General features: G+C 71.6%; 55 protein-coding genes, 1 tRNA gene and 1 pseudogene (2 of these 57 only partly in view). 31 read left to right on the top strand and 26 right to left on the bottom strand.

Features of this window, described 5'->3' with window-relative positions:
• Positions 1-922, bottom strand: the 5' end (the start) of a protein-coding gene (mbhE, locus tag IQ251_RS11980; RefSeq protein WP_193928589.1) for a hydrogen gas-evolving membrane-bound hydrogenase subunit E. It extends 1,460 nt beyond the left edge of the window; the window shows 922 of its 2,382 coding nt (coding positions 1-922); its start codon is at positions 920-922; its stop codon lies beyond the left edge, outside the window.
• Positions 923-1,357: 435 nt separating this feature from the next.
• Between mbhE and IQ251_RS11975 the strand changes: the two genes are divergently transcribed.
• From IQ251_RS11975 to IQ251_RS11955, 5 genes are all read left to right on the top strand, one after another.
• Positions 1,358-3,049, top strand: a complete 1,692-nt coding sequence (locus tag IQ251_RS11975; protein WP_370591347.1) for a serine/threonine-protein kinase — start codon at positions 1,358-1,360, stop codon at positions 3,047-3,049.
• Between the two features lie 42 nt (positions 3,050-3,091).
• On the top strand, positions 3,092-3,883 hold the full coding sequence (locus IQ251_RS11970; RefSeq protein ID WP_193928587.1) for a purine-nucleoside phosphorylase: 792 nt from the start codon (positions 3,092-3,094) through the stop codon (positions 3,881-3,883).
• 13 nt (positions 3,884-3,896) lie between these two features.
• Positions 3,897-5,567 carry a phospho-sugar mutase gene (locus tag IQ251_RS11965; RefSeq protein ID WP_193928586.1) on the top strand — a complete coding sequence of 557 codons (1,671 nt, stop codon included), beginning with the start codon at positions 3,897-3,899 and terminating at the stop codon, positions 5,565-5,567.
• Positions 5,552-6,004 carry a flavodoxin family protein gene (locus IQ251_RS11960; RefSeq protein WP_193928585.1) on the top strand — a complete coding sequence of 151 codons (453 nt, stop codon included), beginning with the start codon at positions 5,552-5,554 and terminating at the stop codon, positions 6,002-6,004. Before IQ251_RS11965 ends, IQ251_RS11960 begins: the two co-directional genes overlap by 16 nt.
• 283 nt (positions 6,005-6,287) lie before the next feature.
• Entirely contained in the window at positions 6,288-6,626 is a 339-nt protein-coding gene (locus IQ251_RS11955; protein WP_193928584.1) for a hypothetical protein, read from the top strand.
• Positions 6,627-6,704: 78 nt separating this feature from the next.
• Here the strand turns inward: IQ251_RS11955 and IQ251_RS11950 are convergent, their stop codons facing one another.
• The 3 genes from IQ251_RS11950 to IQ251_RS11940 all read right to left on the bottom strand — a co-directional run bounded on the left by IQ251_RS11950 (position 6,705) and on the right by IQ251_RS11940 (position 9,843).
• Entirely contained in the window at positions 6,705-7,868 is a 1,164-nt protein-coding gene (locus tag IQ251_RS11950; protein WP_370591346.1) for a glycosyltransferase family 2 protein, read from the bottom strand.
• Between the two features lie 94 nt (positions 7,869-7,962).
• On the bottom strand, positions 7,963-8,586 hold the full coding sequence (gene upp / locus IQ251_RS11945; RefSeq protein WP_193928631.1) for a uracil phosphoribosyltransferase: 624 nt from the start codon (positions 8,584-8,586) through the stop codon (positions 7,963-7,965).
• 123 nt (positions 8,587-8,709) lie between these two features.
• Positions 8,710-9,843 carry a glutathione-independent formaldehyde dehydrogenase gene (locus tag IQ251_RS11940; protein WP_193928583.1) on the bottom strand — a complete coding sequence of 378 codons (1,134 nt, stop codon included), beginning with the start codon at positions 9,841-9,843 and terminating at the stop codon, positions 8,710-8,712.
• A 134-nt stretch (positions 9,844-9,977) separates the two neighbouring features.
• Here IQ251_RS11940 and deoC point away from each other — a divergent pair, with 134 nt between their 5' ends.
• From deoC to IQ251_RS11925, 3 genes are read left to right on the top strand one after another with little or no spacing between them, the layout of a single operon-like run.
• Positions 9,978-10,934 (top strand): deoxyribose-phosphate aldolase, encoded by a 957-nt coding sequence (deoC, locus tag IQ251_RS11935; RefSeq protein ID WP_193928582.1) that lies wholly within the window; start codon positions 9,978-9,980, stop codon positions 10,932-10,934.
• Between the two features lie 32 nt (positions 10,935-10,966).
• Positions 10,967-12,349, top strand: a complete 1,383-nt coding sequence (locus IQ251_RS11930; RefSeq protein ID WP_193928581.1) for an aldehyde dehydrogenase family protein — start codon at positions 10,967-10,969, stop codon at positions 12,347-12,349.
• Positions 12,342-13,211, top strand: coding sequence for an aldehyde dehydrogenase family protein (locus IQ251_RS11925; protein ID WP_193928580.1), 870 nt, complete (start codon positions 12,342-12,344; stop codon positions 13,209-13,211). The genes IQ251_RS11930 and IQ251_RS11925 overlap by 8 nt, the downstream gene beginning before the upstream one ends.
• A gap of 16 nt (positions 13,212-13,227) precedes the next feature.
• Here the strand turns inward: IQ251_RS11925 and IQ251_RS11920 are convergent, their stop codons facing one another.
• Both IQ251_RS11920 and IQ251_RS11915 read right to left on the bottom strand, forming a co-directional pair.
• Positions 13,228-13,752, bottom strand: a complete 525-nt coding sequence (locus tag IQ251_RS11920; RefSeq protein WP_193928579.1) for a hypothetical protein — start codon at positions 13,750-13,752, stop codon at positions 13,228-13,230.
• A gap of 74 nt (positions 13,753-13,826) precedes the next feature.
• Complete coding sequence (locus IQ251_RS11915) at positions 13,827-14,408, bottom strand: SMI1/KNR4 family protein (protein WP_193928578.1); 582 nt, start codon at positions 14,406-14,408, stop codon at positions 13,827-13,829.
• Between the two features lie 254 nt (positions 14,409-14,662).
• Here IQ251_RS11915 and IQ251_RS11910 point away from each other — a divergent pair, with 254 nt between their 5' ends.
• Positions 14,663-15,892, top strand: a complete 1,230-nt coding sequence (locus tag IQ251_RS11910; RefSeq protein ID WP_193928577.1) for a SatS C-terminal domain-containing protein — start codon at positions 14,663-14,665, stop codon at positions 15,890-15,892.
• Positions 15,893-15,916: 24 nt separating this feature from the next.
• Here the strand turns inward: IQ251_RS11910 and IQ251_RS11905 are convergent, their stop codons facing one another.
• From IQ251_RS11905 to IQ251_RS11895, 3 genes are all read right to left on the bottom strand, one after another.
• Positions 15,917-16,510 carry an RNA polymerase sigma factor gene (locus IQ251_RS11905; protein WP_193928576.1) on the bottom strand — a complete coding sequence of 198 codons (594 nt, stop codon included), beginning with the start codon at positions 16,508-16,510 and terminating at the stop codon, positions 15,917-15,919.
• Between the two features lie 159 nt (positions 16,511-16,669).
• A complete protein-coding gene (locus tag IQ251_RS11900) occupies positions 16,670-17,431 on the bottom strand; it encodes an IclR family transcriptional regulator (protein WP_193928575.1) in 762 nt (253 codons plus the stop codon).
• An 82-nt stretch (positions 17,432-17,513) separates the two neighbouring features.
• Positions 17,514-18,602 carry an adenosine deaminase gene (locus IQ251_RS11895; RefSeq protein WP_193928574.1) on the bottom strand — a complete coding sequence of 363 codons (1,089 nt, stop codon included), beginning with the start codon at positions 18,600-18,602 and terminating at the stop codon, positions 17,514-17,516.
• Positions 18,603-18,923: 321 nt separating this feature from the next.
• Between IQ251_RS11895 and IQ251_RS11890 the strand changes: the two genes are divergently transcribed.
• Positions 18,924-20,120 carry a hypothetical protein gene (locus IQ251_RS11890; RefSeq protein WP_193928573.1) on the top strand — a complete coding sequence of 399 codons (1,197 nt, stop codon included), beginning with the start codon at positions 18,924-18,926 and terminating at the stop codon, positions 20,118-20,120.
• A gap of 108 nt (positions 20,121-20,228) precedes the next feature.
• On the opposite strand, the gene IQ251_RS11885 is transcribed toward IQ251_RS11890, so the two are convergent.
• Both IQ251_RS11885 and IQ251_RS11880 read right to left on the bottom strand, forming a co-directional pair.
• A complete protein-coding gene (locus IQ251_RS11885) occupies positions 20,229-21,530 on the bottom strand; it encodes a thymidine phosphorylase (RefSeq protein WP_193928572.1) in 1,302 nt (433 codons plus the stop codon).
• Positions 21,531-21,670: 140 nt separating this feature from the next.
• The gene (locus tag IQ251_RS11880; RefSeq protein ID WP_193928571.1) at positions 21,671-22,057 is read right to left on the bottom strand and encodes a cytidine deaminase; all 387 of its coding nucleotides are present in this window, start codon (positions 22,055-22,057) and stop codon (positions 21,671-21,673) included.
• A 779-nt stretch (positions 22,058-22,836) separates the two neighbouring features.
• On the opposite strand from IQ251_RS11880, the gene sdhC reads away from it, so the two are divergent.
• From sdhC to IQ251_RS11860, 4 genes are all read left to right on the top strand, one after another.
• Positions 22,837-23,274: a succinate dehydrogenase, cytochrome b556 subunit gene (gene sdhC / locus IQ251_RS11875; protein ID WP_193928570.1), complete on the top strand. Its 438-nt coding sequence runs from the start codon at positions 22,837-22,839 to the stop codon at positions 23,272-23,274.
• A gap of 4 nt (positions 23,275-23,278) precedes the next feature.
• Entirely contained in the window at positions 23,279-23,698 is a 420-nt protein-coding gene (locus IQ251_RS11870; RefSeq protein WP_193928569.1) for a succinate dehydrogenase hydrophobic membrane anchor subunit, read from the top strand.
• A 68-nt stretch (positions 23,699-23,766) separates the two neighbouring features.
• Positions 23,767-25,557 carry a succinate dehydrogenase flavoprotein subunit gene (gene sdhA, locus IQ251_RS11865; RefSeq protein ID WP_193928568.1) on the top strand — a complete coding sequence of 597 codons (1,791 nt, stop codon included), beginning with the start codon at positions 23,767-23,769 and terminating at the stop codon, positions 25,555-25,557.
• On the top strand, positions 25,557-26,345 hold the full coding sequence (locus IQ251_RS11860; protein ID WP_193928567.1) for a succinate dehydrogenase iron-sulfur subunit: 789 nt from the start codon (positions 25,557-25,559) through the stop codon (positions 26,343-26,345). Before sdhA ends, IQ251_RS11860 begins: the two co-directional genes overlap by 1 nt.
• A gap of 66 nt (positions 26,346-26,411) precedes the next feature.
• On the opposite strand, the gene IQ251_RS11855 is transcribed toward IQ251_RS11860, so the two are convergent.
• Complete coding sequence (locus IQ251_RS11855) at positions 26,412-26,651, bottom strand: SCO4848 family membrane protein (protein WP_193928566.1); 240 nt, start codon at positions 26,649-26,651, stop codon at positions 26,412-26,414.
• Between the two features lie 249 nt (positions 26,652-26,900).
• Between IQ251_RS11855 and IQ251_RS11850 the strand changes: the two genes are divergently transcribed.
• A complete protein-coding gene (locus IQ251_RS11850; protein WP_370591345.1) occupies positions 26,901-28,106 on the top strand; it encodes a D-alanyl-D-alanine carboxypeptidase family protein in 1,206 nt (401 codons plus the stop codon).
• A 10-nt stretch (positions 28,107-28,116) separates the two neighbouring features.
• On the opposite strand, the gene IQ251_RS11845 is transcribed toward IQ251_RS11850, so the two are convergent.
• The 4 genes and pseudogenes from IQ251_RS11845 to cofG form a co-directional block, all read right to left on the bottom strand.
• Positions 28,117-29,121, bottom strand: coding sequence for a YhjD/YihY/BrkB family envelope integrity protein (locus IQ251_RS11845; RefSeq protein WP_193928564.1), 1,005 nt, complete (start codon positions 29,119-29,121; stop codon positions 28,117-28,119).
• 58 nt (positions 29,122-29,179) lie between these two features.
• On the bottom strand, positions 29,180-30,223 hold the full coding sequence (trpS, locus tag IQ251_RS11840; RefSeq protein WP_370591344.1) for a tryptophan--tRNA ligase: 1,044 nt from the start codon (positions 30,221-30,223) through the stop codon (positions 29,180-29,182).
• 60 nt (positions 30,224-30,283) lie between these two features.
• Positions 30,284-30,490, bottom strand: coding sequence for a hypothetical protein (locus tag IQ251_RS11835; RefSeq protein WP_370591343.1), 207 nt, complete (start codon positions 30,488-30,490; stop codon positions 30,284-30,286).
• Positions 30,491-30,810: 320 nt separating this feature from the next.
• Positions 30,811-32,007 (bottom strand): annotated as a pseudogene (gene cofG, locus IQ251_RS11830) (7,8-didemethyl-8-hydroxy-5-deazariboflavin synthase CofG); the annotation flags it as partial.
• A gap of 219 nt (positions 32,008-32,226) precedes the next feature.
• On the opposite strand from cofG, the gene IQ251_RS11825 reads away from it, so the two are divergent.
• On the top strand, positions 32,227-33,462 hold the full coding sequence (locus tag IQ251_RS11825) for an NAD(P)/FAD-dependent oxidoreductase (RefSeq protein WP_193928562.1): 1,236 nt from the start codon (positions 32,227-32,229) through the stop codon (positions 33,460-33,462).
• A 1-nt stretch (position 33,463) separates the two neighbouring features.
• On the opposite strand, the gene IQ251_RS11820 is transcribed toward IQ251_RS11825, so the two are convergent.
• Positions 33,464-34,093: a hypothetical protein gene (locus tag IQ251_RS11820; RefSeq protein ID WP_193928561.1), complete on the bottom strand. Its 630-nt coding sequence runs from the start codon at positions 34,091-34,093 to the stop codon at positions 33,464-33,466.
• 233 nt (positions 34,094-34,326) lie between these two features.
• Between IQ251_RS11820 and IQ251_RS11815 the strand changes: the two genes are divergently transcribed.
• Entirely contained in the window at positions 34,327-34,959 is a 633-nt protein-coding gene (locus IQ251_RS11815; RefSeq protein ID WP_193928560.1) for a DUF1707 SHOCT-like domain-containing protein, read from the top strand.
• A gap of 135 nt (positions 34,960-35,094) precedes the next feature.
• Here IQ251_RS11815 and IQ251_RS11810 read toward each other — a convergent pair whose 3' ends face one another.
• From IQ251_RS11810 to IQ251_RS11800, 3 genes are read right to left on the bottom strand one after another with little or no spacing between them, the layout of a single operon-like run.
• On the bottom strand, positions 35,095-35,892 hold the full coding sequence (locus IQ251_RS11810; protein ID WP_193928559.1) for an exodeoxyribonuclease III: 798 nt from the start codon (positions 35,890-35,892) through the stop codon (positions 35,095-35,097).
• 52 nt (positions 35,893-35,944) lie between these two features.
• Positions 35,945-37,276, bottom strand: coding sequence for a HAMP domain-containing protein (locus IQ251_RS11805; protein WP_193928558.1), 1,332 nt, complete (start codon positions 37,274-37,276; stop codon positions 35,945-35,947).
• Positions 37,273-37,950 (bottom strand): response regulator transcription factor, encoded by a 678-nt coding sequence (locus tag IQ251_RS11800; RefSeq protein WP_193928557.1) that lies wholly within the window; start codon positions 37,948-37,950, stop codon positions 37,273-37,275. Before IQ251_RS11800 ends, IQ251_RS11805 begins: the two co-directional genes overlap by 4 nt.
• A gap of 144 nt (positions 37,951-38,094) precedes the next feature.
• Between IQ251_RS11800 and IQ251_RS11795 the strand changes: the two genes are divergently transcribed.
• The 8 genes from IQ251_RS11795 (at position 38,095) to IQ251_RS11760 (ending at position 44,350) form a co-directional block, all read left to right on the top strand.
• A complete protein-coding gene (locus tag IQ251_RS11795; protein WP_193928556.1) occupies positions 38,095-38,520 on the top strand; it encodes a hypothetical protein in 426 nt (141 codons plus the stop codon).
• 130 nt (positions 38,521-38,650) lie between these two features.
• On the top strand, positions 38,651-39,511 hold the full coding sequence (locus IQ251_RS11790; RefSeq protein WP_193928555.1) for a Sco1979 family transcriptional regulator: 861 nt from the start codon (positions 38,651-38,653) through the stop codon (positions 39,509-39,511).
• 301 nt (positions 39,512-39,812) lie between these two features.
• Positions 39,813-40,049 carry a DUF397 domain-containing protein gene (locus IQ251_RS11785; protein ID WP_193928554.1) on the top strand — a complete coding sequence of 79 codons (237 nt, stop codon included), beginning with the start codon at positions 39,813-39,815 and terminating at the stop codon, positions 40,047-40,049.
• Between the two features lie 52 nt (positions 40,050-40,101).
• Positions 40,102-40,458 carry a hypothetical protein gene (locus IQ251_RS11780; RefSeq protein ID WP_193928553.1) on the top strand — a complete coding sequence of 119 codons (357 nt, stop codon included), beginning with the start codon at positions 40,102-40,104 and terminating at the stop codon, positions 40,456-40,458.
• A gap of 260 nt (positions 40,459-40,718) precedes the next feature.
• Positions 40,719-41,360 carry a TetR/AcrR family transcriptional regulator gene (locus IQ251_RS11775; protein ID WP_193928552.1) on the top strand — a complete coding sequence of 214 codons (642 nt, stop codon included), beginning with the start codon at positions 40,719-40,721 and terminating at the stop codon, positions 41,358-41,360.
• Complete coding sequence (locus IQ251_RS11770) at positions 41,353-42,315, top strand: ATP-binding cassette domain-containing protein (RefSeq protein ID WP_193928551.1); 963 nt, start codon at positions 41,353-41,355, stop codon at positions 42,313-42,315. Before IQ251_RS11775 ends, IQ251_RS11770 begins: the two co-directional genes overlap by 8 nt.
• Positions 42,312-43,151, top strand: a complete 840-nt coding sequence (locus tag IQ251_RS11765; RefSeq protein ID WP_193928550.1) for an ABC transporter permease — start codon at positions 42,312-42,314, stop codon at positions 43,149-43,151. The genes IQ251_RS11770 and IQ251_RS11765 overlap by 4 nt, the downstream gene beginning before the upstream one ends.
• Before the next feature lie 29 nt (positions 43,152-43,180).
• A complete protein-coding gene (locus IQ251_RS11760; RefSeq protein WP_193928549.1) occupies positions 43,181-44,350 on the top strand; it encodes a macrolide family glycosyltransferase in 1,170 nt (389 codons plus the stop codon).
• 252 nt (positions 44,351-44,602) lie between these two features.
• On the opposite strand, the gene IQ251_RS11755 is transcribed toward IQ251_RS11760, so the two are convergent.
• On the bottom strand, positions 44,603-45,703 hold the full coding sequence (locus IQ251_RS11755; protein ID WP_193928548.1) for a class I SAM-dependent methyltransferase: 1,101 nt from the start codon (positions 45,701-45,703) through the stop codon (positions 44,603-44,605).
• Entirely contained in the window at positions 45,703-48,333 is a 2,631-nt protein-coding gene (locus tag IQ251_RS11750; RefSeq protein WP_370591342.1) for an HAD family hydrolase, read from the bottom strand. Before IQ251_RS11750 ends, IQ251_RS11755 begins: the two co-directional genes overlap by 1 nt.
• Positions 48,334-48,645: 312 nt before the next feature.
• Here IQ251_RS11750 and IQ251_RS11745 point away from each other — a divergent pair, with 312 nt between their 5' ends.
• Positions 48,646-49,041 carry a VOC family protein gene (locus tag IQ251_RS11745; RefSeq protein WP_193928547.1) on the top strand — a complete coding sequence of 132 codons (396 nt, stop codon included), beginning with the start codon at positions 48,646-48,648 and terminating at the stop codon, positions 49,039-49,041.
• A gap of 13 nt (positions 49,042-49,054) precedes the next feature.
• Here IQ251_RS11745 and IQ251_RS11740 read toward each other — a convergent pair whose 3' ends face one another.
• Positions 49,055-50,050 (bottom strand): DUF368 domain-containing protein, encoded by a 996-nt coding sequence (locus tag IQ251_RS11740; RefSeq protein ID WP_370591341.1) that lies wholly within the window; start codon positions 50,048-50,050, stop codon positions 49,055-49,057.
• A 350-nt stretch (positions 50,051-50,400) separates the two neighbouring features.
• On the opposite strand from IQ251_RS11740, the gene IQ251_RS11735 reads away from it, so the two are divergent.
• Positions 50,401-50,475 (top strand) — tRNA-Val (locus IQ251_RS11735).
• Between the two features lie 444 nt (positions 50,476-50,919).
• Here IQ251_RS11735 and IQ251_RS11730 read toward each other — a convergent pair.
• Complete coding sequence (locus IQ251_RS11730; RefSeq protein ID WP_193928545.1) at positions 50,920-52,140, bottom strand: NADP-dependent isocitrate dehydrogenase; 1,221 nt, start codon at positions 52,138-52,140, stop codon at positions 50,920-50,922.
• 187 nt (positions 52,141-52,327) lie between these two features.
• Here IQ251_RS11730 and IQ251_RS11725 point away from each other — a divergent pair, with 187 nt between their 5' ends.
• From IQ251_RS11725 to IQ251_RS11710, 4 genes are all read left to right on the top strand, one after another.
• Positions 52,328-53,155: a metal-dependent hydrolase gene (locus IQ251_RS11725; RefSeq protein WP_193928544.1), complete on the top strand. Its 828-nt coding sequence runs from the start codon at positions 52,328-52,330 to the stop codon at positions 53,153-53,155.
• Between the two features lie 112 nt (positions 53,156-53,267).
• A complete protein-coding gene (locus tag IQ251_RS11720; RefSeq protein ID WP_193928543.1) occupies positions 53,268-53,678 on the top strand; it encodes a DUF8711 family protein in 411 nt (136 codons plus the stop codon).
• Positions 53,679-53,775: 97 nt separating this feature from the next.
• Positions 53,776-53,976 carry a DUF1918 domain-containing protein gene (locus IQ251_RS11715; protein ID WP_193928542.1) on the top strand — a complete coding sequence of 67 codons (201 nt, stop codon included), beginning with the start codon at positions 53,776-53,778 and terminating at the stop codon, positions 53,974-53,976.
• Positions 53,977-54,119: 143 nt separating this feature from the next.
• Positions 54,120-54,953 carry a DUF4253 domain-containing protein gene (locus IQ251_RS11710; RefSeq protein WP_228046583.1) on the top strand — a complete coding sequence of 278 codons (834 nt, stop codon included), beginning with the start codon at positions 54,120-54,122 and terminating at the stop codon, positions 54,951-54,953.
• Between the two features lie 106 nt (positions 54,954-55,059).
• On the opposite strand, the gene phnE is transcribed toward IQ251_RS11710, so the two are convergent.
• Together phnE and phnC are read right to left on the bottom strand one after the other, a co-directional pair.
• Positions 55,060-56,691 carry a phosphonate ABC transporter, permease protein PhnE gene (gene phnE / locus IQ251_RS11705; RefSeq protein WP_193928541.1) on the bottom strand — a complete coding sequence of 544 codons (1,632 nt, stop codon included), beginning with the start codon at positions 56,689-56,691 and terminating at the stop codon, positions 55,060-55,062.
• On the bottom strand, positions 56,691-56,737 hold the end of the coding sequence (gene phnC / locus IQ251_RS11700; RefSeq protein ID WP_370591340.1) for a phosphonate ABC transporter ATP-binding protein. Its footprint extends 724 nt past the window's final position; 47 of the gene's 771 nt are visible here — the last part of the coding sequence; the start codon falls outside the window, past its right edge; it ends in the stop codon at positions 56,691-56,693. The genes phnE and phnC overlap by 1 nt, the downstream gene beginning before the upstream one ends.

Genomic DNA, 56,737 nt, shown 5'->3' with positions numbered 1-56,737 from the left:
CCATGAGGAAGCCCAGCTGGCTGACCGTGCCGAAGGCCAGCAGCTTCTTCAGGTCGAACTCGTGCAGCGCGCGCCAACCGCCGACCAGCATGGTCACCAGCCCGAACACCACGCACGGGATCCACCACAGCGGTTCCCCGGCGAAGATCGGCCCGAGCCGGCCGACGAGGAAGACACCGGCCTTCACCATCGAGGCCGCGTGCAGGTAGGTGCTGATCGGCGTCGGGGCGACCATCGCCGCGGGCAGCCAGTTGTGGAACGGGACCTGCGCCGACTTGGTGAACGCGCCGACCAGGATCAGCAGCCCGGCCACCGTGACCGCGGTACCGGTCGGCGGGTTGTCGATGAGCTCGGAGACCCGGTACGTCCCCGCGCTCTCGCCCAGAACCACGAAGCCCAGCAGCATGACCAGTCCGCCCAGGACGGTGATCATCAGCGCTTGCAGCGAGGAGCGCCGCGACTCGCGGCTGATGCCCGCCTGGCCGACCAGCAGGAAGGAACAGATCGTGGTCAGTTCCCAGAAGACGTAGATGGTCAGCAGGTCATCGGAGTAGATCAGGCCGAGCATGGCGCCGGCGAAGGCCAGCAGCAGCGGACCGGACCGGCGCGCGTCCCCGCTGCCCGCGCCGAAGTAGTAGTCGGCGTAGACGAGCACCAGGGCGCCGATCCCGGCGACCAGCAGCGTCATCAGCAGGCCGAGCACGTCGAGCCGGAAGCTGAACTCCAGCCCGAGCAGGGGAGCCCACTGCACCGTCTGGACGATCTCCCCGCCGTTCAGCACCGAGCCCGCATGGCTGAGCACCCAGACCAGCGCTGCGGCCGGCGGGACCGCAGCGATCAGGAACGCGGCACGCGTGCTGCGCCGGGTCACGATCGGGAGCGCCAGCGCAACCAGCAGGTGCACGATGACGAACGCGAGCAAGGCACCTCCTCGACGCCAACTGGCCGTGGTCGGAGAACCCGCCGACACCCGACCACCGAAATTGTTCGTCACCGCCACCACGGGCGCACCGCGGAAGAACACCGGAATCCGCCGCGCGCGGCGACCGGTGGGAGGCTCGGGCCAGGTGCTCAGCGAGGTCCGATGGGCGTCAACTTATCCGAATCGCGCGGCGTGCACCTAATCGTTGGGTGAACGGTGTCGTGGCCGCTTGTCAGCCAGTTTTCGTTGCGACGAAAAGACCTTGCGGTTGCGCGCGGGGCAGCGGACCGGCAACGCAGGTGGGAAAGTTCACTTCCCGTAACACGCCTCGGACACCGAGCGTGATCCACCCCGACCGTTCGTGATTGGTGCAGAGCAGCGGCGAACCTGCCGGGTTCAGCACTGCGGGCCCGCTGCGCAGTGGACAATGCCAGCGTGCCCACGGACAGCGACGACACCGACACCGGACCCGGGCGGCTGATCGGTGACCGGTACCGGTTGGCGAGCAGGCTCGGGGGCGGTGCGATGGGCACCGTCTGGTCCGGTGTGGACGAACTGCTGCGCCGCCCGGTCGCCGTGAAGGAGGTGGCACTACCTCCGGGGATGCCCGAGGAGCAGGCCGCCGAGCTGCGCGAACGCGCCCTCCGGGAAGCGCGGGCGATCGCCTCGCTGTCCCACCCGAACGTGGTCACCCTCTACGACGTGGCCCGCGAGGACGGCGAACCGTTCGTCGTCATGGAACTGGTCCCGTCGCAGAGCCTGGCCGCACTGCTCGACCAGCACGGCCGGTTGGACGACCAGCAGCTCGCGGTGGTCGCCGACGGTGTGGCGGCCGGGCTCGAAGCAGCGCACCGGGCCGGGATCGTGCACCGGGACGTCAAACCCGGCAACGTCCTCGTCGGCAGCGACGGCCTGATCAAGCTCAGCGACTTCGGGATCTCACGCAACATCGCCGAACGGACGCTCACCAGCACCGGGATCCTGCTGGGCACACCCTCGTTCATCGCGCCCGAGATCGTCACCGGGGACGCCGTGACCGCGACGGCCGACATGTGGGGCCTGGGCACGACCCTGTTCGCCGCCGCCGAGGGACGCACCCCCTACGACGTGGGCGATGATCCGCTGGCCACGGTCACCGAAGTCGCGCGCGGTCCGGTCCCGGCGGCGTCGCGCCCCGGCCCGCTCGGCGAGATCATCGGTGGACTCATGGTCAAGGACCCGGCGAATCGGATGCCGCTGACCGAGGTCCGCCGCCGGGTGCAGCACCTGCTGCCGGAACCGGGCGCTCGGCCGTTCGGTCTGCTGCTCGATCCGGACGCACCCACCGTGCGCGTCCGCACGCCGGAGAGCTCGACGCCGCAGAGCTCGCAGCGATCGGCCGAGCCGCCGGCACCGGGAACCGGGCAGGCCGCGGAACCCGCGCCGCTGGCCGAACATCCGGGCACCCCGCCGTTCGCGCTGCGCGAGCCGGTGCGGACCCGGCGCCCGTCCGGATGGTCGGTGCTCGGGCTCGTCCTGGCCGCGCTGCTGGTGTTCGCCGCCGCGGCGGGCGCGGGCTTCAGCGCCACCCGGGTGCTCGCCGGTGAGCGGGTGCTGCCGGAGGAGTCCTCCGTGGAGCCGCTGCCGGACCTAGGGCTGCAACTGCGACACGAAGCCGCCGAGCACACCGGTGATCCCGGTAGCGGCGCCTTCGCGTTGGCCGTACCCGGGGACTGGGAGAAGTTCCACAACGAGCGCAACGACCTGGCAGGCAGCAAGGAGGTCTCCTGGGTCGCCCCGGACGGTTCCGCGGAGATCTCCGCCGAGCGCTTCGGCGGGTTCTTCACCGCCGGGAACGAGGTGGACGACTACCTGAGCTGGCTGCCGTCGACGGCCGCCGGTTCGCGCGGCGGGTTCACCAAGACCACCGATGCCCCGACCGGACCCGATCGGCGACTGTCCTACCAGGTCACTGAGATATCGCTGGTCGGCGCGCCGGAACCGGCGGTGGTGCGCGACACCAGCGAAGTGCTGATGCCGCGCGGCCCGGACCTGTGGGTCTTGCGCGCCTCGGCCGTGGCCGACCTGCCGACCGGCACCAGCGATCATCTGCTGGACGCGGTGCTGCCCGGTTTCGCGGCGGGCTGACCACGCCTCACCGTGATCCGGTCTCGACTAGGCTGGCCCGGTGTGACGGCAACTACTGATCCGGCCGCTGCGGCGGAGGAGATCGCGCGGTCGACCGGTACCGATCGGCACGACGTCGCGGTCGTGCTGGGCTCGGGCTGGCGACCCGCCGCCGACGAGATCGGCACCGCGGACACCGAACTGACCATGGCCGACGTGCCCGGGTTCGCCGCACCGAGCGCCGTGGGCCACGCCGGAACGATCCGCTCGCTGCGCGTCGGCGACAAGCGCGTGCTGGTGCTGCTCGGACGCACCCACCTCTACGAAGGGCGCGGTATCGAACCGGTCGCGCACGGGGTCCGCACCGCGGCGGCCGCCGGCTGCCGCGGCATCGTGCTGACCAACGCGGCGGGCGGGATCCGCGAGGGGATGCGGGTGGGCCAGCCGGTGCTGATCAGCGACCACGTCAACCTCACCGCCCGATCCCCGCTGATCGGTGCGGACTTCACGGACCTGACCGATCTGTACTCGCCGCGGATGCGCGATCTCGCCCGGGACATCGACCCGGAGCTGGAGGAAGGCGTGTACGCGGGCCTTCCCGGACCGCACTTCGAGACCCCGGCCGAGATCCGGATGCTGCGCGGCTTCGGGGTCGATCTGGTCGGCATGTCGACCGTGCTGGAAGCGATCGCGGCCCGGGCCGCCGGCGCCGAAGTGTTCGGGCTTTCCCTGGTGACGAACCTGGCGGCCGGGCTGAGCGGGCAGCCGCTCGACCACCGGGAGGTGCTGGAGGCCGGACAGGCCGCGGCGGGCCGGATGGGCAGACTGCTGCGGTCGCTGGTCGAAGCGGCGTGACCGGGGAGGTCCGGTGAGGCTGGACGACGAGCCCCGTTCCGCGGCGCGGCGCTGGATCGCCGGGGACCCCGATCCGCGGACCCGGGCCGAGCTGCAGGACCTGGTGGACGCCGCGCCGGGTTCGGCGCAGGCGCGTGCAGAGCTGGACGAGCGGATGGCCGGTGTGCCCCGGTTCGGCACGGCCGGGCTGCGTGCCCCGGTGCGCGCGGGCTCCAACGGGATGAACCGCGCCGTCGTGCTGCGCACCACCGCCGGGGTCGCCGCGTGGCTGGCGGACCACGGCCGCTCCGGCGGGATCGTCGTGGTGGGTTCGGACGCGCGGACCGGCTCGGCCGAGTTCGCCGCGGACGCCGCCGCGGTGCTGGCGGCGGCGGGCTTCGACGTGCGGGTGCTGCCCGAACCGCTGCCGACACCGGTGCTGGCCGGTACCGCCCGCGCGCTGGGGGCGGTGGCCGGTGTGCAGATCACCGCGTCGCACAACCCGCCGCAGGACAACGGCTACAAGCTCTACCTGGACGGCGGCGTGCAGCCGGTGAGCCCGGTCGACGGGGAGATCGAGCAGCGGATCTCGACCGTGCCGCCAGCCGTGTCCGTCCCGCGCAGCGAGGACTGGACCACGCAGCACGCGGCGCTGGACGACTACCTGGCCCGGGTCGCCGAACTACCCTCCGGCCACGCGCGGGACCTGCGGATCGCGGTGACCGCGCTGCACGGGGTGGGCGGCGAACCGCTGCTGCGCGCGCTGCGGGACGCCGGTTTCACCGACGTCACCCCGGTGGAGGCGCAGCAGTGGCCGGATCCGGCCTTCCCGACCACCGGGTTCCCGAATCCGGAGGAGCCGGGCGCCACGGATCTGCTGCTGGAACTGGCCGCGAACATCGACGCGGACCTGGCGATCGCGCTCGACCCGGACGCCGACCGGTGCGCGCTCGGTGTCCGCGCGGGCGGGGCGTGGCGGATGCTGACCGGCGACGAGACGGGTGTGCTGCTGGCCGAGCACGTCCTGTCCGGGTTGGACCGGTCGGCGCACCCGGATCCGCTGGTGGCGACCACCATCGTCTCGGCCACGATGCTGCGGTCGGTGGCCGCGGAGGCAGGGGTGCGTTTCGCCGAGACGTTCACCGGGTTCAAGTGGCTGGTGCGCGCCGGGGACGGTGCGGGCACCGGACTGGTCTACGCCTACGAGGAGGCGCTCGGGCACTGCGTGGACCCGCAGCGGGTCCGGGACAAGGACGGGATCTCGGCGGCGGTGCTGGGCTGCGACCTGGCGGCGGGCGCGAAAGCCGCGGGCCGCGGTCTCCCGGATCTGCTGGACGACCTGCACGCGCGGCACGGGGTGCACCGCACCGGCCAGGTCTCCGCGCGGTTCACCGAGACCGCGGAGATCGCCGAGACTATGCGCCGGCTGCGGGAGTCGCCGCCGACCGAGCTGGCGGGCGTCGAGGTGCGGGTGGCCGACCTGCTCCCGGACACCGACGCGCTGGTCGTGACCGGGCGGGGCGGGTTGCGCACCGTGATCCGCCCCTCCGGGACGGAACCGAAGTTGAAGTGCTACCTGCAGGTGGTGGAGCCCGCTGCGGAGCAGCCGCTGCGCAAGGCCGAGGACCGCGCCGACCGCCGGTTGGCCGACTTGCGGCGGGCCGTGTCCGAACTGGTTGGAGGTCCCCGATGCCCAGACTGCTGATCGTGCACCACACACCCTCACCGGGAATGCGCGCCATGTTCGAGCAGGTGCTGGCGGGCGCGACGACGGACGAGATCGAGGACGTCGAGGTGGTGCACCGTCCGGCGTTGAGCGCCACCGCGCACGACGTCCTGCAGGCGGACGGCTACCTGCTGGGGACCCCGGCGAACCTCGGGTACATCAGCGGTGCGCTGAAGCACTTCTTCGACACGGTCTACTACCCGTGCCTGGACGCGACGGCCGGGCGCCCGTACGCGTGCTACGTGCACGGCAATGAGGGCGTGGAGGGCGCGCTGCGCGCGATCGGCTCGATCACCGCGGGGCTGTCCTGGCGGCAGGTGGCCGAACCGGTGACGGTGCTGGACCAGCCGGACAAGCAGGCACGGGAATCGTGCTGGGAGCTGGGTGCCACGGTGGCGGCCGGCCTGTTGCCGTAGCCCGCTGACCTGCACCGGACGAGACGCCAGGCCCCAGTTGATCTTGGTCCGGGCCGTCCGAGTAACCTGATCGTGTCGCCGGGGCGCGCCCCTTGGCGACGGTGCGGCGCCCTGGGCAAAGCCCGCCTTCCCTCATCAACGTGCGATGTCCAGGGCGCCCCGCACCTCATTCCGAGCCGGCCGGCGGCCCCCGCTCGCGGCCGGCGTCCCGGCCGTTCCGGCAAGCAGAACCGATCCGGCCCTGAGGCAGCGTTCTCCAGGCCGTACGGGTTACCCTGCGACAGTGAGTGAGGAAACGATCCGACTCGAACTCGATGACACCGGCGTCTCCGTGGATCTCCCACAGCCCTCCGGCACCAACGATCAGGTCCAGGGCGTTCCCTACCGACCTGTCGAGTTCCGAGACGACGACCTAGCGACCGCACTGGAGCGCTCCGCCCAGTGGCTGCGCGAAGCCCAGCGGTGGCTGGGTGAGCCGATCGACGTCATCGCGGTTCACCTGGATTACGACGACCGCGAAGGCTCCCCGTACTACGACCTGAAGCTGCTGTGCAACGAGGAAGACCTCGCCGGTGCACCGCTGGCGCTGCGCAGGATGCGGCGCCAGGAAGCGGCCAACTGAGGACATCCCCCGAACAGCCAGTCAGCACGAGGTCCCCCCGGCCGTCGGCCGGGGGGACCCGCGTTTCTCCGGCCCCGCTCAGATCGAGGTCCGGCGGCCCTTCCAGCTGGTCACCCCGCGCCGCGCGCGCAGCGCCCCGTCCAGCAGCAGACCACCGAACAGCGCCCCGCTGACCGGGGCCAGCGCGGCGACCCCGCGTCCCGCGCGCATGAATCGGCCGGTGCGCGCGTGCGCCGCGCCCTGCGCCAGCCACCCGGCCGCACCCAGCAGCGCCAATCCGCGGCGGCCACCGCGGATCCCGGCGATCGCGGCCGCGGGCGCGGCCAGCGAGGCGACCACCTGACCCACGCCCAGCGCCGCCAGCACGGGGGCCGAACCGCCGGTACCTGCGACGAAGCTCTTCCGGAACGACGACCAGCCCTGCTGGAACGGGTCCATCCCGCTGGTGGTGAGGTGGTCCAGACCGTCCACCGTGCGGGTCGTCCCACCGCTGTCCCGGACCAGCGTGGCGATCGCGATGTCCTCGTTGCGGCGGTCGGCCAGCGCCTGCCAGCCGCCGACCTTCTCGTAGTGCGAACGGCGGACGAGAATGCAGTGCCCGATCGCGAAAGCCTTGCGGCCGCGGCCGTTCGGGTCGGCGTTCTCGCCGATCAGCTGCAGGCCGGACGGCATCAGCAGCGGCCAGGTCGCGGAATGCCCGGCGGGCGGCCCGCCCGGCGTGGAGACCAGGTCGGCGTCCGCGGATTCGGCCGTGGCCACCAGCCTGCTGACGAGTTCCGGCGCCGGGACGGTGTCGGCGTCCAGGAACATCAGCCACTCGCCGGGCTCGGGCGGCGCGGCGCTCTCCGTGCCCACGTGCATCGCGTGCACCTTGCCGCCCCACCCCGCGGGCGGGGCGTCCACGCGTTCGACGGTCAGCCGCGGGTCGGCGGCGGCGTGCGCTCGGGCGATCTCCCCGGTTCCGTCGGTGGAGCCGTCATCGACGACTACCGCGCGCAGCAGGGACGACCCGGCGGCGCCGTGCGTCTGGTCCAGCACACCGCGCAGGCAGCCGTCCAGGACCGCGGCCTCGTTGCGCGCGGGGACCACGACGGTCACCCGCGGCGGTTCGACGGGGGATTCCGGCGGCTCGGATAACGGGACGATCCTGCCGGTCTGCGCGACGGTGCGGACGCTCCGGTAGACGACCCCGGTCGCAGCGCTCGCGAGAAGTCCGGTCAGCAGCGGGTTCGGTGCAGCCACACCTGCAGGGTCTCACGAACCGGACTTAACTCCCCCGGAGGTGGACGCGAACACTGCGCGAACACCGGCGCCCCCGCGCACACTGACCCGCAGGTCAGACCGACCCGTACTCGCGGTCCCCGGCATCGCCCAGCCCCGGGACGATGAAACCGGACTCGTTGAGCCGCTCGTCCACGCTGGCGGTGACCACCCGTACCGGCAGACCCGAGTCCTCCATCTTCTGCAGCCCCTCGGGGGCGGCGAGCATGCAGATGGCGGTCACGTCGCGCGCGCCGCGGCCGGTGAGCAGGCTGATCGTGTAGACCATGGACCCGCCGGTGGCCAGCATCGGGTCCAGCACGAACACCGAGCGGCCGGACAGGTCCTCGGGCAGCGACTCCAGGTACGGGGTCGGCAGCAGGGTCTCCTCGTCGCGGGCGAGCCCCACGAAGCCCATCTGCGCTTCCGGGATCAGCCGGTGCGCCTGATCGGCCATGCCCAGCCCCGCCCGCAGCACCGGCACCAGCAGCGGCGGATTGGCCAGGCGGTAGCCGTCGGTGCGCGCGACCGGGGTGTGGATCGGCTCGGTGACCACCTCGGCGTCCCGGGTCGCCTCGTAGATGAGCATCAGCGTCAGTTCCTGCAGGGCGGAACGGAACTCCGCACTCCCCGTGCGGGCATCGCGCATTGTGGACAGTCTGGCCGCTGCGAGCGGGTGGTCCACGACCCGGGTATCCATGGACATCCACATTAACCGCAGGCAGGAGGGGCGCCGCCGCACGCGGCCGGGCAACGTGGCGCGGGTCGCACGTGCACCGGCCTGCGGTCACGGCCGGTGCACGCTCGTGCGCGGTGGAGCCGGTCAGGGATGCAGCACGACCTTGGTGTAGCCCTCGATCCGCTGATCGAACTTCCGGTAGGCGTCCGGCGCCTCGGACAACGACAGCTCGTGCGAGACCACGAAGCCCGGTTCGGCGCGGCCGGCGATGATCATGTCCCGCAGCTGCCGGTTGTAGCGCTTGACGTTGCACTGCCCGGTCCCGATGACCTGCCCCTTCTCGAACATGCGCCCGATCTGCACCAGCAGCATGCCCTGCTTCGCGTTCGCGTCCGGCCCGCCCGGATCGCTGGGCACGTACAGGCCGGGCACGCCGAGCCTGCCCGTGGGGCGCACCGAGTCGATCAGCGAGTTCAGCACCACGGCGGGTTCCTCGCCGCTGCCGTCGCCGACCTGGGCCTGGTACCCGACCGCGTCGATGCCCTTGTCCGTGCCCTCGCCGTCGGTCTGCTCCTTGATCTGCTCGACCGGATCGGCCTTGCCGAAGTCCACCGGGACGGCCCCGATCGATTCCGCCTTGGCCAGCCGCTCCGGCACCCGGTCCACCACGAACACCCAGGACGCACCGCGCAGCAGCGCTGAATAGGCGGCCATCAGCCCCACCGGGCCCGCTCCGTAGACCACCACGCTCTCCCCCGGGGATACCTGGGCCAGCTCGCAGCCGTGGTACCCGGTCGGGAAGATGTCGGCCAGCAGCACGAAGTCCGTCTCGTGGCTGCCGTCCGGGGGCAGCTTCAAGCAGTTGAAGTCGGCGTAGGGCACCCGCAGGTACTCCGCCTGACCACCGGAATAGGGCCCCATCGCCACGTAGCCGTAGGCCCCGCCGGCGAAGCCCGGATTGACCGTCAGGCAGAACGCCGTGTCCCCGGCCGTGCAGTTCTTGCAGAAGCCGCACGCCACGTTGAACGGCATCACCACCCGGTCGCCGCGCTGCAGCGCGGTCACCCCGGAACCGACCTCCTCGATGATGCCCATGTTCTCGTGGCCGAACACGATGCCCGGTTCGGCGGCCGTCCGTCCCTCGTACATGTGCAGGTCGGATCCGCAGATCGCCGTCGACGTCACCCGCACGACCACATCGTTGGGGTGCTGGACGGCGGGATGCTGCACCTCCGCGATCCCGACGCTGAACGGTTCCTCGTACACGACTGCCCGCACGGTGGACCACCTCCCGGTCGGCTGGTGTGCTGCCCTCCGTCCCCGGGTACCCCGTCGCCGACCCGCGCACCCGTCCCGCGAACGGCGGGTTCGCGGGGGAGACGCGGCCGGTCCCGATCCCTAGACTCACCGCCATGGCGCAGTCCTCCGCACTCCCGGATGAGCTCGCTGCGGCCGCGCGCGGCGGAGCGGCGCTGAGCGGGTTCCTGCGCGGGCTGCCCAGAGTCGACCGGGCCGGTCTGGAACGCCACGCGACCGCGCTGGCCGGTCGCAGCGTCAAGCGCACCGCGAAGCAGCAGGCGCTGGACGTGGCGATCGGCGCGGTGGACCTGACCACCCTCGAAGGGGCGGACACCGCGGACCGGATCCGCTCGCTGTGCACCCGCGCCCGGAACCCGGATCCGCACCAGCCGGATGCACCGCAGGTGGCCGCGATCTGCGCATACCCGGACCTGGTTCGCCCGGCGGTCGACGCGCTGGCCGGCAGCGGGGTCCGCGTCGCCTCGGTGGCCACCGCCTTCCCGTCCGGACGCTCCAGCACCGAGGTCAAGCTGGCCGAGGTGCGGCTGGCGGTGCAGGCCGGCGCCGACGAGATCGACATGGTCATCGACCGGGCGGCGTTCCTGGCCGGTGAGCACGACCGGGTGCTCGCGGAGATCGCGGCGGTCCGCGCGGAGTGCGGCAGCCGCCACCTGAAGGTGATCCTGGAGACCGGTGAGCTGGCGACCTACGACAACGTACGGCGGGCGAGCTGGCTGGCACTGCTCGGCGGCGCCGATTTCCTGAAGACCTCCACCGGCAAGATCAGCCCCGCCGCGACGCTGCCGGTAACCCACGTGCTGCTGCAGGCGGTGCGGGACTGGCGCGCGGCCACCGGGCAGCTGCGCGGGGTGAAGACCGCGGGCGGCATCCGCAGCACGAAGGACGCGCTCCGGTACCTGGTGGCGGTGCGCGACGTGGCCGGAGCAGCGTGGTTGACCCCGGAGCTGTTCCGCTTCGGTGCGTCCTCGCTGCTGGACGACCTCCTGCTGCAGCGCCGCGCGCAGTCCGAGGGCCACTACGGCACCGCACGCGAGATCCCGGTGGACTGACCGGGCCGGGCCCGGCAGCAGAGAGGACACGGATGACCGAAACCGCGCCGTGGGATGACGTTCCGGCTCCCGAATCGCGCGCGACGGCCGCGCTGCGGGCGGAGTACGGGATGTTCGTCGACGGGGAGTTCCGCGCCGGCGGCGGCGAACCGCGCACCGGCACCGACCCCGCCACCGAACAGCCGCTCGCCACCGTCGCCACCGCCGACGAGTCCGATGTGGACACCGCGATCCGCGCTGCCCGGCGGGCGCAGCGGGAGACCTGGGGCCGATTGCCGGGTACCGAGCGTGCCAAGCACCTGTTCCGGATCGCGCGACTGGTCCAGGAGCACTCCCGCGAACTCGCGGTGCTGCAGACCCTGGACACCGGCAGGACGATCCGCAGCAGCAAGGAGGCCGAGCTGCCCGCCGCGGCCGCGCAGCTGTTCCACCACGCCGGCTGGGCGGACAAGCTGCCGCACGCGGGGTTCGGCCCGGATCCGCGTCCGGTGGGCGTGGCCGCGCAGATCGCGCCGGCCGATGCGTCGCTGCTCGCGCTGGTGCGGATGCTCGCCCCGGCGCTGGCCTGCGGGAACACCGCCGTGCTGAAACCCGCCGCGGCGAGTCCGCTCGGCGCGCTGGTGCTCGCCGAGATCTGCCGCACCGCGGGGCTTCCCGCCGGGGTGGTCAACGTGCTGCCCGGCCCGGCCGAGGTGGGCGGCGCGCTGGCCGGGCATCCGGACGTGGCTGCGGTGGCCCTCACCGGTTCGGCCGCGGCCGGGGAGAGCGTTCGCACCCGGCTCGCGGGCAACGGCACCCGACTCGCCCTCGAACCGCGCACCGCGGACGCCGACATCGTCTTCGACGACGCCCCGCTGGACCAGGCCGTGGACGGGGTGCTGGACGGGATCACCGGTCTGCGCGGACGCGGTGCGCGGATCCTGCTGCAGGAATCGGTGGCCGAACGGTTCCTGGATCTGCTGCGCGAGCGCGTCCGGGGGCTGCGGCTCGGTGACCCGCTGGACGCGAACACCGACGTCGGCCCGCTGACCTCGGCGGGCCGGCTGGCGCGCAACGTCGAACTCACCGCGCACGCGCAGGAACTGGGCGCCGAGCGCTGGACCGCGGAGCTCCCGTTGCCCGAACGCGGGCACTTCGCCGAGCCCGCGGTGCTGACCGGGGCGACCCAGGCGATGCCGATCGCCCGCGCGGACATCCCCGGCCCGGTGCTGCCGGTGCTGACCTTCCGCACACCGGAGGAGGCGCTGGCCAAGGCGAACAACACGGCCCGGCCGCCCGCAGTGTCGGTGTGGTCGCACAACGGCTCGACCGCGCTGTGGGCCGCGCAGCACCTGCGCGCCTCGGCGGTGCGGGTGAACGGCGCCGAGCGGCCGGACGTCGACCCCGCAGGACTGGAGACCTACCTCGATGTCTGACGCACCGGAGCGGCTCACCGTGGCCAAGACGTACACGCTGCACATCGCCGGCGCCTTCCCGCGCTCGGAATCCGGGAGGGTGCGCCCGGTGCACACCGCGGACGGGCGGTTCCTCGCCAACACCGCGCACGCCTCGCGCAAGGATGTGCGGGACGCGGTCACCGCCGCGCGCGGCGCGTTCGGCGGGTGGTCGCGCGCCGAGGCGCAGCACCGCGGCCAGGTGCTGCACCGGATCGCCGAGATGCTGGAGGGCCGGTCGGGGCAGTTCGCCGCGGAATCCGCCGCCACCGGTCACCGGTCTCCGGACGAAGCCGCCGGTGATGCCGCGGCCGCGGTCGATCGGCTGGTCTGGTACGCGGGTTGGGCGGACAAGGTCACCGCCGTGCTGGGCGGCATCCGTGCGGTGCCCGGGCCGCAGCTGTGCGTGTCGGCTCCGAAACCGGCCGGGATCGCGGGAATCCTCGCCCCGGGCGGCACGGGACTGCTCGGCGTGGTCAGCGTGCTGGCACCGGCGCTGGCGGTGGGCAACACCTGCGTGCTCGTCGCCGACGAGGAACCGCTGCCGGTGCTGACCTTCGCCGAGGTGTTGGCCACCTCGGGCATACCGCCGGGTGCGGTCAACGTGCTGACCGGACCGCTGGCCGAGCTGGGCCCGACGCTGGCCGAGCACGCCGACGTGGATCTGCTCGACCCGTCCGGGGCCGACCCCGAACTGCGCGCGCAGCTGGCGCGCGGCGCCGCGGCATCGGCCAAGCGGGTGCTCGACCCGCCGCCGGAGGATTTCAGCGCCGATCCGGGACTGCGCCGGTTGCGCGCGTGCACCGAGCGCACGAGCGTCCGGCACCCGGCCGCGGCCCCGTGATCCGGCACCGCGGGGATCACCCGCCGCCGGGCTCCCGACCGCGCAGGAACGCGCGCACCAGCAGCACCGCGGCGACCACCAGCAGCGCGAACCCGCTCGTCGTGGCCAGTCCGGCGGGCACTGCCAGCCGCGCCGCGGGCGCGTCGACCAGCGACACCACCACCGGTTGGGACACCAGCGCCAGCGCGAACGCCACCCCGGCACCGATCCCGCAGAGCTTGTTGGCGCGCGCGGCGTTGTACGCGGCCAGTTGCAGCAGGACACCGGTGAGCATGAGCAGCAGCAGCACCAGCAACGCCGCGGCATCGCCCGGCGTGTAGCCGATCACGTCCCGCCCGGCGAGCATCCCGTCCAGCAGCAGGCTGGTGCCCACCGCGGCCGAAGCGGCGACACCGGCGGCGCGTGCGACGGTCCTCAGCAGCACCCGGCGCTGCGCGCGCTCGGATCCGAATTCCGGTGTTGTCGACGTCGTGCGCCGGGAGTCCGATTCCCGCGCGGGGACCGATGCGCGTTCGACGCGCAGCCCGGTCCGGTCAACCACGGCGGCACGCTAACACCGGTCCGGCACGTCGGCCACCAGCACCGTTGAAATGTCCGATGTGGAGGATTCGCCGGTCAGCTGATCTGCCAGTCCAACCGGCCGTCCTCGGTGACCGTGGGATAGCTGTAGCCCGCGGGCACCCCTTCGGTCAGCGCCCGGTGCACGGCGGCGAGCATCTCGGCGACGCTGCGCCACTCCGGGCGCCGCACCCGCGCCGCCTCCTGCTCCCATTCCAGGACGCACCCGCGCAGCGCTCCGGGACGCAGGTCCACGAGCAGCTCGTCGGCGAACCCGTCGCCGGCGATCGGGATCCACGCCGGGTGGTAGCCGGCGCCCGGCGATCCCGCGTAGTAGTCGCAGGGCGGCCGCTCCCACTGCGCCGGGCGGTTCTTGCCGTGCTCGCGCCACGCGTCGAGCGCTTCGGCACGCCCGTAGGGCGTGTAGAACGGCGGCAGCACATCGGCGAGCACGTCCGGTCCGGTCCCGCCGCAGCAGCTCCACCACGCGCGCAGCTCGTCCGGCAACCGGACTTCGAACTCGGCTTCCACCTCCAGCAGATCGGGAGCGCCCCCGGGTTCGCGCAGTGACGCCGCGGTGACCGGTGCGTGCTCGGTCAACCAGTGCACGATCTCGGCCCACAGCTCCGTGACATCCATCCCGATCATGATCGTGATCGGGCAGCGCCACCGGTACCGCCGACCGTGATCAGCCGATACCCCGCCTCACCTGCGCCGATCGGCCCATCCGATACGACCGGATTCCGGCGCGGAAGCGGGGATCGTTACCAACTGTTCCGTCATCCGTTGCACGAGGTCCGCTCGATACGGTGGCAGTCGGACCGGGGAACACTGCGTGCATGGTGAACCCGTAGGCTGCCGCGAGGTCTGGTTCGGTGACCGGAGGTAGAGAGATGGCGCAGGACATCGTCCCCATCGAGCTTGGGCTGCCGCAGGGCGACCTCGTCACCCTGTGGGCACCGCGCTGGCGCGAGGACGGCGAGGAGTGGGAAGCGTTCCTCGGCTACGACGAGGATCTGTACGCATTCGCCGATGCCGCGCGCCTGTCGGCGTTCGTGCGCACCGCGGCCGAGCACGACCTCGACGACCACCCCGCCTGGCACGTCGTGCCCCGGTTGTCCGCGGTCGACCTCAGCCCGGACGAGGACCACCAGTACGACCTGGTCGGCGTTCCGGAGCTGGTCGCCGAGCCCCCGGACACCTGGACCATCAACGAGCTGGCCGACATCGTGGAGGTCGCCCGGTCCCTGGCCGACGTGTGCGAGCTGGACAAGGTGCACGAGGTGCTCGACGCGGCCGACGGTTTCGCGGTGCTGGACCAGGGCACGCTCGCCTTCAGCGGCAAGGACGGCCAGAAGCGCTGGTCGGAGATCTGCAAGGTGGTCGCCGACCGCTGGGACGAACTGCTGGACGCGGTCGATTCCGTGGTGACCACGCCCGAGGTGCCCGCCGAAGCCGTGGCCACCGCGGAAGCCGAACTGGCCGAAGCGCTGGAGTCCGACGGCGGCGACGAGACGCCCTCCACCTCCGAGGCGTCCGATGTGGACGACATCGAGGAGGTGGAGCCGGGCTTCTGGGGCGAGGTCGGCATCGACCCGATCCGGATCATCACCAGCACCGGCGAGTTCTACTCGCTGCGCTGCTACCTCGACGAGGAACCGGTCTTCCTGGGCAGCGAGCGGCGGATCGACGTGTTCCGCACCCCGCGCGCGCTGGCCCGGTTCCTGACCGAGGACGCCGAGACCGCGGACAACGACCTGGCCCGGGTCAGCACCTGGCCGGAGGTCATCACCAAGGCCAACGGCGGCGAGCTGGAGATCGACCCCGACCCCACGAACACCTACGTGCTGACCGGCCTGGACGCCGATCTCGCCGAAGGTCCGTCCGAAGTGGACCCCAATCAGCTGGACCTCGCGGAGGAACTGCTGATGGACGCGGCGACCTGGGCGGGCGATGACAGCGTCGAGAAGGCGTTGCAGCCCTCCCAGCGGCTCGGCTGGCTGGTGTCGTTCGTGCTGCGGCCGAGCCCGAACCGGTTGCCACCGAGCGCACCGTTCGACGACGAGGTCGCCGCGTGGCGTCAGCTCGTCGAGGCCCTGGAGGAACGCTTCCGGGTGCACTGAGCGGCCCCGCGAGCGCAGGCGGCGTCACGCGGCCCGGGGTGTGCTGTGCCCGTGCCGGGCCGGGGGCTCCTGCTCCGCCTGCCAGTACGCCTCGCGCAGGCCCTTGCGCGCGCGGTAAGACAGCGCGGCCGCGCTGTTGCGGCTGATGCCGAACCGCTGCGCCACGTCCGGCAGCGGCATGCCCTCCACCTCGACGCACCACAGCACGCGGCGCCAGCGGCGCGGCAGCGCGCGGAACGCGGCCGCCGCGGCGGAGCGTTCGAACTCGGCCAGCGCAACGTCCTCGAACGGTTCCCAGAGCTGCGGGCTGCTCTCATCGTCGACGTCGGCGGTCAGCACCAGCCTGCGGCGCCGGTTTCCGGCCGCTGCGGCCAGGTTCCGGACGGTAACCAGCAGGTAGGGGCGCAGCGCCGCGTCCGGGCCGCCTCCGCGGCGGATCAGGGACAGGATCCGGGCGAACGCCTCGGCGACCAGGTCCTCGGCGTCGGCGGGGCTGGGCGCGAGCGGGCGCGCAGTGCCCCGGGCGGCGGCGACGTGCCGCCGGTACAGCTCGGCGTACGCGCTGCCGGATCCGGCGCGCACCGCCGCGAGCAAGTCCGCTTCCGCGCCAGCCGCCATGGTCCTCTCACATGTCGAGCATCGGTGAGAGGCTGCTCGGCCAGCCCAGTCTCGGAGCAGCCCCTCACCGAGCGCCCCGGTTCGATCTTCCAGCTGCACCGGAAGCCGGACAAGACAAGAGATTTCAGATGGTTATCGCGGCTGGTCGCGCCGGGAAAATCAGAACGACGCGGCGTTCCCGTCGAGCACGAGCGCGCGGGAGAGTTCGTCCGCCGCGGCGCGCAGCGGATCCAGGTACTCGGTGGTGGTGGCGCTGCGGTTCGCGGGGAACGAGATCGCCAGCGTCACGGGTTCGGCGCCGGCGACCGGAGCGGCCAGGCAAGCGGTGCCGAGCGAGTACTCCTCCCAGTCCAGCACCAGTTCGGCACGGCGCGCCTCGACGAGGTCGTGCACCCGGGTCACCGTGCGCGGGGTCAGGTCGGCGGGCGGGTGCCGGTGGAAGTGGTCGGCCCGGGCATCGCGGCTGAGCCCGGCCAGCAGACATTTCCCGATCGCGGTGGCGTGCGCGGCTTCGCGGAAGTCGACCCAGGTGTCCACCCGCGGGCACCTGCGGTTGTCGACGATCTCGGCGACCTCGACCTCACCGTTGTGGTAGCGCCCCAGGTAGATCGCGGCGCCGAGGCTGTCGCACAGCGCGCTCATGACCGCCCGCACCCGACCGCGCGTGACGTGCCCGCGTCCAGCGGTGTTGAGTTCGGAAACCCGCTCGCCCAGCACGAAGGTGCCGTCGTCCACCTTGTGCAGGTATCCCTCGTACACCAGCGTGCGCAGCAGGTGGTACGCCGTCGGCAGCTTGAGCCCGGTGCTGCGCGCCAGGTATTTCGCGGTCGCACCGTCCGGAAGCTCGGCCACGGCGTCCAGCAGTCGCAGGGCGCGCTGCACCGAGGTGATCAGCGTGGGTTCGTGCTCGGCCCGTGCCACCTTCCCCTCCACTCTCGTGCGCCCGGCCGGGCGCGGACGCGACGTGCGGTCGTGCTCCCGCCCCGCCGGATCATCGCCGAAATCAGGGCACCAGCTGCGCGTACCCGGGCTTGAGGACGTTGTTGATCACATCCAGCCGCTCGTCGAATCCGATGAACGCGGACTTCATGGCGTTGACCGTCAGCCAGCGCAGGTCGGCCCAGCCGTACCCGAACGCTTCGTGCAGCTCGGCGAACTCGCTGGACATGGTGCAGTCGCTCATCAATCGGTTGTCGGTGTTCAGCGTTACGCGGAATCGCAGGTCCGCCAAGCGGCCGATCGGATGCGCGGCGATCGACTCCGCGGCGCCGGTCTGCACGTTGGACGAAGGGCACATCTCCAGCGGGATCCGCCGGTCGCGGATGTAGGAGGCGAGCCTGCCGAGCTCCGGCCCCCCGTCACCGGGTGCGGCGATGTCGTCCACGATGCGCACGCCGTGCCCGAGCCGTTCCGCGCCGCAGTGCTGGATCGCCTCCCAAATCGACGGCAGACCGAAAGCCTCACCTGCGTGAATGGTGAAATGCGCATTTTGCTGGCGCAGGTATTCGAAGGCGTCCAGGTTCCGGGTGGGCGGATATCCCGCCTCCGGTCCCGCGATGTCGAATCCGACGACTTCGGTGTCCCGGTAGCGCACCGCCAGCCGGGCGATCTCGGTGGCGCGGGCGTTCTGCCGCATCGCGCAGAGCAGGGTGCCGACCCGGATCCGGTTGCCGGCCTCGGCCGCCCGGCGCTCGCCGTCGCGGAACCCGTCCTGCACCGCTTGCACGACCTCGTCCAGGGACAACCCGCCTTCCTGGAACAATTCCGGCGCGTAGCGGACTTCGGCGTAGACGACGCCGTCGTCGGCCAGGTCCTCCGCGCATTCGGCCGCGACGCGGACCAGGGCCTCGCGGGTCTGCATCACGGCCACGGTGTGCACGAAGGTCTCCAGGTAGCGCTCCAGCGCCCCGGAATCGGCGGAGGCCACGAACCACTTCCCCAGCTCGGTGGGGGTGGTGTAGGGCAAGTCGTGGTAGCCGATGCGCTGGGCGAGCTCGATGACCGTCTGCGGACGCAGCCCGCCGTCGAGGTGATCGTGCAGGAGCACCTTCGGTGCCCTGCGAATCGTGTCCAAGTTCACCGGAGTCGACATGGGACCACGCTACTAGCCGTGACCAACGGGCCGGACAGGAGCCGCGGGACCGAATGCGCCGGTCATCCCGCCTTCCGCAGCGCACGACGAGAAGCACTCGGTTCGCGCACCGAAGATTTTCACGCGATCCGACAAGGTTGTCATGTTCCCGTCATCGACCATGCACAGCCCTAGGCCATTCAGCCGAATGGCGCGAATCCGAACGGATTCAACGACGGGATCACAATCACTCAAAGTATCGGGGGGTGGCTGGGATGACGCGGAATGAGTAGCTAGGCTTTTCCCGTCCTCACCTCCTCCTGACGAAGGACGCCCCTAGCCGTGACCGAGAACATGTCGTTCGACCGCATGCGGAACATGCTCACGCGTGCGGCTGAGATCCGCGAAAGCGAACAGCAGCAGATCTTCGACGCCCTGGACGAAATCCACGCCCGGCTCTCGCCGCTGGAATCGCTGGGCTCCGTGCGCAAGCGCCTGTCCGAGCTGCCGGACCGCACCGAGGTCGGCGTGCTCGCCGAACGACTGGACGAGGCGCTGGCGAAGCTGGAGGCCCAGGACGGGGTACTCCAGGAGCTCAAGGGCACCGTCGAGAGCACGGTCGACAAGCTCGCCCAACCGTTCGCGCAGCTGGACGGGAGGTTGGACGGCGTCGCGGGCGGCGTGGACGGCGTCGCCGGACGGATGGACGGGCTGGAGGACAAGCTCACGCACATCCACCGCCGCATGGACGAGTTCGGCCAGCACCTGGACCGGCAGGACGAGCGGATCGACTCGGTGTCCGGGTCGGTCCAAGGACCGATGCGGGACCGGATCGACTCGCTGGAGACGAGCCTGCGCGGCCGCTTCGCCGAGATCGACGAGGGCCTGCACGAGCACCTGGACGGCACTCGCGAGTCCTTGCAGCGCACCGTGTCCGACTCGACGGGCGACGTCACGGAGAAGCTGTCCGATGCGGTGTCGGCCGGCAACGGCCACCTGGGCGGCAAGCTGGACGAACTCGCCGCCCGCCCGGCCGTGGACCCGACCGACCGGTTGGACACGCTCGCGGAGCGGCTGGAGCAGCTCACCAACCGGCTGGACCAGGTTTCCGGCCGCCTCGACCAGGTCGAGGACGGGGTCAGCACGCGGATCGACAACGTCGAGCAGGGCTTCACCTCGCGCATGCAGACCGTCGAGGAGGGCGTCAAGAACGGGCTCACCGAGCTGGGCGGAACGCTGTCGAACAGCATCACGCAGCTCAGCGGATCGCTCGACTCGCGACCGGACTCGGAGTCGATGGACGCGATGGTCCGCCAGGCCAACGAGGAGAGCGAGCGCAAGCACGCCGGCCAGCTCGACGAGGCCATGGCGACCTTCGCCGAGCTCATCCTCGGCGGCAGTGGACCTTCCTCCCCGCCTCCGCCGACGACGCTGCCCCGCCAGCAGCAGCGGCGGAACCGGTCGAAGAGCGCCAAGCGGGACTCGGACAAGGCGCTGCCCGCCGAGGACGGCGAGGACGTCACCGCCGAAAGCGCCTGACGAGCGGGGGCCGGGCCCGGTGCGACCGCGGTCCGGCCCCCGCCACAGGGGCCGCCACCACGCGTCGACGACCCGTCCCCTCGGTCCGGACCGCTGGCCTGCGCGGTCTCAGCGGGGTCTTCGCCGCGGGTCGGCGGGGCGAACCCGATCCAGGACGATCGGGCGCTCCGGCGGTGCCGCGGCCTCGACGGAGCAAGCGTCCGCGAGCGTTTCCCGCGCAGGCACGAGGGTTTCGCCGCGATCGGTGTGTAGTTCCAACAGGGGCTGACCGCGCGCGACCCGCTCGCCGGGCCCGGCCAGCAGCACGACCCCGGCCCCGGGTGCGACCGGGTCCTCCTTGCGCGCGCGCCCGGCGCCCAGCCGCCATGCGGCCTCGCCCACCGCGCGGGCATCCACCCCGTGGAACACGCCGTCCCCGGCAGCGAGCACCTGCTCGACGTAGCGGGCCGCGGGCAGCGCGGCGTCCGGATCACCGCCCTGCGCGCGGATCATCCGGCACCAGACCTCGTACGCCGCTCCGTCGGCAAGCACCCGCGCCGGGTCCACATCGGACAGTCCGGCCGCGTCGAGCATCTCCTCGGCCAGCGCCAGGGTCAGCTCGACCACATCCGGCGGCCCGCCCCCGCGCAGCACCTGGACGGCCTCGGCGACTTCCAGGGCGTTGCCCGCGGTCCGGCCCAGCGGGACGGACATATCGCTGATCAGGGCCGTGGTGCGCACGCCCCGGTCCGTGCCGGTATCGACGAGGACGCGAGCCAGCTCCCGCGCCTGCTCCAGGGTTCGCATGAACGCGCCGGAGCCGCACTTGACGTCCAGCACGAGCGCATCGGCCCCTTCGGCGAGCTTCTTGCTCATGATGGAACCCGCGATCAGCGGGACCGATTCGACGGTGCCGGTCACATCGCGCAGCGCGTAGAGCTTGCGGTCGGCCGGCGCGATGTCCGCGGTGGCCGCGCACACGACCGCACCCACGTCGCGGAGCTGGGCGTGCAGCCGTTCGGCGGAGAGCTCCGCGCACCAGCCGGGGATCGATTCGAGCTTGTCCAGCGTGCCGCCGGTGTGCCCGAGCCCGCGCCCGGACAGCTGGGGAACCGCGGCACCGCACGCGGCCACCAGCGGCGTCAGCACGAGCGTGATCTTGTCGCCGACGCCCCCGGTGGAGTGCTTGTCCACCGTCGGGCGGCCGAGTCCCCCGAACTCCAGCACCCGGCCGGAGGCGGTCATCGCGGCCGTCCAGCGCGCCGTCTCGGCGCTGCTCATCCCGCGCAGCAGCACGGCCATCGCCAGTGCCGCCATCTGCTCCTCGGCGACCTCGCCGCGGGTGTAGGCGTCGATCACCCAGTCGATCTGCTCGTCGGTCAGCTGCCGGCCATCCCGCTTGGCACGGATCACGTCAACGGCGGAGTGCACGTGTTCTCCTCCCGGTTCTCCGGGTCGGGTGTCGGGCCGACCGGTCCATCGCAGTGCAGCGGGTCGAGCCGCACATCAATAAGAGGGCACCGACCCCGGTTCTGATGCACCCCGAACGGGTGATCCCGGATCGGTCTCGGTCAGGGCCGGTCGAAGGTGAAGGCATCCGGGAGCAATTCCCCCAACGGCATCGGAGCGCGCGCGGCGTCCACAAGGCAGTCCGGCCCGCCCATCTCCAGCAGCAGCTGCCGGCACCGGCCGCACGGGGTGAGCAGCCGCCCCTCCCCCGAGCGGCAGGCCACCGCGCGCAGCGCCCCGCCCCCGGTCAACCGGAGCTGCCCGACCAGCGCGCATTCCGCGCACAGGGTCAGCCCGTACGAGCCGTTCTCCACGTTGCAGCCCGTGATGAGCCGCCCGTCGTCGCAGCGCGCCGCAGCACCCACGGCCAACCCGGAGTACGGGCAGTACGCCACCGCCGCGGCCCGCACGGCCGCCGCCCGGAGCTCGGCCCACTGCTGCTCGTCCATGCGCGTCCCCTTCCACCGGCACCGCGTCCGGCAGGTCTCGTGCGGAGCACCTCGACGGACTTCCCGTGCGGAGCACCTGCAAGGACTTCCCGTGCCGAGACCCTGCCAAGACACAACAGTGGACCGGTGATCCGCGGCGGCGGCACCCCTGGCGGCAACACGCCAGCCGGAACGCTGCAGCACTGCCTTTGCGCGATGCTGCGCGAATGGCGATCGCCCGGTCCGCGGGCGAAATTGCGCGAACGGTGGACCGGGGTGGTCGGACTCACTCCGGAAAGGTCGCGATCCACTCGGCGGCGATTCCCGGACCCCCGCCGGATCTCGGGTCGCACCGACCACCGTCCGGGCGTATTCGCTGATCAGAGACCCGCGAACCGGTCCGTCCTGCTCGGCCGATCCTTTCGCCGCGGGCGATGCTCACTCGAACGTGTTTCCAGTGCGGAATTGTTCGGCCCGGACGACGACCAGCCAATTCGGTGACGTGGGTCTCGGGCAATGAGTCTTGACTTCCCACCGCTGCGGATTGCCGGACGTCACGAAATGATTTCTACATCGATCCACCGAAACCGGAGGGTTTGTCTGGTCGATCACAGACGGCGCAGGCGAGTAGGCCGAGCACTGGGCTCGGGTCTAGCATCCGATGCGTCAAGGCCCCGGTTCAGTGGCCGGTGACGGGCGTGCAGCCAATGCCATATTGGGCCAACTGCGACTCGGGGCCGGCCGCCCCGAGTTCCCGAACGGGGTCGTCAGTCCACCAGCGAGGTTGGAGGCCTTCCACCATGGCCAGCACCACCGCCTCCGCGGCCGAGGCCCCCCTGCGCGGCGCCCCACCGCGTGCGAAGGGGCGTTTCTACCGCGGCGACCTGGGCATGTGGTCGTGGGTGGCCCACCGGATCACCGGGGTGCTCACCTTCTTCTTCTTGTTCGTGCACGTCCTGGACACCGCCCTGGTCCGGGTGTCACCGAACGCCTACGACACGGTCATCGAGACCTACAAGCACCCGCTGATGATCCTGTTCGAGGTGGGTCTGCTCGCGGCCGTGCTGTTCCACGCGTTCAACGGCATCCGCGTGATGCTCGTCGACTTCTGGGCCAACGGCGCCAAGTACCAGAAGCCGATGCTGTGGACGGTCATCGCGCTCTGGCTGGTCCTGATCATCCCGGCCTCGATCAGCCTGCTCGGCCGGGCCGCCACGGAAATCTTCGGGGGGCTGTGAACCGATGACCGCCACTGACGCACCGCTGTCCATCGAGAAGCCGCGCACCCCGTCCCGGCCCGCGCCGCGCCGCAACAACTTCGAGCTCTACAGCTGGGTGTTCATGCGGCTGTCCGGCGTGGTGCTGCTGTTCCTGGTGCTCGGACACCTGCTGATCATGCTGTTCCTCGACGGTGGCGTGCAGCGCATCAACTTCGCCTTCGTGGCGGGGCGCTGGTCCTCGCCGTTCTGGCAGATGTGGGACCTGATCATGCTCTGGCTGGCCGGCCTGCACGGCGGGAACGGCCTGCGGACCGTGATCAACGACTACTCGCGCAAGGACCTCACGCGCGCCTGGCTGAAGATCCTGCTGTACGCCTCGGTCGTGCTGACCGTGGGTCTGGGCACCTTCGTTCTGTTCACCTTCGACCCGAACATCGGCTGACCGCGACACGACCCAGCGTGGCGGTCGGCGCACCACCGACCGGCCCGCCACGGCCCGAGGAGGCGACCATGCAATTCCACAAGCACGACGTGGTCATCGTCGGCGCTGGCGGCGCCGGGATGCGCGCCGCCATCGAGGCAGGCCAGCGCTCCCGCACCGCGGTGCTGACCAAGCTCTACCCCACTCGTTCGCACACCGGCGCCGCGCAAGGCGGGATGTGCGCGGCATTGGCCAACGTCGAAGAGGACAACTGGGAGTGGCACACCTTCGACACCATCAAGGGCGGTGACTACCTGGTCGACCAGGACGCCGCCGAGGTGATGGCCAAGGAGGCGATCGACTCCGTCCTCGACCTGGAGCGGATGGGGCTGCCGTTCAACCGCACCCCCGAAGGCAAGATCGACCAGCGCCGGTTCGGCGGGCACACCCGCGACCACGGCAAGTCCCCGGTGCGCCGGGCCTGCTACGCCGCGGACCGCACCGGGCACATGATCCTGCAGACGCTCTACCAGAACTGCGTCAAGCACGACGTCGAGTTCTACAACGAGTTCTACGTGCTCGACGTCCTGCTCAGCGACGGGCCGGACGGCGGCAAGGTGGCCAGCGGCGCGGTGGCCTACGAGCTGGCCACCGGTGAGATCCACGTCTTCCAGGCCAAGTCCGTGGTGTTCGCCAGCGGCGGCTTCGGCAAGGTCTTCAAGACGACCTCCAACGCGCACACCCTCACCGGTGACGGGATGGGCATCATCTACCGGAAGGGCCTGCCGCTGGAGGACATGGAGTTCTACCAGTTCCACCCGACCGGCCTGGCCGGCCTGGGCATCCTCATCACCGAGGGCGTCCGGGGCGAGGGCGGCATCCTGCGCAACGTGGACGGCGAGCGCTTCATGGAGCGCTACGCACCCACGATCAAGGACCTGGCGCCGCGGGACATCGTGGCCCGGTCCATGGCGCTGGAGGTGCTGGAAGGCCGCGGTGCGGGGCCGAACAAGGACTACGTCTATCTGGACGTGACGCACCTCGGCGAGGAGCTGCTGGAGGCCAAGCTCCCGGACATCATGGAGTTCTCCCGCACCTACCTGGGCGTGGAGCCGACCGAGGAGATGGTGCCGGTCTACCCGACCGCGCACTACGCGATGGGCGGCATCCCGACCAACATCCAGGGCGAGGTGCTGCAGGACAACGAGCACCCCATCCCGGGCCTGTACGCCGCGGGTGAATGCGCCTGCGTGTCGGTGCACGGATCCAACCGACTGGGCACCAACTCGCTGCTGGACATCAACGTGTTCGGGCGCCGCGCCGGCATCGCCGCCGCCGAGTACGCGCACGACCACGAGCACTCGGAACTTCCGGAGGAGCCGGCCAAGCTCGTCGAGGGCATGGTCGAGCACCTGCGCACCGCGCACGGCGGGGAGCGGGTCGCCACGATCCGCACCGAGCTGCAGCAGACCATGGACGCCAACGCGTCCGTGTACCGCACCGAGGAGACCCTCAAGACCGCGCTGGCCGACGTACAGGCGCTCAAGGAGCGCTACGGGCGCATCGCGGTGCACGACAAGGGGATGCGGTACAACTCGGACCTCCTGGAGGCAGTGGAGCTCGGTTTCCTGCTGGACCTGGCCGAGGCACTGGTCAACGCGGCCGTCGCTCGCAAGGAGTCCCGGGGCGGGCACGCCCGCGAGGACTACACGGCCCGCGACGACACCAACTTCATGCGGCACAGCATGCAGTACAAGGTCCTGCCCGAGTCCGAAGATCCGAACGCGCCGCTCGGGTTGACCGGCTTCCAGTCCGACATCCGGCTGGACTACAAGCCCGTCGTGATCACCCGGTACCAGCCGATGGAGCGTAAGTACTGATGACCGCCCCCACGAAGAACATCGAGAGCACCGCCGACCTCCCGGACGACGCGCCGCCGGTCCCCGACGACGCGGTGATGGTCACCGTCAAGCTGCTCCGGTACAACCCGGAGACCGACGAGGACCTGCACTGGGTCTCCTACCGGATCCCGGCGCTGCCGTCGGACCGCGTGCTGAACCTGCTGCACTACATCAAGTGGTACGTCGACGGCACGCTGACCTTCCGCCGCTCGTGCGCGCACGGCATCTGCGGGTCGGACGCGATGCGCATCAACGGCGTCAACCGGCTCGCCTGCAAGGTCCTGATGAAGGACCTGCTGAAGAAGGACGGCGAGACCTCGCTGACGATCGAGCCCATCAAGGGCCTGCCGGTCGAGAAGGACCTGCTGGTCGACATGGAGCCGTTCTTCGAGGCCTACCGGGCGGTGCAGCCGTACCTGAAGACCACCGGCAACGAGCCGACCCGGGAGCGCATCCAGTCGGTCGCCGAGCGGGAGCGGTTCGACGACACCACCAAGTGCATCCTGTGCGCGGCGTGCACCACGTCGTGCCCGGTGTTCTGGTCCGAAGGCTCGTACTTCGGACCGGCGGCGATCGTCAACGCGCACCGTTTCATCTTCGACAGCCGCGACGAGGGTGCCGAGGAGCGCCTGGACATCCTCAACGACATGGAAGGCGTGTGGCGCTGCCGCACGACGTTCAACTGCACGGACGCCTGCCCGCGCGGCATCCAGGTGACGAAGGCGATCCAGGAGGTCAAGCGGGCCCTGATGTTCCGCCGCAAGTGACCTCGGCCTGACCGCACGACGGCGCCCGCCCCCTCGGGGACGGGCGCCGTTTCGCGTCCGGCGGGATCAGCTGGTCCGGGTGGCCCGCGCGGTGCGCAGGGCGCGCCAGCCCAGGACGCCGATGGCGGTGCCGAGCACCAGGGAGACCACGGCGATGATCACGTGCACGATCAGGTAGGACGTCGGGGAACCCGCTGCCCAGGAGCGGTCGCTGCCCCAGATGTTGCGGATGAAGTTCGGCCACAGCAGCCAGGACCAGATACCGAAGGCCAGCAGGAACCAGGAGACTCGGCGGGAAGCAATCACGTCCCCGAGTATCCGGTGCGGCGCGGATCACCGCGCAGGCAGGGGCATTCGTCGTTGTGGGGGATCCACTTTCGGCTCTGCGGCGGCTGTTTTGGATCAAGAACCGCGGATTTCCCTCGGAGAAGGCCAATTTGGATCACGCGGGCTGTGGCGGGATTGGCTAGCCTGCTGGATGTGCCTTGTGTGCCTTGCAGTGCCGAGAGTCCACTCACCCACCATGACTCCGCCGCCCGCCGCCGATTGCGCCGGGTGGCGGTCACCGCGCTGACCGCCGGACTGCTCGCCACCTCGGCGCCGGCCGGCATCGCGCAGGACGACGACTGCCCGAACGCGAGCGCCCCACCGCCGCCGGTGGACACCTCGGAGGTGCCCCCGCCTGGCGAGCCGTCCCCGGAACCGCTGGAGGTGCCCACCGACCCGGTCGGCGGGCAGACGCTCGGCGAGTGCGGGCTCGTCTCGCCGGAGGGCGCCCCGGAACCACCGGGCCAGGTCTCCGCGGAGAGCTGGACCCTCGCCGACCTGGACACCGGCGAGGTCGTCGCCGCGCAGGACCCGCATGCCCGGCACCGTCCGGCGTCGACGATCAAGGTGCTCACCGCCCTGGTGGCGCTGCGCGACCTCAAGCTGGACGACCGGATCGAGGTCTCCCAGGAGGACGCCGACCAGGAGGGCACCCGCGTCGGCCTGGAGCCCGGGGTGACCTACACGGTCGAGCAGGTCGTGCGGGGTCTGCTGATGCAGTCCGGCAACGATGCGGCGCACGCGCTGGCCTCCCGGGTCGGCGGGGTGGACGCGATGGTCGACCGGATGAACGCGACCGCCCGCGAACTGGGCGCCAAGGACACCCGCACCGCCAGCCCGTCGGGACTGGACGGCCCCGGGATGAGCACCTCGTCCTACGACCTGGCGCTGATCTTCCGCGAGGCCATGCGCGAGCCCACGTTCGCCGATGCCGTGCGGTCCGAGCACCTGGTGCTGCCCGCCGGTCCGGACGAGCCGCCGCTGGAAGTCTGGAACGACAACAAGTTGCTCTACAACTACGAGGGCGCGCTCGGCGGCAAGACCGGGTTCACCGATGACGCGCAGCACACCTACATCGGCGCGGCCGAGAAGGACGGGCGGCGGCTGGTGGCGGTGCTGATGCGCGGGCAGCACCAGCCGGTGCACCAATCCCAGCAGGCCACCGAACTGCTGGAGTACGGGTTCGGCATCCAGGGCGGCGTCGGCGAGCTGGTCACCGAGGACCCGGACAAGCCGAAGACCACCGAACCGCCACCGGTCACCAACGCCTCCGACGCGACTCCGCCGGTGGAGGAGACCGGTTGGGGCGCGGGCACCGTCGGCCTCCCGCTGGGCGTGCTGCTGCTGGCCGCGGTGGCCGTGGCGGGCACGCTCACCTACCGCAAGCGCGCGGCGTCCGCTCCGCCCCGCGGACCGGACGACGACCACCCCTGACCGGTACCGGTCAGCGCCTGCGACCCAGCAGCCAGCCCAGCGCGGCACCGACGCCGAGCGCACCCGCCGCGAATCCGGCCCCGGGGCCGCGGCGGGTGCGCACGGCGGGCCGGATCACCACCGGTCCGGGGGGCGGCGGCGGGATCTCCTCCCGGTTGTCCCGGGCCGCTGCGGTCCACGCGGTGACGAACAGGGCGAACCGCGAGGTGAGGTTGGCGAACACGAGCAGACCGAGGATCGGCCCGAACGCGACTCCGGCCGGCGATCCGGTGACGCTGTTCAGGTAGATGACCCCGACCTGCTTGAGCACCTCGAAGCCGATCGCGCCGAACACCGCACCCCACACCGCGCTGCGCAGCGTGACGGGCTTGCGCGGCAGGCGGGCGAGCACCCAGAGGAACACCAGCCAGTTGGCGGCCAGCGACAGCAGGCGCAGCACGACCGCGGCCAGCAGCGTGTGCTCGAACCCGGCGAGCTCGAACAGCCATCGGCCGCCGAGGTAGCCGAAACCGCTGATGGCGAAGGACAGCACCAGGGCGATGCCGAGTCCGGCCAGCGAGAACAGGTCCGATCCCAGCCGCTTGACCAGCGGCGGCCTGCTCGGCGCCTGGATCCACTGGGCGGTGAGCGCCTCGCGCAGGTTGGTCATCCAGCCCAGCCCGGAGTACAGCGCGGCCAGCAGCCCGATGATGCCGACGGTCCCGGCGTTGTCCACCGCCTGGTCCACGACGCGGTTGAGCATCTCCTGCATGGCCGGGTTGGGCACCGCGTCGGTGATGGACACGCGCAGCGACCCGAGCAGGTCCGGGCTGCCCTGCAGCACGAATCCGGCGACGGCGAAGGCGATCATCAGCAGCGGGACCAGGGCCAGCACGCTGAAGTAGGTGATCGCCGCGGCGTAGTAATCGCCGTACTGGTTCTGGTAGCCCTCCGCTGCGCGCAGCAGCCGGTCCAGCCACGGATACCGCGCGCGGAGCTCGGCCGCCCTGCTCGGCTTCGCCTCCGGTTCGCCCACTGCTAGCGCCTCCCACCGGCCGGTTTCCCCGGTGGGAGGCTACCCGCGGGTGATCAGCTCAGCCGAGCGGTCGGAGGAACCCGATGCCGTCGTAGACCTCGCGCAGGGTGTCCGCGGCCACCGAGCGGGCGTGCTCGGCACCGCGGGCCAGCACCCGGTCCAGCTCGGCGGGATCGTCCAGGTAACCGCGGACCTCCTCCTGGAACGGGGTGACGAAGTCGACCAGCACCTCGGCGAGGTCCTTCTTCAGGTCGCCGTACCCCTTGCCCTCGTAAGCGGCCTGCAGCTCGGGGATCGTGCGCCCGCTCAGCGAGGAGTAGATCGCCAGCAGGTTGCTGATCCCGGGCTTGCCCTCCGGATCGTGCACGATCTCGCGCCCGGTGTCGGTGACCGCGGAGCGGATCTTCTTGGCCGAGCGCTTGGGCTCGTCGAGCAGCTCGACGACCCCGCCGGGCACCGACTTGCTCATCTTGGCCGAGGGGTCCTGCAGATCCTGGATCTTGGCGGTTTCCTTGGGGATGTGCGCGGCGGGCACGGTCAGCGTCCCGCCGAAGCGCGAGTTGAACCGCTGCGCGAGGTTGCGGGTCAGTTCGAGGTGCTGGCGTTGGTCCTCGCCGACCGGCACCGCATCGGCGCGGTAGAGCAGGATGTCCGCGGCCATCAGCGCCGGGTAGGTGAACAGGCCGACGCTGACGTGGTCCTCTTCCTGGCGCGCGGACTTGTCCTTGAACTGGGTCATCCGGCTGGCCTCGCCGAACCCGGTCAGGCATTCCAGGACCCAGGTCAGCTGGGCGTGCTCCGGGACGTGGCTCTGCACGAACAGCGTGCTGCGGTCCGGGTCGATCCCGATGGCCAGCAGCTGCGCCACGGACAGCCGGGTGCGCTCGCGCAGCTCGGCCGGATCGTGAGCGATGGTGATCGCGTGCTGGTCGACCACGCAGTAGAACGCGTCGTAGTCGTCCTGCATCACCACCCATTCCCGTAGCGCGCCCAGGTAGTTGCCGAGGTGGAAGGAGTCGGCGGTCGGCTGGATGCCGGAGAACACGCGCGGGCTGCGCGTGGTCCGGCCACTGCTCTGGGGTGCGGGAATGTCGGTGCTCACGACTGCGATTCTCACAGGCGCCGGATCGGCGCTGGACCCGACCTGCCCGCCGGGCCCGGATCAGCCCTTGCGCTGATTCTCGGGTTGGATCTTCTTCTTGCGGAACGCCCCGGCGACCATGCCGAGGATGCCGAGGCCGACGGCGGTCAGCCCCACCGGCGTACGCATCGAGTCGAGCGGGCCGGACGCCACGACCCGGACAGCCGGGGAGGCCCCGGCGGTGGTTCCGGTGACCACGAGCACAGCGATCGTTGCGGTACTCAGCACGGTCACCCGCCTGCATGCGCGGGATATTCGGCTACGCACGAGCGCGCCTCCTCGGAAAGTTGACCCGTTCGGGTCCCCTCTTCATCTGAGTCCGTGGCAGACCGTACCCACCACGGGTTAATGGCACGGTCGCGTTGCGTAAACCGGCCACAACAGAACGATCGTATTTTCCTGTCGTGCGGCCGTTTTCGGGCCCCCCGGCAATCGGTCATGTCCGCAGGGCAGCCGCCGACCCCGGCCACTCGACCGGTATCGGCTACGCCCATTCAGGTGAGACAGGCCACCCATGGTGCACGCGGAGTGCGGGCTGCTCAGGTTCCCCAGGGCCGCCCGCGCAGCTGAACCTCCTCCGCAGCCAGCCCGTCCGGCGCGGCCAGCGCCGCGACGTGCCCGGCCACCCGGTGATCCAGCCAGCCTCCGCCGCGCGCATACCGCGGATAGGCGGTCAGCCGCTCGCGCAGCTCGAACCCGCCCTGCCCGGTCTGCGCGGTGAGCTCATCCAGGTGCGGCCACGGGCGCTCCGGGTTGACGTGGTCCGGTGTGACCGGGGATACCCCGCCCCAGTCGTCGATCCCGGCGCGCAACATGAGCTGCTGCTCGTCGCCGATCAGGTTCGGCGGCGCCTGGACGCTGACCCCGATCGGCATGAGCAGCCGGGCCACCGCCACCGTCGCGGCCAGCTCGTGCAGATCGGCGTCCGGCATGCTGCGCATCGCGGTGTCCGGTTTCGCCCGGAAGTTCTGCACGATCACCTCCTGCAGGTGCCCGTGCCGCAGCGCCGTCGCGCGCAGCGCGAGCAGCGAATCGGCCCGCTCCGCGTGATCCTCGCCGATGCCGATCAAGATGCCGCTGGTGAACGGCACCTCCGCCCGGCCGGAGTCCTCCAGCACCTGCAACCGCAGCGCCGGGTCCTTGTCGGGGCTGCCGAAGTGCGCCTGCCCCTTCTCCCGGAACAGCCGGTCCGAGGTGGTCTCCAGCATCATGCCCATGCTCGGCGACACCGGGCGCAGCCTGGACAGCTCCGCTTCGCTGAGCACGCCCGGGTTGAGGTGCGGCAGCAGCCCCGTCTCCTCCAGGACCGCGATCGCGCAGTCCCGCAGGTACTCCACCGTGCTGGCGTAGCCGCGCTCGGTCAGCCACTCGCGCGCGGCCGACCAGCGGTCCTCCGGCCGGTCGCCGAGCGTGAACAGCGCCTCCTTGCACCCGGCCGCCGCGCCCTCCCGTGCGATCTCCAGGACCTGTTCGATCTCCAGGTAAGCCGACTCGACCCGCCCGGGCACGGTCACGAACGTGCAGTAGTGGCAGCGGTCCCGGCACAGGTTGGTCAGCGGTACGAACACCTTGCGGCTATAGGTGACGATCCCGCTGCGGCCCTCGGCACGCAGGTGCTCGTCCCGCACAGCGGCGGCGGTGGCGACCAGCTCGTCGAGCTCGTCCCCGCGGGCGTGCAGCAGCACCTCGACCGCCGCGGCGTCCAGCGGCTCACCCGCAGCAGCGCGGTCCAGCGCGGAGCGCAACGCCTCGGCGGGCGGCGGGACCGGGGCAGGAGCCGATCGGGCGCGGCGGCCCGCGGCCTGCTGCACTTCGGTCAGGGGGAGTTGTGAATCAGCAACCGACACCCCGCGACTCTAGGTCGCGCTCGCGGTGCTCCGCAGCCACCGGTGCCACCAGTTGCCGCCACATCGCGGACCCGCCAGGCTCGACGCGGCAGAGTCGTCGGACCACCGGGGCGGATCGTGTCTGTTACCGAGACCTTCGTGATCGTCGGCGGCGGGCTCGCCGGGGCCAAGGGCGCGCAGGCGCTGCGCGAACGCGGTTTCCGCGGGCGGATCGCGCTCATCGGCGACGAGCGGCACGAACCCTACGAACGGCCGCCGCTGTCCAAGGAGTACCTGCTCGGCGACGCGGGGTTCGACAGCGCACTGGCCCGGCCGTCCCGCTGGTACGCGGACAACGGCGTGGACCTGCTGTTGGGAGTGCGGGCCGAGCGGATCGACCGGGCGCGGCGGCAAGTGGTCCTGTCGTCCGGGGATCCGGTGGACTACGACAAGCTGCTGCTGGCCACCGGATCGCAGCCCCGGTCGCTGCCGGTCCCGGGCGCGGACGCCACCGGGGTGCTGCACCTGCGCCGGATCGAGGACTCCGATGAGATCAAGCGCACCCTCGCCGAGGTGGACCGGCTGGTGGTGGTCGGCGCCGGCTGGATCGGGTTGGAGGTCGCCGCGGCCGCGCGGCTGGCCGGGGTCGAGGTCGTCGTGGTGGAGACCGAAGAACTGCCGCTGGTGCGCCTGCTCGGCACGGCGATGGGGCGGATGTTCGCCGAGCTGCACCGCGCGCACGGCGTGGACTTCCGGTTCGGCAGCGCGGTGTCCGAGGTGACCACCAGCGGCGGGCAGGTCACCGGGGTGCGGCTCACCGACGGCAGCGCGATCAGCACGCCCGCGGTGCTGCTGGCGGTCGGCGCCGAACCGGACGGGGTGCTGGCCGCGGACGCGGGACTGCGGGTGGACAACGGGGTGATCGCCGACGCCTCGCTGCGCACCGCGGATCCGCACATCGCGGTCGCCGGGGACGTCGCCAACGCCTACCACCCGAGACTGCACCGCCAGCTGCGCGTGGAGCACTGGGCCAACGCGTTGCACCAGCCCGCGGTGGCGGCCGCCTCGATGCTGGGTGGCGATCTGGTCTACGACCGGTTGCCGTACTTCTTCACCGACCAGTACGACCTGGGCATGGAGTTCCTCGGGCACACCGGCGCTGGCGAGTTCGACCAGGTCGTGGTGCGCGGCGATCTGCCCGGCCGGGAATTCATCGCGTTCTGGCTGTCCGAGGGTCGGGTGCGGGCCGGGATGAACGTCAACGTCTGGGACGTCACCGACCAGATCGGGGCGCTGATCACCTCGGGCGCTCCGATCGATCCGGAGTCCCTGCAGGATCCGTCCGCCCCGCTGGAGCAGCTGGTGCCGGCCTGAGCTACCTGCGGTCGGGCAGCTGCAGGAACTGCCACACTCCGCGATCGATCTCGGCCGCACCGAGCACGATCGAACGGCGCATCCCGTTGTACACGAGGTCCCACAGCTGCTGGCTGGCCACGACCTCCCGCGCGCTGATGCGCAGCGACCTGCCGTCCCGGTCCTCCAGCAACAGCTCACCCGGCGCGCGCCACACCGACATCCCGATGCGCACCAGTTCGTTCACCCGGACCCACCCGTGCTGGTTGCGCAGCCATTCGGCCCCGGCCGTGGCGGAGGAACCGCGGTGGCGGTACTGCTCCCACACCGACCACCCGGCCAGCAGCAGGCCGAGGAACCAGCCCACGGACCCCTCGCCGCCGAAGAGCAGATCTCCGAGCGTGAGCGCGCCACCCACCAGCAGGCCGTAGAGCGCCGCCCCCTTCTCCCAGCGGAACGTGTGCACGTATCGGGCCAGGACGGGTCCCTGGTCCTCCGGCGGCGACGCCAGGTGCTCGGGGATGCGGTCGACGTCCCCGGCCGGTTTCGGCTGCGCGCCGCCCAGCAGCGGAGCGCGCGGCGGCCACGGTTCGCCGGTCTGCGGGTCGGGAACCGGCGGGACGCGCGCCGTGACGTAGAAGTTCGGGTCCATGATCGGCTCCGCTCGGGTCGGCTGCGCGGCGCACCGTAGTCGGCGCGGCCCGACGAAGCCGAGACGTCGCGCCCGGTGGTGGCCCGGAGCACAACTCGCCCGCCCCATACACCCCGGTGGTTCCATCGCAGCTCACCGACGCCGCGCGAAAGCCGGGCCTACCGCCGTCCTGCCGACCGGCGATACTGCAGCGGTACGCCGGGAGGAGCACCGGCTGATCCGGAGGGGGACCGTTGGCTGCCGATCGAGACGATCAGCGCGAGATGCGCGTGGGCGACGCCGAACGACGCGCGGTCGATGAGCGGCTGCAGCGCGCCTTGTCCCAGGGCATGGTGACCTCGGACGAGTACGTGGAGCGCTCCGGGCGGGCGTGGGCGGCTCGGACGCGCAGCGACCTGGAACCGTTGACCCGGGACCTCCCACCGGACCCGGAGCTCACCGTCGCGGAGGAACCGGCGTCCGCCTCCTCCGCACCCGCGGAGCGGCGCGGCTCCCGGGTGTACCGGGCGATCACCGGCGGGCTGGGCACCGCGCTGCTGGTGGTGGCGGGCCTGTTCGCCGGGGGCGCGATCGTCACCTCCGACGACGGTGCCGCCGTGTTCGGCAGCCGGGTGGTGCACGTGGTGCAGGGACAGGAACGGGTGCAGGTCGGCGTGCTGTTCGGCAGCACCGAGGTCGTCGTGCCGGACGACGTCCGGGCGCGCACATCGGGCATGATGCTGCTCGGCAGCACCGAATGCCTGCAGGCGTGCGCCGGTGGCGCCCAGCGCGAGGTCGTCGTGGATGCGCGCGGAGCGTTCGGCAGCGTCGAGGTGGTCACCGAGCAGGAGCTGGCGCAGGGCGGGCTCGACGAGGACGACGACTGAGTCCCGGCACACGTCCTCGATGAGCGCGAGCACGCCTTCCGGACCGTCGGCCAGGACGTTGTGCGCGGTATCCCAGGAATGCGCGGTGCATTGCCCGTCGGCGCGGGCCGGGACCGCGCACCGCACCCGCCGCCCTCACACGTCGAACGCGACCGTGACCGGGGCGTGGTCGCTCCAGCGCTGGTCGTAGCTGGGGGCCTTCTCCACGTGCGCCGAAACCGCGCGGGCCGCAAGACCTTCCGAGGCAGCCTGGTAGTCGATACGCCATCCGGAGTCGTTGTCGAAGGCGCGACCGCGGTAGGACCACCACGAGTACGGACCGGGTCCTTCCGGGTGCAGCAGGCGCACGACGTCCACGTATCCGCCGGCGAACACCTCGTCCATCCACGCCCGCTCCTCGGGCAGGAATCCGGCTTCTTTGCGGTTGGCCTTCCAGTTCTTCAGGTCGATTTCGCGGTGCGCGATGTTCCAATCGCCGCACACCAGGACTTCCCGGTCCTCCGCAGCAGCGCGGTCGCGCAGATCGCGCAGGTAGGTCAGGAACTCCTTCATGAAGCGTTCCTTCTCGTCCTGGCGCGGCGTGCCGACCTCCCCGCTGGGCAAGTAGAGGCTGCCGACCACGAGACCCGGCAGGTCGATCTCGGCGTAGCGGCCCGTTTCGTCGAACTCCGCGGAACCGAAACCGATCCGCGAGCTCTGCGGCTCGGTCCTGCTGTACACCGCGACCCCGGCGCGCCCCTTGGCAGTGGCGCTCGGCGCCAGCAGCGGAAACCAGCCCTCGGGTTCGCGGACCGCCGCGGGCAGCTGCTCGGGTTCGGCGCGGGTCTCCTGCATGCAGACCACATCCGCCGTGGTCTCGGCCAGCCATTCCTGCAGGCCCTTCTTCGCGGCCGCACGCAATCCGTTGACGTTCACGGTCGACACAGTCAGCACGGCGCCGAGGGTAACCGGGGGCACCGACGCTCCCGGCCGCGCGTGGCGCACCTCAACCCGCCGGATCGGAGCGGCGATCCCGGCGGCGCGAACGCTTCGGTGCCGCCGGGCGCTGCCAGAACCACATGCACACCCGCGCGCCGCCCAGGCTCGACCGATCCACGCTGAGCCTGCCGCCGGTGGATTCGGCGATGCGGCGCACGATGTCCAGCCCGAGGCCGGTGGAACCCGCGTTGCTGTGCCCGCGCCGGACCGCACCGGTGGATCCGGCCACACCGGGCCCCGCGTCCTCGACGACCAGACCGACCACACCATCGCTGCGCTGCAGCGATACCGCGAATTCGGTGCGTTCCGGCGTGTGCCGGAAAACGTTGCCCACCACCGCGTCCACGGCCGCGGCGAGATCGGCGCGGGCGAGCGGGACCTGCACCGGCTGCTCGGCACCGCGCAGGCACCAGGTCCGCTGCTGGTCCTCGGCCAGCGCCGACCAGAACTCCAGCCGTTCGCGCAGCAGCTCCGCCGCATCGCACTCCGACTCGCCGCCCGCGTCCGGCCTGCGCGAACTCGTGATCACCACATCGATCTCGCGCTCCAACCGGTCCACCGCGTCCCGGGTCTGCTCGGCGGCCGGCCCGTCCCCGAGCGCTTCGGCGTTGAGCCGCAGCGCGGTCAGCGGGGTGCGCAACCGGTGCGAGAGGTCCGCGGCCATCTCCCGCTCGGCGGCCAGCAGCTGGCGCACCCGGTCGGCCATCGTGTTGAACGCCTGCCCGGCCTCGGCCAGCTCGGGCGGCCCGCTCGGGTGCACCCGCACGGACAGATCCCCGGCACCGAGCGATTTGGACGCATCGGCCAGCCGTCCGGCGGAGCGCACCACCCGGGCGGCGAGCCGGTCGCCGACCACGACCGATCCGGCCACCAGCGCGACCCCGACCCCGGCGAGCACCAGCCACGCGCGCAGCACCCCGCGCGTCTGCTCCTCGGCGGGCACGAAGACCTCGGCGAGCGCGGTGCGGTCGCCTTCCAGCGCGATCGGCTGCACGAACGCGGTGCCGCCCGGCAGCTCCACCTCGTCGGTACGCACCTCCGCCATGGCCAGATGCACCTGACCTGCGCCGACCCGGGTCTGGCCGACGACCCCGCCGTCCGGCAGGTAGACGGCGAGGCGGTCCTGGTGCCCGGCCGCCGTGCTGGCCACGGCCCGGCGGATCAGTTCGTGGTCACCGGTGGTCGCCAGGACCGGGGCCAGCGCCACCGCCTGCCGCTCGGCATCGGACATCGCGCGGTCGCGGGCCATCTCCTTGATCATCAGGCCGAGCGGCACGAGGAAGGACAGGCACACCATCGACGTCGCGGCCAGCGCCACCAGAGCGAGCGCGCGCCTCACCCCGGCTCCACCAGCTTCACCCCGACGCCGCGCACGGTGTGCAGGTAGCGGGGCTCGGCCGCGCTTTCGCCGAGCTTGCGCCGCAGCCAGGACAGGTGGACGTCGATGGTCTGGTCGTCGCCGTAGGATTGCCGCCACACCTGGGCCAACAGCTCGCGGCGCGCGACGACCCTGCCCGGCCGCGCGGCGAGGTAGGCCAGCAGGTCGAACTCGCGGCGGGTGAGTTCCAGCTCGCCGCCGGCCAGCCGGGCGACCCTGCTGTCCAGGTCCACCCGCAGTTCGCCGACGTCGAGCCGCTGGGCGGGCGCCGAGCCGCGCGCCCGACGCAGCACCGCTTCGATGCGCGCGTTGAGGTGCTCGCTGGAGAAGGGTTTGGCCACGTAGTCGTCCGCTCCCGCGCGCAGCAGCCGCACGATCTCGGTCTCCTGGTCCCGGGCCGTGGCCACGATGGTCGGCACGTCGGAAACACCGCGGATCATCTTCAGCGTCTCGCCGCCGTCCAGGTCCGGCAGGCCGAGGTCCAGGATGACCACGTCCGGCGGGTATTCGGCCACCTCGCGCAGCGAGGCCAGCGCGGTCCCGACGCTGCGCACCACCCAGTCACGTGCGGTGAGATCGCGGATCAACGCGGCTCGCACGACCGGGTCATCCTCCACAACCAGAACCACAGCCATACGCGGGACGCTACCTCGCGTCACCAGATCGTTAGCCCTTCCGGTCTAGCGCGCGGTGCCCGCCACCCCTGCCGTGCAGCGCACCGGACGCGTCCGGCGGGCGGTTTGCACCGTGCGGCGGGCGGCGGCGAGGATGTCCGCACCGTGCGCACGAGACGAGTCCTCACCTACTTCGGGGCGTGGCTGGCCGCGACCACCGCGGCGGGAACGCTCACCTGGCTCGGCGTGCGCGACGTCATCCGGGACACCGTGATCGAGCGCCCCGGTCCGCTGCCCGTCGCCGGCGCGGACCCGACCTCGCAGCCGCCCGCCGGACCGGACGCCGCGCAGACCGATCCCGCGCAACCGCCGGACATCCGCAACTACGACGTGGACGGCGGCCGGGCCGTGCTGGCCGTCCGCGCCGACGGCGCCGATCTCGTCTCGGCGGTACCCCGGCCCGGCCACGGCGTGCAGACCCGGGAAGGGGACGGATGGCTGCGCGTGGAATTCCGCCGCGGCGAGCAGACCTCGTCGGTCACCGCCTCCTGGCGCGAGCACCCGCCGCGGATCAGCACGCAACGCGGTTGACCGGCGGCAACCGGTCCGGCTCTGCGATGTCGCCCGGCTCGGTGGTGGCTCCGCCTGGGATCTGCGGGTAACGTTTCCGCGCTGGAACGCGACATCGGATCGGCAGACCCTTTCGACTGGAGGTAGCGAGTTGGCCACGGACAGTGCCACGGCCAGCGGCCCCACCGCTCGCCGACTGGTGCTGGGAAACCAGCTGCGCAGGTTGCGCGAGGCCAGCGGCATCTCCCGGGACGACGCGGGAGACGCGATCCGCGGATCCGGTTCCAAGATCAGCAGGCTGGAGCTCGGCCGTGTCGGCTTCAAGGAACGCGATGTCGCCGACCTGCTGACCCTCTACGCGGTCACCGACGACGACGAGCGCGAAGCCTTCCTGAACATGGTCCGCCGCTCGAACGAACCGGGCTGGTGGCACCGCTACAACGACCTGATGCCGACCTGGTTCCAGGACTACGTGGGCCTGGAGGAGTCGACCTCGCGGATCCAGACCTACGAAATCCAGTTCGTGCCGGGCCTGCTGCAGACCGAGGCGTACGCGCGGGCCGTGGCCACCCAGGGGCGCCCGGAGGCCACACCCGGGGAGATCGACCGCCGGGTCACGCTGCGCAGGCAGCGGCAGCGCCTGCTGTCCCAGCCGGACAGCCCGCGACTGTGGGCGATCATCGACGAATCGATCCTGCACCGACCGATCGGCGGCCCGGACGTCCTGCGCGAGCAGATCGAGTACCTGCTGGAGCTGACCTCGCGCCCGACGATCACGCTGCAGGTACTGCCGTTCGCGCTCGGCCGCTCCACCGCGGAAGGCGCGTTCACCCTGCTGCGGTTCGCCGAACCGGAGATCCCGGACATCGTCTACCTGGAACACCTCTGCGGTGCGCTGTACCTGGACAAGCCGGACGAGGTCGAGGTGTACAGCAAGGCCAGCCACCGGCTCACCGCCGACGCGCAGACCCCGGAGGACACGCGCAAGACGCTGCGCGCCGCGCTGAAGTGAGCTGATCCGCGGCAGTTCGGTTCGTCCCGCCGTTCCGGCTTTCCCGCAGGTCGACTTCCCCGCAGGTCGACTTCCCCGCGCTCCCGGGGTCACAACCGGCCGCGCGCTCCGCCCGGTGATCACCGCGAGTCGCCTTCGCTCCGCTGCACTGATCACGGTACGCATTTCCTCGGTGATCAACATCTCAATCCGGATGCACGTGCATTCACGCGTGCAGGTGCACCTGCTAGCTTTTCGTGCACGGTCAGCTGCACGTGCAGATGGCCGTGCAAAGAAGTCGGGGAGAGTGAGGGGATTTCGGATGTCTGAAATCCAGAACGGTGTGCCTGCCCAGGTGCTGAGCGACGTCGCGTGGCGCAAGAGCAGGTACAGCGGCGCAGTGGGCAACTGCGTCGAGGTGGCATCACTGATCGACGGCGGGATCGCCGTGCGCAACTCGCGTTTTCCCGATGGCCCTGCCCTGGTCTACACCAGGGAGGAGATCGCAGCGTTCGTGCACGGAGCCAAGGACGGCGAGTTCGACGACCTGATCGCCTGAACCGCGGCAGCCATGCCCGGTGACGGGACGCCCGACGAATCGGTGGTGGCCCATGAGACAGATTACCGACGGCCTGCAGTCGCTGGTCGCCAAGGATTTCCAGTTCGCGCACCCGCGGGATTCCACGGGTGAACTGGTCGCCGTGGTCGGCATCCGACCGCACCGCGGCGTGATCGACATCCTGCAGCTGTTCGGCGAGGACGACGCCGATGCGGCGCGCGTGCCCGGGGACGAGCCCGATGTGCTGTTCCCGAAGAAGGTGCTGTGGCGCACCTCGGGACCCGCGCGGCACGTGATCGACGCACTGCTGGGCCTGGCCGATCCGGCCCCCGACGTGGGAACCCGCGCCCACGGGTGCTGGATCCCCACGCACGCGGGGAATTCCAGCTGGCTGGCCGCCTCGGCCTGATCCCCCGCGGTCCGGCGCACATTCGCGCCTGGACCGCGCGCCCCACCCGCGCAGCGGTGCCGAGCGGGACGGCGTTCCCGCAGCAGAGACCCCCGTCCGGCGAGCGACGCCGGCGTCACCGCGCAGCGCCATCGGTCCACCCCGAAGCACCGGGCACCTCCCCCCGAAGCCCGGTGCACTCCGGTGGCGCTGCGCGGCCCCCGAGTGAGAGCGGGCACAACCCGTTGAATGAGTGAGCACTCACTCCATAACCTGGCTCGGTGAGCCCGCAACCCCGGCGACGCGCGCCGGCCATGACCCAGCAGGACCGCAGGGACGCCATCGTCCAGGCCGCCCTCCCGCTGCTGGCCGAACACGGCGCCGCGGTGACCACCCGGCAGATCGCCACCGCCGCGGGCATCGCCGAGGGAACGGTCTTCCGCGCGTTCGGCGACAAGGACGAACTGCTGCGCGCGTGCATCCAGGAAGCGATGCGCAGCGACCAGCTCCGCACCCGGATCCACGAGGTCGCCCCGGACTCGGACACCAGCACCCGGCTCGCCGAAGCGGCGCTGCTCATCAACGACCACTTCGCGCACCTCGGGCAGCTGATGCGCGCGCTGGTCACCACCGGATACGACGTCCACCGCACGCACGGACGCGCGGACGAACCCGATCCCGCCGACGTCCGCGCCCGGTTCATCGCCGAACTCTCCGCCGCCCTGGCCGACCTGCTGCGGCCGGAAGCGGCGGACCTGCGCGTTCCGGTGGACGAACTCGCGCGGATGCTGCTGCCCGCGCTGGTCAGCGTCCGCCTCGACGAACCCGAGGCAGATCCGCTGCCGATCATCCGCACGCGCATCGACGTCCTGTTCCACGGGGCGCTGAGGGCGCAGCCGCACCCCGGAGGCACGCATGCCTGAACCGATCATCTCCGTGGACCGCGTCAGCAAGACCTTCGGGGAGCTGCGCGCGCTCGACGAGGTCAGCCTCGACGTCCCGAAAGGCAGCGTGCTCGGCCTGCTCGGGCACAACGGGGCGGGCAAGACGACGCTGATCAACGTGCTGAGCACCCTGCTGCCGCCGACCAGCGGTTCGGCCCGGATCGCCGGGCTCGACGTGGTCGGCGACGCGCACGAGGTGCGCTCGCGCATCGGGCTCACCGGCCAGTTCGCCTCCGTCGACGAGCAGCTCACCGGCTGGGACAACCTCGTGCTCATCGCCCGCCTGCTCGGCGCGAGCACACGCGACGCCCGGGCGAGGGCCGACGAGCTGCTGGAGCTGTTCACGCTCACCGACGCGGCCACCCGCCCGGCGCGCAGCTACTCGGGTGGCATGCGGCGGCGGCTGGACATCGCCGCCAGCCTCGTCGGCCGACCGGACGTGATCTTCCTGGACGAACCCACCACCGGGCTCGACCCGGTGAGCAGGCTCGGCATGTGGCAGATCGTGGAACAGCTCGTGGACGACGGCACCACCGTGCTGCTGACGACGCAGTACCTGGACGAAGCAGACCGGCTGGCCGACTCGATCACCGTGCTGTCCGCGGGGCGGGTGGTGGCCTCGGGGACGGCCGACCAGCTCAAGAGCCAGGTCGGGCAGCGCAGCATCACCGCCACGCTGCCCGCGGAGGCCGATGCCGCCGCGGCCGTGCGCGCCCTGGAAGCGGCGGGCATGCACCCGGCGCAGGACGCGCAGCGCAGCAGCCTGACCGTGCCGGTCGCCGCAGCGCGCGAACTCGCCGTCGTGGTGCGCGCCCTGGACGAAGCCGGGGTCGAGGTCGACGACCTCTCGCTCGGCGAACCGACCCTCGACGACGTCTACCTCACCCTGGCCCACCAGCCCGCTGCGGCCCTGACCGGATCGGAAACCTCATGACCAGCACGATCGCCGGATCCGGTCCGGGGACGACCGCGACCGGCGCCCCGCGGCGGTGGCGCGGGGCCACGTACCTGACCCAGGTCCGGGTGCTGACCGGCCGCTCGTTGCGCGCGCTGCTGCAGGACCCGCGCGTGGTGATCTTCAGCCTGCTGCAGCCGCTGATCATGCTCGTGCTGTTCAGCCAGGTGTTCGGCGAGGCCATGATGGGCAGCGTGTCCGCGCAGGGCGGCAGTTACATCAACTACCTGATGCCGGCGATCCTGGTCACCACCGGCATCGGGTCCGCGCTGCAGTCCGGGGTCGGGCTGATCACCGATATGAAGAACGGTGTGCTGGGCCGGTTCCGCGCCCTGCCGATCCGGCTGAGCTCGGTGCTGCTGGCGCGCAGCCTGTCCGACCTGGTCCGCTCGGCCGCCCAGCTGGTGATCCTGCTGGTCGTGGCCGCGGCGGTGTTCGGTTTCCGGCCGGACGGGGGTATCGGCGGTGTGCTCGCGGCGCTCGCGCTGGCGCTGTTCGTCAGTTGGGCGCTGACCTGGATCTTCCTCGCGCTCGCCGCCTGGGTGCGCAAGGAGGAGGTCATGCAGAGCATCGGCTTCCTGGCCATGTTCCCGCTGATGTTCGCCTCCAGCGCCTTCGTCCCGCTCGACGCGCTGCCCACCTGGCTGCGCGTGGTGGCCGCGGTCAACCCACTCACCTACGCCGTGGACGCGGCGCGGGACCTGTCCCTGGCGCTGCCCTCCGGCAACGGCGTGCTGTGGGCCCTGCTGACCAGCGCGGCGCTGTGCGTGACCGGGATCGGCTTCGCGGTCCGCGGATTCCGCCGGCCGATGTGACCCGACCACCCGGAAGAACAGGGGACCCGGTGCACCTGGCATTCGCATGCGTGGCCGCGCACGGCCACATCAACCCGACGCTGCCGATGGTCCGCGAACTCGTCACCCGCGGTCACCGGATCACCTACGCCACGCACGAGAAGTTCCGCGCACAGGTGGAAGCCGCCGGAGCGCAGCTACTCCCGGTCCCCGGCGAACCGCCCGCACCGCCCGCCTCGTTCGATCCGGACGAGATCATGCGCGGCATGGAGTCCACCATGGACTCCGCGCGCACCGGTTTCGCGCTGCTCGTCGAGCGTTTCCGCGCCGACCCGCCCGCCGCGCTGTGCTACGACGCGATGACGCTGGCCGCGCGGATGGCCGCCGAGAAGCTGGCGCTGCCGGACATCGCGCTGATCCCCACGCAGGCCAGCAACGAGCACTTCTCGCTGCACGAGCGGATGAGCGGCGCGGCGTCGAGCACGCTGCCCGCCGGGTTCGCCGCCGTCTTCGAACGGGTCGGCGCGCTGACCGCCGACCTGGCCGCGGAGCTGGGTGTCCGCCGGATCGACCCGATGGACAGCACACCGCGCCCGTGCAACATCGTGTTCATCCCGCGCAGCTTCCAGCTCAACGGGGACACCTTCGACGACCGCTTCCACTTCGTGGGGCCGTCACCGCAGCTCGACGTGCCGGACTGGCGGCCTCCGCGAGGATCCGGACCACTGCTGTTGGCCTCGCTCGGCACGGTGGTCAACAACCGGCCCGCCTTCTTCCGTTCCTGCCTGGAGGCGTTCGGCGGCAGCGAGTGGCGGGTGGTGCTGGCCATCGGCGACACCGTCGACCCCGGCGATCTGGGCCCGGTTCCGGACAACGCCGAGCTGCACCGCTTCGTCCCGCAGGCCGCGGTGCTGGACCGGGCGGACGTGTTCCTCACGCATGCCGGGATGAACTCGGTCCTGGAATCGCTGCGGGCCGGGGTGCCGATGGTCACCGCCCCGCAGCAGCCCGAGCAGGACATCAACGCCGAGCGGGTCACGGAGCTCGGCCTGGGCACCCGGCTCGACGACGCGCACGCACCGGAGGACATCCGCGCGACCGTCCGCGCCGTGCACCGCGACCAGCAGATCCACGCGGCGGTGCGCGCGATGCGCGCGGAACTGCACGACCGCGACGGCGCGCGCCTGGCCGCCGACGCGGTGGAGGCGCACCTCGCCTGACGAGGTGCCGCCGGCACTCGGGGGTGCCGGCACGGGGGAAACGAACGGGGGTGCGGTCATTCGGGGGCCGCACCCCCGTTGCCCTTCCGCTCAGCTCACCGGTCCGACCAATCCGGCTCGGGCAGCGGCGGCACGTAGTCCGGCACGAACACCTCTAGCGGGTCGCGAGCGTAGGACAGCGCGGCCAGAAGGTGCGCACGCCCTCCTCCCGCAACAGCACCTGCTGGACGTATCCATCGCTCCTGCGTCGCATCACCGTTGATCGCGATCCCTGCTGCCGCCACCGCGGGTTTTGACCAGCGCCCGGTCGGCCCAGCGCCGCAGGCTGGGCAGCGGACTCAGCTCGGTGCGCAGGCGGTCGCGTTCCTGCTCCAGCTCGTGCCGGGCCAACCGCATCTCGCGCAGCTCGCGCGCGGCCGCGCGCAGCGGTTCCAATTCGCCGCGCAGCTCCTGGATCTCCTGCTGCTGGCCTGCGACGAGTTCGCTGAGTTCGTCGGCGTGCCCGGCGTGCGCCGCGGCGTCGTACTGCATCTGCAGCACCCGGGTGTACAGCGCGATCCGGTTGTTCTCCAGGGCGGCCAGCAGCCCCGATGACGCGATCGGGTCCAGCGCGGCGCAGATCGCCTCCGCGGCGGGGGATTCCGCGCGACCGAGCACGCCGAGGCCGAACACGGCGGGCACGATCCGCAGCCACCACGCACCGGGCGCCTCCGCCAGCACGTCCTCCACCGCGGTGCACACCCCGTTGCGCTCCCCGCCGGCCTCGACCGCGTTCGTGAACGCTCCCGCACCGATGAAACCGGCCGGGGTGACGCCGTCGTGCCACACGGTGGGCCCGTCCGGCCCGTCCGGCTGCCGGTCGGCGACGTCCAGCGGAGTGGGCTGGTAGTACAGGTCGCGGCGTCCCCAGGGCCACAGCACGTCGTGCAGCACCACGAGGGCGTCCGGCGCGTTGCGCGTGATCCAGTCGAGCTCGCGGGAGACCACCGCGTAGTTGTGGTCGCCGTCCAACACGTACAGGTCGGCCACCGGCAGCTCGTCGAACGCCTCCGGCGACGGCCGCTCGACCAGGTCGAGGGCGTCGTGCCCGGCGATATTCGCGCGCATCTCCTCGGTGGGCAGCGGTTCCACGCAGTGCACCACCTCGGCACCCAGCCGCGCGTACATCGCGCTGACCTGCCCGGACTCCACTCCGACCTCGACGACCCTGCGGATCCGGCGCTCGCGGAAGAGCAGGGCGAAGATCTCCTCGAACAGGGACAGCGAGTGCAGCAGCAGCGGCGCCTGCCGGGCCGCGCGTTCCTGGGCGTGCGGATCGTTCCTGGTGGAGCCGGTGCTCGCAGCTTGGTCCATCACTTCTCGCCCTTCAACTGACGTGCGGCGACCCGGGCCGCCCCGGCCGCGACCGCGCGTACCCCGGCGGTGCGGTACTCCTCCAGCAGACGGCCGCGCAGCCGGCTGACCGCCGGGGCGGGGGGCATCCGCGGCGCCAGCCGGGACACCGACTGCGGCAGCATCGCGAACGCGACCGTGACGGTCACCGAGCTCGCCGGAGGACCGGCGGACGTGATCGGCAGCCACACCGCCGAATGCGGGTGCTCGAACTCGATCAGGTTCCCGCCGAGCCAGGTGCACTCGGCGTGCGTGAGACCGGCGTAATGGCCCGGCTCGTCCCAGTGCAGCACCGCCCGCTCCGGGGTTCCCTCCCGCTGCACCTCGACGGAGACCCAGTCCAGCCGCACCACGGCGGGCTGCCCCGGGATCGCCAGCGAGACATCGGTGATCCCCGCGCCGGACGCGTTGAACCGGGCGAACGAGAGGCCGTTGTGGTTGACCCGGACCCGCTTGCGCGGACCGTCGTGCCACTCGCCGTCCGCGGTGCGGAAGCGCAGTTCGCTCTCCGCGCGGCCGTGCGGTTCGAACGCGGCTCCGTCCAGCGCACCCGACTCGACGGCCCGGCGCGCCGCGGACAGCTGCGGATCGGACGCCGCGATCAGACCCGGCCAGAACGCATCCCGCATGTGCAGCTCGTCCAGGTCGTTCGGCGACATGTACGGCACCGCGGGCAGCAGGTCGTCGGGCAGCAGCCGGGTCACGACGCTGGAACCGAAGTTGTCGTCGTGCTCCCAGTTGCCGAACAGCGCGGCTTCTTCCGCGTTCGGCGTGCGCAGCGCCGCGGACAGCACCGACCGCAGCCGCTGCCGGGCCGCGCCGGTCAGCTCCGGCCAGACGCCCTCGCCGCCCTCGATCTGCCGGAGCCACAGCGCCTGGAACCGGCGCACTCCGTCCTGCACCGCGGTGCGCTGCTGGTGCTGCGTCTGCCCGCCCGCGGCCGGGCCCAGCACCGGAGCGCCGCTGTCCTCGAAGTCGACCAGCGACCCGCACAACGCGCTCGTGCTCTGCTCCACGATCTCCGGGCTGCGGCTGACCGCGCGCACCAGATCGCTCGGGTGCCCGGCGGTCCCCAGGTAGCCCTCGATGCGCATCCCCGCACCGACCACCCGAGTCGACCGCTCGTCGGTGGCCAGGTAGAGCCCGGACACCGCGTTCCCGATGCCGCTCATCCGCAGCACGTGGGCCAGCTGGTACTGGATGGTCCCGCCCCAGCCCAGGTCCACCAGCGTGATCTCCGGACCGTCCAGCGCTCCCGTGCGGCGCAGGTGGCCCAGCAGCCGCTCGCGGGTCGCGGTCACCGTGGTCGCCAGCCGGTTACGCAGGTGCGGTGTCTCGGTCAGCGCCACCCCGACGCGGTCCACGAGCTCCGCACCGTCCAGCGGGCTGTGCAGATGCTGGGCGAGGCTGGGCACCTCGCCCGGACGGATCTTCAGCGTCGCCAGCAGCTGGGCCACCGTCAGCCGGTAGCTGCGGCGCACGAAGTCGTGCACCGCTTGCGGATCGCGCACCTCCAGGCCGGCCAACGAGGTGACCTGCCGGGACAACCACACCGGCGCGGCCCGCACGTTCCAGCCCCGCGCCGCCGCGGACGCGTTGACCAGTTCGGACAGCAGCTCACCTTCACGCATCGGGCACCACAGCACCGGTGTGCCCTCCTCGTGGCCCCGGCGCGCGGCCCACTCGGCGAACCCGGTGAGCACGGGCCCCAGCACGCCGGCGCCGAACCGCCACGCCGCGTCGGCGGACAGGCTCGCCTCCCCGGAACCGGTCTGCAGCGCCTTCGCCCGCAATGCGGTGATACCGAAATCGCCGTGCTCGGCATCGAGCACCGGGTCGTGCGCACCGAGCGGTTCGACCGGGTTGTGCTCGCGCTCCAGCAGCTCCGCGAAACCCTCCCCGCCGCGGCGGTAAAGGACCGTGCGCACGCCGAGTTCGGCGGGCACCCGGTCATCGCCCTCCGGGTGGTCACCGAGGTGCACCAACTGCTCGGGGCGCACCCCGGCGGAGTCCAGGACGATCTCCCACAGACCGGACGCCTTGTCCGCACCGTGCTGGCAGGAGCGGAACTGCCGCGCCGCCTTCAGCCCGCTCAGCCCCGGGCGGTCCAGCAGCTCGGTGAGCTGGATATCGGTGAAGTAGGTGTCCGAGACGAGCAAGATCGGGATCTCGGAACTCTCGGCCAGCCCGACCAGTTCGGCGACGTCCTGGTCCACCTCGGTGAGTTCGCGTTCCAGCGCGACCTCGAAGTCGACCAGCTGCTGCAGCGAAGCACCGGTGAACGTGCCGACCGGCATGTGCCGCCAGATGTCGAACAGCGACACCTCCGAGGTCGGCGCCAGCCGCCTGGCCAGCTGCTCGGCCTCGATGCGGATGCGGCGGAACGCCGCCTCGTCCATCCAGCCGGGCCCGATCCCGTCCCGGCGCAGCCGCGCGCCCAGCACGGCGAACAGGTCCGTGGGCCGCGGAACCCGCCGCCACAGCAGCGTGTCGAAAACGTCGAGGGACAGCGCGCAGCACGAGCCGTCCCCGATCATCCTGCGCACGCCGTCCAACTGGGCGTGCCGACCGATCGGGGCGGTCGGGTTCACCTGGGACACTGAATACCTCCGTCTTCCCGCAACCTCGTCTCACCGGAGACCGTCCGCGGCGCGGTGACACCCCGCCGGCGGCGCTGGCGCCAGAGGTGAACGGATGTCCAGATCACATTCGTCCCAGTGGATACACGGGATCGCGGTGCCGGCGGCGTTCCGAAACGGAGGCGGCGGGAATTTCGCCCCGGATGTTCACCACGGCGTGTGAACGGCACCGCGGCCGGCCAACGCAATGTCAGCGGCGCGAGCGCATCGCCGCGGTACCCGTTCGGTGCGGTGGGCGTCGGGGAGCGGGCCTACCGTGCGGGCATGACGACGCACTTCGCGGCCGTGGGGCTGGTCGCCCAGGACATGGCCGAAACGCTGGAGTTCTACCGGTTGCTGGGCGTGGACGTCCCCGCCTCCGCCGACGGCGAGGCGCACGTCGACGCGCTGCTGCCCGGCGGCGTTCGATTGATGTGGGACACCGAGCAGGCGGTGCGCTCGCTCGATCCCGACTGGAGTCCGCCGACCGGGGGCCGCCGGGTGGCGCTCGCGTTCGACTGCGGCGCACCGGCGGACGTGGACAGCACGTACCGGATGCTCACCGCGGCCGGGCACCGCGGCAGCAGCGAGCCGTGGGACGCCTTCTGGGGTCAGCGCTACGCGACAGTGCTCGATCCGGACGGCAATCCGGTCGACCTGTTCGCAGCGCTGGACGGCTGAGCGCCGCGCTTCCTCAGGCGTTGACCGGGCTCTTGGGCGCGTCGTCCGGCTGCGTGGCGGCATGCGCGGCCGACACCCGGCGCTCGATCACGAGCGCGACGACGACCACGGCGAACCCCGCCACCGCCAGCAGCGCCACCTGCCACGCGCCGTCCGCCGGCGGCAGCAGCGAGCGGTCCTCGGTCTGCCACGGCCACAGCGCGCGCAGGCTGCCGGCCATCGCCCCGGTGAGGATCACCAGGGTGATCCGCTGCCAGTGCTCCAGCAGCCACTGCAGCAGCTTGACGATCGAGGCCAGCCCGACCAGGGCGCCCAGCACGAACAGGCCCACGTAGCCGAGGTCGCGATCGTTGACGGCGGCCAAGGTCGTTTCGTACAGCCCGAAGGTGAGCAGGATGAACGAGCCGGACAGGCCCGGCACCACGAGCGCCGAGATCGCCAGCGCCGCAGCCACCACGATGATCACCGGGTTGGAGTCGACATCGGCGGGCGGCAGGCTCACCACCGTGTAGCTGGCCACTGCGGCCAGCACGGCCGCGGCCAGCGCACCGGGTCCCCACGGGCGCGCGCCCGGGCGGCGCACCGGGGCGCGGGCGGCCATGGAGAACGGCACCCACAGCGAGGCCAGCACCAGCCCGAAGAACAGGCCCTTCGTGTGCACCGGGTAGGCGGAGACCAGGCCCTCCATCAGCCCGGCCATCAGCAGCAGCGCGGCGAACATGCCGATGAGCACCGGGAGCACCACGCGCCAGCGGACCAGGGCGAACTCGGCCTTGGCGTCGGCGAGGTCGCGGCGGCGCACCAGGTCGACGACCGCGCGGCGCACGCCGGAGAGCAGGTGCCCCGCCGAGGTCAGCAGGGTCGCGTAGACACCGACGATGAGCGCGACCGTGCCGCCGCTGACGCCGGGCACCGTCTCGGCCGTACCCATGAGGGCGCCGCGCACCACGTCCAGGAGGTACCGCGCTCGGGAGGGCGCAGCGGTCGCCTCGGGGGCGGGCTTCGTCACGAACATCTCCTCGGGTCTCGGATCGCGACCGGCGATCGCTCTGCGGGTGCGGGCCACCGCTATCGGGTCCCGAGAACAGGCTACTTGTCCGGATGCGGCCCCTTCCGCCCGCGGTGGGCGGATTGGTACGCATTGCGCACATCACGCCACGCGGTGCACCCGGCGTACCGCCGGACGGACCACGAACGAGCGTGCGCGAACCGCGCGACCGCCCTGGAAGGACCGCGACCACCCGGCCCGCGGGCCCGCCGCACTCACCGTCCACTTCGGATGTCGAGCCGAGCGTGGCGGACCCCGGTGCGGTCGGCGCGCGCGGCTCGGATACGCTCGACGACACGGAAAACCGCACTGCGCGATTAGCTCAGCGGGAGAGCGCTACCTTGACACGGTAGAGGTCACTGGTTCGATCCCAGTATCGCGCACCACACTCCTCGCAGGTCAGAGCCCTGCTTCCCGGGCCACGCACTCCGCCCGGTCCTGCGGGTACTCCACCACGGGCATCGCCATTCCTGCAGCGGCCCGCGGATGTCATGTCGCCCACGATGCCGTTCGTTCCGCCGCCCGGTTTCGGATCCGCCGGCCCGACCACAGGACCAGGGGAAGGCAGACCGCGGAGCACCCCAGGATCACCGCGATCGACGACCACATCGGGAGATCGAGCAGTCCGGTCGCGGCAAGTGCGAGCACCGGCACGAACCCGCCCACCACTCGGCAGACCCGGATCACGACCACGTTCGCTCCTCGACTCCCCGCCCCGGACGCAAGAACGCCGCCCCCGCTCGGTGCGGAAGCGGCGTTTCGCGTACCGGGTCAGCCCCCGCGGGCCGCGCCGGTCCGGGGCGCGGCGGCGCCCCGGGAGACGGCCGGGATCAGCGGTTGGCCATCTTCTTCTGCAGGTTCTCGTCCAGCGCCGCCAGGAACTCCTCGGTGGTCTGGTAGCCCTGGTCACCACCGACCAGCAGCGCCAGGTCCTTGGTCATCTTGCCGTTCTCCACGGTCTCGACGACGACCTGCTCCAGCTGCTGGGCGAAGCCGACGAGCTCCTGGTTGGAGTCCATCTTGCCGCGGGCGTCCAGGCCGCGGGTCCACGCGAAGATCGAGGCGATCGGGTTGGTGGACGTGGGCTTGCCCTGCTGGTGCTGCCGGTAGTGCCGGGTCACGGTGCCGTGCGCGGCCTCCGCCTCGACGGTGCCGTTCTCGGTCATCAGCACCGAGGTCATCAGACCCAGCGAACCGAAGCCCTGTGCGACCGTGTCGGACTGCACGTCTCCGTCGTAGTTCTTGCAGGCCCACACGTAGCCGCCCTCCCACTTGAGGGCGCTGGCGACCATGTCGTCGATGAGGCGGTGCTCGTAGGTGAGCCCGTTGGCCTCGAAGTCGGCCTTGAACTCGTTCTCGTAGACCTCCTCGAACACGTCCTTGAACATGCCGTCGTAGGACTTCAGGATCGTGTTCTTCGTCGACATGTAGACCGGGAAACCGCGGTCCAGGCCGTAGCGCAGCGAGGCGCGGGCGAACTCCTCGATGGAGCGGCGGTAGTTGTACATCGCCATCGAGACGCCGCCGTCGGTCGGGAACTTCGCGACCTCCAGCTCCATCGGCTCGGAGCCGTCCTCCGGCGTGTAGGTGATGGTCACCGTGCCGGGACCGGGCACCTTGAAATCGGTGGCCTTGTACTGGTCACCGTGCGCGTGCCTGCCGATGATGATCGGCTGGGTCCAGCCCGGTACGTACCGCGGGATGTTCGAGATGACGATCGGCTCGCGGAAGATGACACCGCCGAGGATGTTGCGGATGGTCCCGTTCGGGCTCCGCCACATCTTCTTCAGGCCGAACTCGTCCACCCGCGCTTCGTCCGGGGTGATGGTGGCGCACTTCACGCCCACGCCGTGCTTGGCGATGGCGTTCGCCGAGTCGACGGTGACCTGGTCATCGGTGGCGTCGCGGTTCTCGATGCTCAGGTCGTAGTAGTCGAGGTTGATGTCCAGGTAGGGGTGGATCAGCTTGTCCTTGATGAAGGACCAGATGATCCGGGTCATCTCGTCGCCGTCGAGCTCGGCGACGGTGCCCTGAACCTTGATCTTGCTCATGTGGCGGGGAGCTCCTCTCGCGAGAATGCTAGCGGTACGAGCGTACTGCTATCGGGTCTGATTGTGCCTGCCACCCGTCTCGCACCACCACCCTCCGCAGAGCGCGATGCACCACTGCCCCACCCGACCCGGGTGCGGATGATCCTCTTCTACGCTCATCGGCGGATCGGGCGATCTTGGAGGCGCAGTGGCGACCGGACCGACGCATGCGATGAGCGGGCTTGCCGCCTGGGCGGCCGTGACGGCGATGGCCGACACTCACGCCATAGGGCAATTGTCCCCGAAAACCTGGGTGGTCGGGGCCACGCTCGCCTCGGGCGCCGCGCTGTTGCCGGACATCGACCACCCCAAGTCCACCGTCGCGAGCACGTTCGGCGGGCTCTCCCGGGCCGCCTCGGCGGCGCTGAGCGGGTTCAGCGGATTCCTGTACCGGCTCACCCGCACCAAGCGGGACAGCGACCGCGAAGGCACGCACCGCGGCTTCACCCACACGGTCGTCTTCGCGGTGCTGGCCGGCCTGATCACCACCGCGATCGTGCAAACCAGCCAGGGCACCGCGCTGGGCGTGCTCATGTTCGTGTTCGCCGGTCTCGCCGTGCGCGGGCTGCTGCACACCTGGTGCCCGCGCAAGGACGCGCTGTGGATCACCACGGCCTCAGTGCTGCTGACGCTGGCCTGCTTCATGTGGACCGGTGATCAGCCCACCCAGGCGGCGGCCTTCGGCATGGCGGTGATGATCGGCTGCGTGGCGCACTTCATCGGCGATGCGATCACCGAGCAGGGCTGCCCGATGCTGTGGCCGGTCCCGTTCGGTGGCAAGACCTGGTACCCGGTCGCACCGCCGAAGCCCCTGCGGATGCGCACCGGGGGCAAGGTCGAGATGGCGCTGGTGGGCCCCGGGCTGACTCTCGCGGCCGTGGTGCTGAGCTGCGTCGTGCTGTTCCGGGTCGGAGCGGCGCCCTGGCTGACCGACCTGGACCTGCCGCCGGAGATCATGGCCTGGATCGCACCCTGACCGCGCTGCGGCGGCGACCGGTTGGACATTTCACCCATCGCGCACGCGGGGTCGGATAAGGTGCGGATGCGGCGGCACCACTGCGGTGCCGCCGGCGATCGGCGGAGGACAGATGCGAACTCGCACGCGGTGGGTTGCCGCACTAGCGCTGTCGGCCGCAACGGGTCTGGCCGCCTGCGGGGGGCAGGATCTCACCGGCCAGCTCAGCCCCGCGGCACCCGGGGGTACCGGCACCGGCCAGAGCTGCCTGGAAGCCATCAACGTGGCCAGCTTCATGCCGAACTTCGCCGACCCGCAGCAGGCCAAGGCCGACGCCCGCGTGCGGATGGACGAGCTCGCCCAGCTGACCGCCCGCACCTCGGACAGCACCCTGCGCCAGGACCTCATCGATGTGCACTACTCGGTGGGACAGGTCGCCTCCGGCGAGATCAGCCTGGACACCAGCTCGGACTGGACCAACGCGCAGGCGGAGAGCTACCAGGAAGTGACCACCACCTGCTCGCAGGCCGCCGCCACCGATTGACCCGCACGCACCACCGGCACCACCCGGCCCGATGCGCCCCAGCGCCGGTGCGCGACGTGGCGCGCATCACCTAACCTCGACGTGGAGGTGAGGTGCGATGAAGGCAACCGTTGGCGACCGCCTGCACGTGCACAGCAAGCACGTCGACGAGATCGACCGCTACGCCGAGATCGTCGAGGTCCGCGGGCAGGAGGGCGATCCGCCCTACCTGGTGCGCTACTCGGACGGGCACGAGAGCCTCGTGTTCCCCGGGGGCGACTGCGAGATCGAGCCGCCCCGCCCCCGTTCCGCGGAGTGAGTGCCCCGGCCGGGGGACGGACTGCCCGCCGACCGCCCACCGCCGGGTGACAGCCATCCACCGCCGAGCACGTGCGCCTGGGATCACCACGGCGCAGACCCCTTAAGGTGGTCCGGAGCGCACGGCTAGGAGGCGGTGAATTGTTGCGTGACGACTGGCAGGCGGGGGAGCCGGCCGATCCGTCCGCGGTGTTCGGCACCGGGACGGCGCTGTCCGCGCCGCTGCCGCCCGGTGAGGTGCTCACCGAGCAGACCGCCCTCGCGGGCGAACCGCGCACGCTGTGCTGGATCAGCGATGAACCGCCCGCTCCGCAGCTGGTCGCCGCGCTGCGCGGGGACCACCGGCGCAGCGGACTGTGGCCGCTGCTGCTGTGCGACAGCGACGAGGTCTACGGGGACCGGTGCACGGTCGGCGTGGTACCGCCCGAACCGCTCGAACACATCGACCGCTGGCGCCCGCCCGACGTCATGGACCGCATCTGGGACGGGCTGGTGCAGGCCGACGACGAGCTCGGCCCCGCCTACGGACCCGAGGTGCTGACCCCGTTCGACACCGCGTGCCCCGGCCCCGCCCCCGGCGGCAACCTGCTGGCCGATCCGGACATCCTGGCCAACCAGCAGCTTCCCCGGTTCATCGACGACGACACCCGGCTGGCGATGGTCCCGGCGCGCTACGGCGCCGACGTGCTCACCGTGCTGGGCTGGTCCGGTGCGGCCAACCACGTGTCCCGCACCGCGGGACTGTCCGCGATGGTGCGCAGCTGGGAGCGGCGGTTCGGCGTGCGGATGCTGCGGTTGGGCCCGGACCGGCTGGACCTCAGCGTGGCCGCGCCGCCGCAGGACGCCGAGCACGCCGCGAAGGTGGCGGCCGAGCACTGGACCTTCTGCCCGGACCGCATCGTGCAGGAGACCGGCAGCATCGGCGCCTACGCGCAGGAGATCCGCGGGCGGCGCAGCTGGTCCTTCTGGTGGGAATGACGGTGCCGGGCGCCTCGTCCGAGCCGGGGCTTGCCCGCTCGGCGGCGACCGCTTCCGCGGGGCGCGCGGCCCGCACCGCCGAGCACGCCCCGCTGCCCCCCGCTCGCTAGCGGGGCGCCGGGTTCAGCACCCGGCGCAGCCACATCGCCAGCAGTTCCACCACCAGCACCGCGGCGAACAGCATGAGCAGCACGGTGGTGACCACCCCGAACTCCAGCACCCGGGATGCGTTGAGCAGGTAGAACCCGATGCCGCCCGCACCGACCAGCCCGAGCAGCGTCGCGGAACGCAGGTTCGTATCCAGCTGGTAGAGCACGTGCGCGGCGAAAGCCGGGGCCGCTTGCGGAACCGTGGCCGCGCAGAAGACCTGCAGCCGCCCGGCGCCCGTCGCGCGCAGCGCCTGCTCCGGCCCACGATCCACCTCCTCCAGCGAGTCCGCGACGAGCTTGCCCAGCAAGCCCACCGAACCGACCGCCAGCGCGCCCGCACCCGCCACCGGGCCGAGCCCGGTGATCAGCACGAACACGATCGCCAGCACCAGTTCCGGCACCCCGCGCACCGCCAGCACGACACCGCGGAAGAAGCCCGCGACCACGCGGTTCGGCGCGACGTTGTCCGCGGCCAGCGCGCCGACCGGCAGGGACAGCACCGCCCCGATCAGCGTTGCGGCCAGCGCGATCTGCACCGTGACGAGCAGTTCGCCGAACAGCTCACCGAGCATGCCGCCGCCCTCCGGCGGCCAGAACTGGGCCAGCACCGGGCCGAGACCGGTGAGGGCCTGCCCGACCTGGGCCAGGGACAGCTCGGCCCCGCGCACCGACGCCAGCACGACCACTGCGGCCAGCACCCAGTAAGCGATGCGACGCACCCGAGCGAACGTCCACGGTGGACTGATCCGCGCGCCCGCCGAGGCCGCGCCGCGGCGGGCGGACGTGCCCAGCAGCGCGCGGCGGATCGTGCCGGAGACCAGCTCGACCAGCACGCACAGCGCGAAAACGACCGCGGCCAGCGCCATTCCGCGCTGGTAATCCAGCGTGCGCAGCGCATCCGCGATGGCCTTGCCCAGCCCGCCGACACCGACGAACCCGAGCACCACTGACACCCGCACGTTGATGTCCAGCCGGTGCAGCGAGGTCGCCACGAACGACGGCACGACCTGCGGTAGGACCCCGCTGACCAGCTGCTGCAGTTTCCCGGCCCCGGCGGCGCGCAGCGCGTTGCGCGGCCCCTCATCGGCCTGCTCGACCGCGTCGGCGTAGAGCTTGCCGATCATGCCCACCGAGTGCAGGCCCATCGCCAGCACACCGGTCATCCCGCCGAGGCCGAACAGTCGGAAGAACACGATCGCCAGGACCACGTCCGGAACCGCACGCGCGAGCACGATCAGCGCGCGGGCACCGTGCCTGCCGGCCGCCGACGGGGCGGTGCTGCGCGCGGCGAGCAGCGCCAGCGGAACGCTGAGCAGCGAGGACAGCAGCGTCGCGCACACCACGATGGCCAGCGTCTGCCCGGCCAGCGCCAACAGCTCGCCCAGCGGCGGGAAATCCAGCGGCAGCATGCGGGAACCGAAGTCCACCGCCGCCGCACTGCCGTCGACCACGGTCGCCACGTTCAACCGCAACGACGCCACCGACCACACCGCGGCACCCAGCAGCACCAGCACCGCCAGCAGCGCCGCCGCCGCACCCGGACGCGGCAGCGCCACCGTCCTGCGAGCGGTGGAGGCCAGCACCGCCATCAGCCGGCCACCGCCAACCGGGGCGCCGAAATCCCGGAATACACCG

The sequence above is a fragment of the Saccharopolyspora montiporae genome (genome assembly GCF_015209505.1).
GTDB classification, from domain to species: domain Bacteria; phylum Actinomycetota; class Actinomycetes; order Mycobacteriales; family Pseudonocardiaceae; genus Saccharopolyspora; species Saccharopolyspora montiporae.
The sequence above is the reverse complement of the archived record's forward strand: the minus strand, read 5'-3'. Positions and strand labels throughout refer to the sequence as shown.

Excerpts from the sequence above, each read along its gene's own strand:
- IQ251_RS11960 (WP_193928585.1), top strand. The coding sequence starts at position 5,552 with ATGCCCAGACTGCTGATCGTGCACCACACACCCTCACCGGGAATGCGC.
- upp (WP_193928631.1), bottom strand. The coding sequence starts at position 8,586 with ATGGATACCCGGGTCGTGGACCACCCGCTCGCAGCGGCCAGACTGTCC.
- deoC (WP_193928582.1), top strand. The coding sequence starts at position 9,978 with ATGGCGCAGTCCTCCGCACTCCCGGATGAGCTCGCTGCGGCCGCGCGC.
- IQ251_RS11930 (WP_193928581.1), top strand. The coding sequence starts at position 10,967 with ATGACCGAAACCGCGCCGTGGGATGACGTTCCGGCTCCCGAATCGCGC.
- IQ251_RS11925 (WP_193928580.1), top strand. The coding sequence starts at position 12,342 with ATGTCTGACGCACCGGAGCGGCTCACCGTGGCCAAGACGTACACGCTG.
- IQ251_RS11915 (WP_193928578.1), bottom strand. The coding sequence starts at position 14,408 with ATGGATGTCACGGAGCTGTGGGCCGAGATCGTGCACTGGTTGACCGAG.
- IQ251_RS11910 (WP_193928577.1), top strand. The coding sequence starts at position 14,663 with ATGGCGCAGGACATCGTCCCCATCGAGCTTGGGCTGCCGCAGGGCGAC.
- IQ251_RS11905 (WP_193928576.1), bottom strand. The coding sequence starts at position 16,510 with ATGGCGGCTGGCGCGGAAGCGGACTTGCTCGCGGCGGTGCGCGCCGGA.
- IQ251_RS11895 (WP_193928574.1), bottom strand. The coding sequence starts at position 18,602 with ATGTCGACTCCGGTGAACTTGGACACGATTCGCAGGGCACCGAAGGTG.
- IQ251_RS11880 (WP_193928571.1), bottom strand. The coding sequence starts at position 22,057 with ATGGACGAGCAGCAGTGGGCCGAGCTCCGGGCGGCGGCCGTGCGGGCC.
- sdhC (WP_193928570.1), top strand. The coding sequence starts at position 22,837 with ATGGCCAGCACCACCGCCTCCGCGGCCGAGGCCCCCCTGCGCGGCGCC.
- IQ251_RS11870 (WP_193928569.1), top strand. The coding sequence starts at position 23,279 with ATGACCGCCACTGACGCACCGCTGTCCATCGAGAAGCCGCGCACCCCG.
- sdhA (WP_193928568.1), top strand. The coding sequence starts at position 23,767 with ATGCAATTCCACAAGCACGACGTGGTCATCGTCGGCGCTGGCGGCGCC.
- IQ251_RS11860 (WP_193928567.1), top strand. The coding sequence starts at position 25,557 with ATGACCGCCCCCACGAAGAACATCGAGAGCACCGCCGACCTCCCGGAC.
- IQ251_RS11820 (WP_193928561.1), bottom strand. The coding sequence starts at position 34,093 with ATGGACCCGAACTTCTACGTCACGGCGCGCGTCCCGCCGGTTCCCGAC.
- IQ251_RS11800 (WP_193928557.1), bottom strand. The coding sequence starts at position 37,950 with ATGGCTGTGGTTCTGGTTGTGGAGGATGACCCGGTCGTGCGAGCCGCG.
- IQ251_RS11785 (WP_193928554.1), top strand. The coding sequence starts at position 39,813 with ATGTCTGAAATCCAGAACGGTGTGCCTGCCCAGGTGCTGAGCGACGTC.
- IQ251_RS11780 (WP_193928553.1), top strand. The coding sequence starts at position 40,102 with ATGAGACAGATTACCGACGGCCTGCAGTCGCTGGTCGCCAAGGATTTC.
- IQ251_RS11770 (WP_193928551.1), top strand. The coding sequence starts at position 41,353 with ATGCCTGAACCGATCATCTCCGTGGACCGCGTCAGCAAGACCTTCGGG.
- IQ251_RS11765 (WP_193928550.1), top strand. The coding sequence starts at position 42,312 with ATGACCAGCACGATCGCCGGATCCGGTCCGGGGACGACCGCGACCGGC.
- IQ251_RS11755 (WP_193928548.1), bottom strand. The coding sequence starts at position 45,703 with ATGGACCAAGCTGCGAGCACCGGCTCCACCAGGAACGATCCGCACGCC.
- IQ251_RS11745 (WP_193928547.1), top strand. The coding sequence starts at position 48,646 with ATGACGACGCACTTCGCGGCCGTGGGGCTGGTCGCCCAGGACATGGCC.
- IQ251_RS11730 (WP_193928545.1), bottom strand. The coding sequence starts at position 52,140 with ATGAGCAAGATCAAGGTTCAGGGCACCGTCGCCGAGCTCGACGGCGAC.
- IQ251_RS11720 (WP_193928543.1), top strand. The coding sequence starts at position 53,268 with ATGCGAACTCGCACGCGGTGGGTTGCCGCACTAGCGCTGTCGGCCGCA.
- IQ251_RS11715 (WP_193928542.1), top strand. The coding sequence starts at position 53,776 with ATGAAGGCAACCGTTGGCGACCGCCTGCACGTGCACAGCAAGCACGTC.
- phnE (WP_193928541.1), bottom strand. The coding sequence starts at position 56,691 with ATGGCGGTGCTGGCCTCCACCGCTCGCAGGACGGTGGCGCTGCCGCGT.